Here is a 57671-nt window from a genome sequence, read left to right as displayed (position 1 = left end):
TGCATAGTCAGAAGGCACATCCCAAGGAATATGTAAAGAAACAGCTCCTGCAGTTTGTGTTAAGCTATGTAAAACCCCTACATCATCTATTTTTTGTTCTAATGTAGATGGTTCTCCAAAATGAGAAAACCTACCAAAACGTGTTCCTCCAGCACCTAATGCCCAACTAGGAATTGCTACTTGAAATTCTGATAATTTAGAAACGATGCTTGCTACATCATGTCCTTTTTTTGTTAACTGTCCTGCAAGAAAATCTAATTTTTCTGTATGATTTTCTAACCCTTTTTTGTTGTACTCAAAGATTTGCTCTTTACTTACTTTCATGTTTTAATTCTTACAAAAAAAACTTTTATAAACATTGAATTTATAAAAGCTTTTTTTTATTTATAAATTACTTTTTTTTTACTATCTAACAAAGGCATTTGCCATACCACCATCAACATTTATAATGTTTCCTGTAGATTTATCTAGAATTCCTACTAAAGAAAATACTCCGTTTGCAATATCATCTGGGGTAATAATTTCATTTAATAGATTTCTTTTTGCATAAAATGCTGGCAATTCTTCTACGGTAATTCCATTTGCTTTTGCTCTACCTTCTGCCCAAGCACCTTCCCAAATTTTACTACCTACAATAACTCCATCAGGATTTACTGTGTTTACTCTAATTTTATCTTTTCCTAACTCTGCAGCTAATAAACGTACCATGTGCTGTTGTGCTGCTTTTGCTGTTCCGTAAGCTACATTATTTGGTCCTGCTACCAAACCATTTTTACTTGCTATGGCAATATAATCTCCTCCAAGACCTTGTTTTCGCATAATTGCAGTAGCTTGTTTTGCTAAATCAAACTGACCTTTTACTAAAATACTTTGTAAAATATTCCAATCTTTATCAGTAGTATCTTCTAATGCTTTAGAAATTGCTAAACCAGCACTGTGTACAATTATATCTACTCCACCAAATTCTATACATGCTTTTTTGTAAGCAGATGCAATAGAGTCTGTATTTGTTACATCACAAATAGCATATGTAGAAACATCTCTTTTATAAGTTGCGTTTGCTTTAACTAAACTTTCTTCATTAATATCCGTTAAAACAACATTTGCTCCTTCGGCTGCTAATTTATCTGCAATTGCTTTACCAATTCCTCCACCGGCTCCTGTAACTAATGCTACTTTACGTGATAAAGGTTGTTCTTTTGGCATACGTTGTAATTTTGCCTCTTCTAATAACCAATATTCAATATCAAAAGCTTCTTGTCTTGGTAATGACGTGTAAGAAGTAATTGCTTCTGCACCACGCATTACATTAATTGCATTGATATAAAATTCGTTTGCTACACGAGTTGTTTGCTTATTTTTTGCAAAACTAAACATCCCTACTCCTGGGTAAATAATAATTACTGGGTTTGCATCTCTTACTGCAGGGCTATTTTCTTTTTTACATGTATTGTAATAGTCTAAATATTCTTGTCTGTAAGCTGCAAATGCAGGTTCTAACTTTTTAAGAATTGCATCTGCATCAGATAAATCTTCGTTTTTATCTAACGTTAAAACTAAAGGTTGAATTTTTGTACGCAAGAAGTGATCTGGACAAGATGTTCCCATAGGAGCTAATCTTTCTAAATCATTACTATTAATGTATTCCATTACAACATCTGTATCAGAAAAATGACCAATCATTCTGTTCTCTGAAGAACATAAACCTCTTAATAAAGGCATTATTTGAGCCGCTTTTTCTAAACGTTCTTCTTTTGGTAAGCTTTCTATTTTCTGACCACCAAAAACGCTTCCTTTTTCTTTTATTTTTTTCTCTATAAATTCAGAAGCCATTTCAATAACTTCTAAACTATTTATATAACATTCGTAAGAAGTATCTCCCCAAGTAAATAAACCATGAGATCCTAAAACAATTCCTCTAATACCAGGATTATCTTCTAAACACTTTTCTATTTGAAGACCTAAATCAAACCCAGGACGTTGCCAAGGCACCCATCCCATAGTGTCTCCCCAAATTTCTTTGGTAACTTTTTCACTATCTTTTGCTGCAGCAACTGCTATTAAAGCATCTGGATGCAAGTGATCTATATGTGCAAATGGTAATAAACCATGTAAAGGTGTATCTATAGAAGGTGCTTTACTATCTAAATCGAAAATACAGTGATTAAATAACCCCACCATTCTATCTTCATCTTCTAAACCGCCGTAAACATTTTTTAAATCACGTAATCGATTTGTATAAATCCCAGCAATACCACTTCTGTTTAAAGTTCCTATATCTCCACCAGAACCTTTTATCCACATTACCTCTACCTCTTCATTGGTTAGTGGGTCTTTTTCTATCGTTCTACAGCTAGTGTTACCACCTCCGTAATTTGTAATTCTTAAATCGGCTCCTAATATATTTGATCTATATAAAAACAAATCAACTTGGTTATCACCAAATGATAATGCCTTTTCTTCGTCCCATAAATAATCTACGTAATTAAAAGTTTTTGTTTTATTTTCCATATTGGTTTCTTGGTTATAAAAATATTACATCAAAAATATATCTCATAACAAACTTTTGTATCCTGTACTGTACCGTGTCCGCATAGATTTGGCTTATAAATTTATATAATTTTAATTTTTTATATTAAATAAATATAAAACTCCCTAAATTTTCTACTTAATTAATTTATACTAATTATTTATTTAAGAGCATTACAAATAAAAAAAAGAGCTATACTTCTTGATATCATTGGATTGAGAAAATAAAACAGGATAGTACAGGATAGTGCAGGACTCTTTAAATGTACTTTAAAGTTAATTTTGGGTTAAATATTGAAATTTACAATAATTACTTAACCAAAATGTAATTTTTTACTTTCTATAGCACATAACAACAAGTTAAATATTTATAAATTAATACCCATGGAAATATATAAATATATTAAAATTGATGAAAACTCAAGAATACCAAAATATCAACAAATAGTTGACCAAATTATTGAAAACATCTCTAAAGGGAATTTAAAAATAGATCAAAAAATTACCTCAATTAATCGATTTAGCGAAGAATTTTATCTTTCTAGAGATACCGTAGAAAAAGCATATAGCATTCTAAAAGAAAGAAAGATTATTACTTCTATTAAAGGAAAGGGGTTTTATGTAACAAGAACTAAGTTAATATCTAAAGTTAATATTTTATTCCTCATTAATAAATTAAGCTGGTACAAGATGGAAACATATTATTCCTTCTTAAATAGTATGGGGCCAAACTCATTTGTAGATCTACATATTTATCATTGTGATGAATCTTTATTTTTAAATTTATTAAGTAAGCATAAAAAAGCATTTGATTATTATGTTATTATGCCACACTTTAAAACCAAAGACAACCAGCACGCAAGTACTACAGTAGCTGTTTCTGAAGCGATTAGTAAAATTCCTAAAAATAAACTTATTATAATGGATAATGGGAAAGTTCCTATGGATGATAATATTATAACGGTTTATGAAGATTATGAAAATGACATCTACAATGCTTTAAATGAAGGCCTCGAAAAAATTTCAAAATATAAAAAACTAATTCTTATTTACCCACAAAAAACTATATATCCTTATCCAAAAAGGATTAAACATGGTTTTAAAAAGTTTTGTATAGAACATAACTTTGAATTTGATGTACTCGACAAAGTTTATAATGATATGGTACTTATAAAAGGTGATTTATTTATTACCATAGAAGAAGATGACTTGGTTCATTTAATAGATCAAATAAGAGAAAAAGAATTTACATTAGGTAATGACATGGGCGTTATTTCTTATAATGACACTCCGCTAAAAGCTCTTTTGGGAATTACTGTTATTTCTACAAACTTTAAAAAAATGGGAGAAATAACCTCTCAAATGATTTTAAATAAAGAAAAAGGAAAAGTAAAAGTCCCTTTTAAATTTATAAATCGTAATTCTTTATAGAATACTTCATTTTTTTTGTTAAAAAAGATCTTTACTTATCTTTTCTTAAGAAAAAGTTATATTTTTAATTTATTAAATTTTCTTTAGTATGGATATGATTAAATATATAAAAATTGACAAAGATTCGAGGGTACCAAAATACCAACAAATCATTGATTCAATAATTCATAATATTTCTATTGGAAATTTAACTATGGATAAAAAAATTCCTTCCATAAATATGTTTAGTGAGGAATTTTACCTTTCTAGAGATACCGTAGAAAAAGCTTATAGCATATTAAAAGAAAGAAATATTATTACATCAATTAGAGGTAAAGGATATTATATTTCTAGAACAAAACTAATATCTAAAGTTAATATTTTATTTTTAGTGAATAAATTAAGTTCTTATAAAATGAGAACTTATAACCATTTTATAAACGCCATAGGTGCCAATTCTCATACAGATTTGCATATATATCATTGTGATGAAACTCTATTTTTAAATTTATTAGATAAAAATAAATCTGCATACGACTATTACGTTATTATGCCACATTTTAAAACAGATGATTCTACTCACATAAGCTTTACCGAAAATGTAGTTAAAGCAATAAATAAAATACCCAAAGAAAAATTAGTGCTTTTAGACAATATTAAAAAAAATCTTGACATTGAAAACTGTATAGAAGTTTTTCAAGATTTTGAAAATGATATCTATTCTGCACTCAATGAAGGTTTATCTAAAATAAAAAAGTATAAAAAAATTATGCTTATTTATCCTGATAAAGCAATTTACCCATATCCTCGCAGAATTTTACACGGATTTAGAAAATTCTGTGTAGAACATAAATTAGATTTTGAAGTTTTAAATGAAATTTATGATGATATGATCTTAAAAACAGGTGATTTATTTATTACTATTGAAGAATCTGATTTAGTAAATCTAGTAAAACAAGTAAGAGAAGATGAATACATACTAGGTCATGAAATAGGTATTATTTCTTATAATGACACTCCTTTAAAAGAATTACTAGGTATTACTGTAATGTCTACAGATTTTAAAATTATGGCAGAAACTGCAGCAGATATGATTTTACATAAAAAAAGAGGAAAAGTAAAAGTTCCTTTTAATTTTATTGAAAGAGAATCTCTTTAATTTTAAGCAAACATAAAATGTTTGCTTAAAATTAAACTTAGTATCTTGAAAATATAATTTAAAATTATTTACTTATTATTTCACTTTTTTAAAAAATCTTTACCCCATTTTTCTCGTAACTCCAAAGACAATAACTTAACTTGTTTTTCATATGCTGGTTTTTCTGCCAAATTATCCAGTTCTAATGGGTCTATTTTATGATCAAAAAGCATTCTAGCGTAAGCAACACCATCATCTTTTGTCCATTCTGTATAAAATAAATCGCCTTTAATTAAGGTTACGGCATCTTTAAATTTAGATACTGCCCAATCTTTCTCTGGAAATTCGCCGTTTAAAATGGGTACAAAACTTTTACCTTCAATTGTATTTGGGGTTTCAATAGCAACAAGTTCTGTTAAACTTGGATAAATATCTATATACTCGGTAATAGCATCTGTAGTTTCTCCTTTAGTTATTCCTGGTACTTTAATAATTAATGGAGTTCTTAAAGCTGTTTCAAACGTAACGTGTTTACACCATAATTTATGATCGCCTAAATTCCACCCATGATCTCCCCATAAAATTACAATAGTATCATCTTCTAACTCTAACCTTTTAAGTTCATCTAAAACTAAACCAATTTGAGCATCTACATAACTTACACAAGCATAATAACCGTGAATTAGTTCTTTAGCTAAATCATCAGGAATATCTCCTTTTAAGGGAATATTTCCATAATTACGTAGCTCTCCAAATTTATGAAACGCTTCTTTAGGTGTAGATTGTGGCTGTATATAACTTGCAGGTAATTCAATACTTGATCTATCATATAAATCCCAATATTTTTTTGGGGCATTAAAAGGTAAATGTGGTTTCATAAATCCTAAAGCTAAAAAAAAAGGTTTACTTCTATTTTTTAGCATTTTTAAATCTGCAATACCTTTTTGAGCAATTTTACCATCAAAATAAGCTGTATCGCTCACTTCTGCCATTTCAAAAGCTGCTGCTCCTGCTACTGCTAAATTAGCGTTTCCATTATTTTTAATATTATCTTCTAATTGATAATTACGAATATTACCTTCTGGAAACCAAATATTATTCCACGCTAAACTATCATCATTATTCTCATGATATATTTTACCATTAGAACGAGTTATGTATCCATTCTGCTTTAAAAGTTTAGGTAATGAAATTACGTTAGGTGCATCTTTATCTGCCGTTGTAGCATAATCTATAAAACGATATCTTGTTGGTCGCAGACCTGTTAACAAACTCGCTCTTGATGCTCCACAAACTGGAATATTACAATACGATCGATTAAACACCAAACTCTCGCTTGCTAATTTATCGAGGTTTGGAGATTTAATATGATTTGCGCCATAGAAATTAAGTTCTGGCCGTAAATCATCAACAGCTATAAAAAGAATGTTTTTTGGTTGATGGTTTTGTTTTACTATACTTTCTTTTTTTTCATTGCTCTTACACCCCGTTAAAAGAATGGATAAACAATATATATATGTAAAAAATTTATTCATTATAATATGTGTTTTTACCAATGTTTTATAACTGTATAATCTCCTTCTTTAAGAATATTTTTTATAGAATCTGGAATTTTTCGTATTGGTGTGTCTTGGTCTAATTTAAAGCCTTTATTTCCTTTTGGTGTTATTATAGGCATATTACCAATGGTTTCATCTAAAATATCTCCTTGCGATTTCATCCAACTAAACATATCTTTTTTTAACCTATCTTTTATAGTTTTTAATTCTGTATTTTGAGCTAAATTGTTTTGTTCAAATGAATCATTAAGCAAATCGTATAATTCTTCTAGAGGTTCATCTTTATGTGCATTTGCTCCTCTTTTTATAAAGTAATCTATATTGGGGTTTCCTGTTAAATTTTGTTTAACTACTTCTAACGAATTAAAGTTTCGAATATATTTATAACGCTTATTACGAATCATTCTTGATGGAAAAACCTCTGAATTTAAAATATTTTGGTTTGTTCTAACTCCATAAACGTATTTATTTACCTCAACATTTTTACCTTGTAATAGTGATAAAAAACTATTTCCGTCCATATCGTTAGGAGATTTTCCTCCCGCAATAGCCATAAAAGTTGGTAACACATCGGTATAATGAATAAGTTGATTTGAAGTTGTTCCTGGTTTAATTACTAAAGGCCAACGTACTACAAATGGCACTTTTAAACCAATATCTTTTACTGTAAATTTACCAGATGCACCATGATCTGCGCTGTACATAAATAGGGTATTATCACCTAAATACGTATCAACTAATTTTAAAACACTTTCTAGTTGTTTGTTATCTTCTTCGATACTTCTATAATAACCTGCCTTAGTTTTTACATATGCTTTATCCTTTTTTTTATGTTGATTAAAAGGGTAAAATTTAATATCCTCGGCATTTGGATTTTCAACATCAAAATACTTTCCATGCGGATATTTTGATGTAATAAACATACAAAATGGTTTTTTAGATGTTTTAAAATATGCCTCTATACTATCTAAAGGAATATAATCTCTAGGCACATCCTTTTTAGGAACAGGCTCCCATTCCTTATCCCATTGATAGACACTTTCGGGCTTCACATGGCTTTTTCCTGCCAAAACAACATCATATCCCAAATTTTTCATTTGTGTAGTCACACTTTTTATATTTGGTCTTGTAGCGGTATGGTTAGCAAAACAACCATTTTTAACAGGATACTTTCCTGTAAAAAGCTGCGACCTACTTGGGGCACAAATAGCTTGAGCAGTAAAAGCATTATTAAAAAGCATACCTTCTTTTGCAAGACGATCTACCGCTGCTGTATTTACTTTTTCGTTACCATAGCAACCATAATCATAAACATCTTGATCGTCTGCCAAATAAAAAATTAAATTAGGTTTTACATTAACCTGAGTTTCCTTTTCTGCTTGAATTAATTTCATTTTAATAGCGCCTTTATCCTTATTGCTAAAACAAGAAGTAAAAGCAAACATAAAACCTCCTAAAAGGATAAATATTAAATAGTTATTTTTCATCTTTTATAATTATTTTTTAACTCCATTTATAAAAGGGTAAGGTACCTTTTTTTTTATTTCTTACCCAAATTCCTGTTAGTGCATTATTTGTTTTTAACCATACCAACAGATCTGCATTCATTCTTAAAGCTATTTTCATAGCTTTATATTTATTATTTTTTTTAAAAAAGACACTACAGTTTGATTATAAATTATTTAAAACTCAGATTCAAAAGTTACATCAACTACTTTTAAAGTGCTTTTTTTTCGTTTTCGCTTTGGTTGGTCTTGTACCATTATAGATAAAACACCTTCGTTTTTCCATCTATAAAAATCGCCTAACATATCATTAATAAAAGGACCTTTTACCACGTGTGTTATGCTCCAATCTTTCCATTTGTTTTTAGCAGTTGCCGTAGCTATAACCAAATTATTTTTATCATTACCAGCATAAATCATAATTAAATTATCTTGGGTATCGGCAAATATTTTTGGACGATTACCTACTTTTAAATTCATTTCAAAGTGATGCCATTTACCTGTTGTATCTCTCCAGTAATGATGATAACGTTTCGCCTCTTTTGGGCCCCAGCGTGTTTCGCCTAAAAAGCTACCTGCATCTTTTATAGTTTGTTCTGTAGAATGATACATAACAACGTGCACTTGGTTTTTAGAATCAATTGTTTGCCCTTGGTCATTCATTAACCCCAATACGCGCGGTATAGATTGCACAACAATACCTGGCGAATTAACTTGTGCTATATTTTCTAAAGGTTTTCCTGAATTATTTTTCCAAGAATTACCATTATCTTCACTATAAACATAAACTAAATCGTGGTTAGCACCTTGGCTATCTTCTCTCCAAGTCCAAGTTGTATGAAGAATGCCATTGTTATCATAATCATATCCGTTAGGATAAGAACATCTAGATTCACTAACTCCTAATTGATCTTTAAAAATGCCCTCTGCACTATCAATTTGGTGTGTGTTTCCCCAAGTTCCCGTTTCTGCATTATAGTCTACCAACATACGATCTCCGTTACCAGAACCACGAACACGATAGTTAAATTGAAGGTTTCCGTCTGGAGTTTGCCAAAATTTTGGATAGGTAATAACTATGGGTTTATCTTTTTCTAATTCGGATATAATAGGTCCAAAAGCAGCAACATTCCACGCCATCGTTTCTGGGTTGTTTGCCAATCCTTTTTTAGAAACTCGGTAATGTAAGTCATCAACATGATGATCGAAAGCTAAATGTATTGTGCCATCATTAGGACAAATACCCATAGAAATACAATTATGCGAATCGTTACTTTTAAAGTGATAATCTAAAAACTGAATGGTATTCCACGTTCCATTTGGCAACTTTCGTCTACTTATACAAACACGACGATCAGCATTATAATGTACCAAATACTGAAACCCTTTATGTGAAATTAATGCATCTTTTTGAAAAGTACGTCCGTTTATACCACTAGAAAACCTACCATTCACTATAAGTGCATTTTTGTCTACAACAGAAATATGTTCTTTAACAACCTTTACCTGCGAAAAAACAGGACATATTAAGACCAAACAAAATGTTGAGACTAATAATATTTTGTATGCTGATAAATTCATTTTGAATTATTTAAATATTTTGAATGCACTTTTTTCTTGATTACTTGTTACTTTGTAAGTTTTAAAACGCAACGTTTCTCCATCACCAATATACAAACTATAAGTGTTTTTATTTTTTTCTTCCTCTACTCTTACAATGCCAAAACGCCCTTTAAATGTTAAATTCAATTTAATATTATTGTAAGTAGCATTCTGGTTTTCTTGCGAAATTATATAATCTGTAATAACGCATTTTTTTACTTTTGATACCACCTTAGCGCCTACTATTTTAGCACCATCCATTAAAGGTTCTATACTTTGTACACTTGCTTTTTTAGTGGTTGATGGTTCTAAAACAGCAATAAAAGGTCTGTCCCAAGCTTCACCTTTTTGGCGTATGGCTAACACTTGTGTTTTTTTATTTATATAATCTCCTTCTGCTTCTCTGGTTGCCGGCGCTAGTGCTTTTGTATAAGTTCTATCTGTTCCTTTTGGCACAAACATATGCATATAACGCTTATCATCATTTATATTAAACCTAATATTAACAGCCTTGTTGGTAGACTTCGTAACTTTTGTGTTTTCAAAATAGCGCCACCCAGGAGATTGCACTGGGTCTCCAATATCATTTTTATATTGATTTGTTGGAGTTACCTTTAAAACATCATCTTTACGGTTTGTAATTATGGTTTCATCACCAATATTATGATAAATATAATCGTGAAATTTATTTTCATTTAAAGATTTAGATCTAAAAACATCTAAATAATAAGCGGTTTTGTCGCTGGTTCTAATTGTACTTAATGTACGTTGTTGTGTTGCTTTATTAACATCATCGTTTAAAAATTGGGTTGCAAAACTAAAGTTTTTACTAATTGGATTTTCTAAATGTTTGGGTTCCGAAGCTATATTAACCGTTTTATTTTGCCAAACATACGCCCCATCTTTCCAAGATCCGGGCTGTAAACCATGAGAAGTTCCATTTACAATTACGGTATTATTACCCGCATAGAGTCTAAAATAATTTTCGTGTAATGGTATTTTTCTTTCGGATACAGATTTTGGAAGTCCTGCATTAGGTGCCATAATATAACCTGCTCCATAAAGCTCCATAGAAATTCCTGTTAAATGAGAATGCACATAATGCGCTCCGCCAATAATACCCGATAAACCATATAATTCATTATTTTTTTCTACATAATTACGCTGCAAAGCAACACCTGCATGTTTTACTAAAACTGTTGGTTTGTTAAAATTAATATCACCTTGCGTATGTGCTGGAATAGGAAGTCCCCAAAACAATTTTAAAGGTTTAAAATTATTAAAAATATCGTTAGTAATACGTGGTTTATATCCGCCTTCGGCGGTGTATGCTTGCCTTAATGCTATTTGGGCTTGCTTTTTTAAATTAGAATATCCGCGCCTTTCTGCAATACTTAATGTGTATCTATAAAGGTCTTGTGTTCCATCATGGTTTCGTTTAGAATCTCCAAAACGAACAAATTTTCTGTTAGGATGTCTTAAATGATCAAAAAGGAAATTACCTTCAAAAATATTTTGATAATCTTGAGTTACATTCATTTCTGGATAAATTCTATCAACTATATTCAACACCATTGTTATAATAGGCATAAAACTATAACTTAATGATTCTGGCCAAATACCTTGCTCTCCAAACATAGGTAAAATGGTATTTTTAAATGAGTTTTGATGCGCTGTACCTTTTTGCCAAAAGACATTAAATAAACGATTACGTTCTGCATCATCATCAATACAAAATATACTAAATAATGCGCCAGGAGCCGTAAGTATAGGGTGATTAGAAACTATTTTACCATGTTCGTCTGGTTTGCCGTACTCTTGCATTACATTACCAACTATATTTGCAATGGCTTTTTGAGCTTTATTATTATTGAAAGCTACACGAGTATTTTTTGCTTTGTTGTATACCTTTATATTAGGCTTTTTTAAATAATTATATATAAAATCGTAAGCGATAGCAAAGGGAGCATAAGTGGTTCTTGGATCAAAAAACTCATTACCACAAATAGTGGTTGTTTCTGGGGTTAACGGTGCAATAACATCTATATAATACGCTAAAATATCGGCAGCAAATTGCGCATACTTTTCTTCTTTAGTCAAAAAATACAACATTCCTGCTTCTGATGCTAGTGTTAAAACTTTATTGTGTCCAGCGGCTATAGGACTTGCTTTTCGTTCTGTGTTTTCACGATCATGTTTAGCAAAATCTGGAATAGTACTTAAAATAATATTAGCATTACTTTGATGTATCTTTAATTTAGTATCAACACGTTTATGTAATTGGTTTACAACACTTTTTGCCCAATCATATTTGTCTATTTTCTCTAAAAGATCTGCTCTTTCTGCTTCGGTTACCCAAATAACAGGGTGTTTTAGAGATTGTGCTTGCACCCCCTTAAAAACAAAAAGATTTACCATAACCAAGGTTACTAATACTATTTTTTTTAATATCATATTTTTTAATTATAACTTCAATTTAAAAACACCTAACATACATTCTAATAGCTTTTTAAAACTAAAAAAAGGTATACTAAGTGTATTTATTTACAATGTATTACGTTTAATAAGGTTTACTTATTCTGCAGTTAATCTTGCCTTTTGTTCTTTAAAATAAGGCTGATAATTGTATGCAGAATTTTTATCCCATTTTCTATTTACTTTTGGCAAATATTTTTTAAGTTTTTCAATTTCATTTACATATTTAGGGTTTTCTGCTAGGTTTTTAAATTCGTTTGGATCATTACTATGGTCGTATAATTCTTGCGAACCATCTTCATATTGTATAAAACGAAATCCGTTAGCTTTTACAGCATGATTATTCATCCCATAAGTAGTAAGAGCATAAGCATTCTTTACTTCTTTTTCACTTGTCATGGTAGATACTAAACTAATACCTTCATTTCTATTGTAAGCAGGAAGATTACATAACTCTAAAAGTGTTGGGTAAATAGACAGCATTTCTACTGGCGTATTAACTACCTTGCCTTTAGGTAAGTTTGGCGCTGCAAACATTAATGGTGCTTTTGTTGCTGGCTCCCATAAAGCATGCTTAGCAAAAGTTCCTTTTTCGCCCATTCGGTATCCATGATCAGACCACAACACTATTACGGTATTGTTAGCGTATTCACTATTTTCTAACGCATCTAACACACGCCCCACCTCATAATCTACATAACTAATACATGCCAAATAAGCTTGTATAATTTTTTTCCACTCTCCACTTTCTTTTGCCCATTTTGTAGAAGGCATCATTGGTAAATCGTTAATAGCAAGACCTATTGGAGGTACATCATTTAAATCATCTTCTAAATACGGAGCAACGTCAATACCCTCTAATGGATGCATATCAAACCATTTTTGAGGCACATAAAAAGGCACATGAGGTCTTAAAAAACCTACTCCCATAAAAAATGGTTTGTCATAGTTTCTTTTTAAACGTTCTACCGCCCAATTTGCAGATTTATGATCTGGCATTAAAGAGTCTTGCTCAGGAAAAGCACCCCAATCTGTACTGGTACGTCCGTAGTTTTTATTTGCTGTTCCAACACCGTCCCAAACAAAACGTTTTTTTGGTAATGGACCAAAGCCATTAACACGCCCTCCTTCATCATCAAATAAACCTTTTGGTGCGTATTTATGAAACAACTTTCCTATTCCCATGGTATGGTAGCCGTTATTTTTAAAATACTCAGGTAAAAAGGTAATTTCTTTTGTTGATGGATTATCAGGACGACGAATTTTGTCATCGGAAATCATACCATAAATACCTGTTGTAGAAGGACGTAAACCCGTCATTAACGATGCTCTAGATGGGCCACATAATGGTGCCTGACAATGTGCATTTGAAAACAAAACTCCTTTTGCTGCCAACCTATCTATATTAGGCGTTTTGGTATTAGAATAGTTATTTAAACATCCCAACCAAGTATTTAAATCATCTACAGCAATAAATAAAACGTTGGGGTTTTTAGGCTGTAATTCTTCTGCTGTTTTTTTATCTTTAGTAGTACAAGTTAAAATTAACATTGATAAAAGTAGAAGATAACTTATTTTTTTCATAATTGATGTTCTTAATTATTTTATATTTTTTACTACTGATATATTAATTTTAACAGGTCCTAAAAGTCCTGATGTTAACAATGCATCATTTTTGTTATAATGCTTCCATGATGAAAACGTAGTTCTATTTGAAGGTCGTTGTGTATTATTTAGCAACCAATTTGGTAAGCTTTTTGTTTTTTCTCCTTTTCTTTCAAAATCTAACGATAAATTTTCGTCTCCAATTAAACGATTTGGCCACAGGTTGGTAACCCTAACTTCTAGCGTATTTTGTCCTGCTTTTACAAAATCATCAATATTAATTCTAAACGGTGCTTTCCACAATATACCTGCATTTTTACCATTTATAATTACTTCTGCTATTACACCAACACTTCCTAAATCTAACTCAAAAGAGATGTCTTTTTTAAATATCTTTTTAGAAATATTAAAGTTTTTTTGATACGTTGCTGTTCCTGAATAATATTTAATAGCATTATTATCTGAATTAGACCAAGACACCAAATTATTAAATACGGTTTTAATTGGTGTACTTAAATTTTCTTTAAATTCTACATTCCAGTCACCTACTAACTCTATTGGTTTTGAAACCGATTTTACTTTAATCGTTTTATTCTTACCCAAAGAAGTTTGGTATGTTATTTCTCCTGGATAAGGTGTTACCCAATTTACTTTTCCATTAGTATTAACCAGTTTTGTTTTAGAAATATCTTTAGACAGATTAAGCACTCTTCCTTCCGGAACAGAAACAACATGCTCTACCCCATCCGTAGAAAAAGTAACACGCAATACTTTGTTTTTACCTTCGGGAACATGACCATCTATTAAAGATTTTTCTATCGGAATTTCTAAAACTCCAGAGGATACCATGCCTTTAATTTTCTCTGTAATATCAAATGTTTTATAATATTTAGGTACCTCTTTTGTTTCTGGCTTAAACTTTCCAAAAACTGCTTTTAAAATGGTTAAAGATCCTTTATCAGTAGCATCTATATTCACAAACTCTCTTTCTTCTACGTATATTCGCTTGATTTCTTCACCTATTTTATATTCCATTCGGAATTCCTTTTTATACCCCATTGCAGGATCACAATCGCAAAAACCTCTTCCTGCCTGTAATTTTAATTTATTATCCTCTACAGCTGCCTTTACCTTATCGGTGATATCTACCAATCCGTCTTGTAAAAATGAACCATATTCTGCCTTAATAATTTTTAAATTAGATAAAGGTTCTAATTGAGGTTTTTTAAGTGTTTCCGAAATTTTTGTAATATGAGCAGATGCTGCAACTGGTTTTCTAAATATAACAAAAACAGATGCTTCCATACCTAATTGAATAGGCACGCTTGTTGTTCCGTCTTCATTATCTACCCAAACAGCAAGACTTTTAACCTCACCACTTTCTGAATTCCATAATTCTGGTTGCTTTCCTTTTACTCTAAATCGTCCTGTAATTTCTCTACTTTCTTTTTTAGCATTGGCAATAAAATAGATATCTGCATCTTCTGTTTTTCTGTGGATAAAACTGATGTCTGATGCGTCTCCTTCTTCAATTCTAAAATCAGAAGGTGTTTTACTTTTTGATAAAAATTCTTGAATTGTTATTTTTTTTACCATACCAGAATTCCATAAGTTTTCTGCAAGTTTATCAATCTTATCATCACATTTTGGATAATTCTCCAGACTTGGAGATTTATAAGGACGCTCACCAATTACCTTTGCACCTGCTTTTGTAAGTGCCGCTATTTTAGAAAGTGTTTCTGGTTTCATCCAACTAGAAGTTGGTAAAACTAAAACTTTGTATTTATTACCAACTGATGTATAAATATCTCCATTTTTAACCGTTAATCCTGCTAATTTATTGGCTCCAATTAAATCATAATCAAAACCCATCGCTTTAATTTCTGGCATTAAAAAAGCTGTGTTAGGAGATGATTCTCCTGTAAAAACCAAAACATCTGCTACATTTTGACCTTGTTGAAGTAAAAATTGAGACCTAGCAATATAATCCATAAAGCCTTTTCCTTGACTCCACCATGTATTTAATCGGTTAAAATCTGTACCATGATAACTTAACGCTAAACCAGGAGCTACGTCCCAAGGTTGGTGTACATACGTATGAAAAATAAAACGCGTAATACCTTGTGCCCAAGCTTGGTCTCCTATAGATTTTAAAACAGCAGGATGCTCGTCCCAACCACCAATTCCTGTAAAAGACTCGGCACCAACAATAGAACTTCCGTTTAAATGCGCTATCGAAGAAACAAATTTAGGCGAATCGAAAAACGGATAGCCACCACTCCAAAACTCACACATTACTATATCTCCAGTTGCACCAACTTGCATATTATCAAAAGGTCCCCAGTATGGTTCTACAGAAAATTTCATGCCGTTTTCATGACATAATTCTCCAAAATGAGCGTAATAATTTTTTGCCATTAAATCTCCTATCGTTCTTCTAAAATCCCATAAAAAACGTTCTGATACTTCACCACTTTCTACGTAATAACCTGCTAAGGTTGGTAAATAGCTTGTTAAACTATAACCTCTTAATTTTTTAAATTCAGTATCAAATCCGGCAGTCCAATTGGTAGTTCCTACTTCATAACTATCTATCAAACAGTTATTAACAGTTGTTCCTATTAAATCTCCCAATTTATTAATAATAGGTTGTATGCCGCCTTCCCAATAGACATCAACTGCTTTTTTACTCATTTTATCAACTTCTAAACCACGGCCTCCTTCTGGTGCAGGATGATTACTTTTACCTGTAGGCGTGTGTCCTAATCTTAAAATAATCCATTCTCCTTTTGGGACGTTCCATTCAATAAATCCGTCTTTAGTAATTTTTGAAGTTAAATCAATAATGTCATTTTTATTAATTACGGCAGAAGCAGTAATCGCTTTTGTATCTGGTAACAAATGATTTCGAATACGGTCTGTTAAATTTTTATAATCTAAACCATCTATTTTTATATCTGTTTGAGGTTTAGGAAATGCCAATACTGCAATATCTTTATAATATTTTAATTTGGTTTTAGGTTGTGGTAATTGATCTTTAAATAATTTTCCGCCTTGTACCGTAACTTCCGTAAATACGGTTGTTTGCATAGCATATTCTGGTGTAATCCATGGACCTCCAGAAGAGGACCAACCTGCACTGTTATGAAACGTAAGTTCTAACCCTAATCTTTTAGCTTCTTTTGCAGAAAAATGAAATAAATCTAACCACTCTTCACTTAAATATTTTACAGGTCCATCTGGAAATTCTAATTTAACATTAAACAATTGTGCTTCTTGAATACCAACTTCTTTCATCGCTTCTAAATCTTTTGTTATTCCAGATTTAGATACGTTTCCGCTAATCCAATGCCACCACGTTCTTGCTTTAGCTTCATTTGGTGGGGTTTTAAATCCTTCTTGAAGGAAATCTGTTTTAGTTGAAATATTATTTTGATGTCCTAAATTTTGTCCAGATATTGAACATGTAAATAAAATAATCGCAGATATTACTAATACAATTTGTTTCATATTTAACATTAAGGTTCTTTTATTTTTTAAGTTGCATATTAGTAAAACACTTAACATTTTACTTATTTTACATAAGCTGTATTTCTAATATATTTTACTACGGTAAACTTATTTATTTATAACATATAACGTGTCCTGTAATGTTAGGGTATTCAGAAAAAAAAAGCCCAAATAAATTAATATTTGGACTTTTAAAATTATTCTGATTAAAATTAATTAATAATTAATTTTTTAATGTATTCTTTCTTGTTATCATCTACAACCTTTATTAAATAAAGACCAGACTTAAATGCTTGTTCAATATTAACATTAGGTTCTATAGTTGATTTTTTATAAATAACTTTACCTAACATATCTGTAATTGTAATATCTGCTTTTTCCATACCAAATAAAGATATATTAAAATCTTTTGTAGTTGGGTTTGGAAACACATTTACTGATCTAAGTATATCTTCATCAACTCCCTCATTTTCAACAGACTGATCTGAATCTTTCAAAAATGCACTCTTAGCACTTGTTGAACTTAGCGTAATAACGTTTATTGAAAACTTAGGTAAAGATGTAACGTGCCCTCTACCATTTCTTACGTCTTTTAAAGCATTATCTCCAATATCATAAAGAGGTTTATCAGTCAATTCATTAAATTTAATTGCTTTATGATTAAAGTTTTTAGTATACTTAACACCATTAATTTTAATTACAAAAGCAGCTGGTTTACTTGTTAAATTTACAGCTATAATTTTAATTTTACCACCTTTTAATGTCGCTCTTGCGCTAACTCCCTTAACACCAGAAGTAATATTAGGAGACGTTAAAATAGAAGTTGTATAAACTTCACTATAAGCAAAAACACTTTTAACAGCTTCATACATAGCCGCATAAACCGTTTTTCTTGTAGGATCTGGAACAGGTCTACCTGCACTATTTGTTATTGTAGGGTAAAAAGAATTTAAGCTACCTGTTGGCGTAAACCATGTTGCTCTATGGTATGTATCCATATTTTCACTCATATAAAGGTAACAATCTGCTGCTCCTAAAGCAGAAACTGCATTTGAACCACCGGCAGATTTTACACCCCATTCTGTTAACCAAATTGGTTTGCTTGTTACTTTTCTTGCATAGTTGTCTATAGATTCTTTTAACGTTTTTCTAGCTATAAGTCCATATTCAATACCATCATTAGAAGCATTACCATCTGGATCTTCTCCTTGATATGAATGTACAGATACAGCATCAAAAAAAGAATCATCTCTTGCCAAAGCTGCATTCCAGTTAGGGTTAAATGCATTACCTCGTCTTAACATAGGTACAGAAACTTGTATGTTTCTATTTTTAGCTTTTAATGCTTTAGACATTGCTTTAGCGCGTGCAATATAATTCCAAGTATTTGGAATAATAGTACTTCTTTGACCTGGATAAAAATTCTCATTACCCATTTCAACAAAATCTACAGGTAATCCTCTCCTTCTTAAATCGTCATATCTTGCCTTTGTTTCATTGCTTTTATTAACATCCCTACCATCTGCACTCATATTAAAAGTCCATACAATATCAAATTTAGCAGTTCTTTCTTTATATAAAGACTCTAATACTCCTATACCAACTTTTGCATGATTTGTTTGAAATGTTTTAATACTAGATAATTTATCTACTTCTCTTTGTACTGTTTGATTTCTAGCATTTTTAAGCGTTATCATTTCACTTCCAAAAAGCTTTGTTTCATCAGTTCTCCAATCGTACCAGTTAGAAAATAATCCGTGTGGAAAACGAGCGCCTAAGGTTCCCCATTTTCTAAAAAGATCTTTACCATTACTATCTGATAAACGTGTAAGGTTTAACCCTAATTGAGCATTTTTGTATTTTACCTTTGTTCCTGTTTTGATATTTAGTGTTGCACTAACAGTAGCAGGAAGTGGGAAAGGATAACTCTGCGCAGTAATTGCGCTAGAATACGCTAAGAAAAGACCTACCGTAATTGCTGTTTTTTTAATATTGATTTTCATTTTTTAATTTAGTTTGGTTAAAATAATTTAATGTTTAATTAGTTGTAATTAAACGTTTAGTGTGTTTTTTAAATTTATTTATTACATATGTTTAGTTTTAGGGGTTATTATAAAGTTCATTAAAAAATAAGTTACGCAACTATTTTATATTTACTAAATTATTTACAATTAACAACTTAACTATCCTGCTGTAAACTGTTCTATTCTGTTCTGTCACACCTAAGGAAGAGGAATAATTATCCAAAAAAATAATGCATTTATACTATCATTTTTTGAAATAAGAAAAGACAATCTTACCCCAATAAAAAGAATTAAATAAGTGATAAAAAAATTAATTAATACTTTTTATTTTAACCTGTTTAATTTTAACTGGTCCTACCAAACCTGCAGGTAATAATTCGTCTCCTTTTTTATAAAATGGATAGGTGGTAAACGTAGATCGCTGCCCTAAAGGTGCTGGTTCATTATTTGTATACCAATCTACCATCTTATTTCTATTGATAAGCGATAACTGTGGATCTTTAATTAACAATGGTGTTTTAAGGTGTGGTTGTAAATTATAACCAGAAACATTAGGGAAGTTTTCGTCACCAATTAAACGGTTTGTCCATTGGTTTGTAACTTCTATCTTTAAGTTATTTTTACCTGCTTTTAAAACAGAAGTAATATCAATTGTGTGGGGTGCTTTCCAAAGAACACCTAAGTCTTTTCCATTTAAAATAACCCGTGCTATTTCGTAAACCTTCCCTAAATCAAGTATAAACTTGTTATTAGAAGTTAGTATTTTTTTATCAACCTTAAACGTTTTTTGATAAATAGCTGTTCCGGAGTAATACTTTATTCCTTCAAAATTATGAGAAGTCCAATCAATCAATTTTGGAAAAGTAAAACTTTGCTCCCCTGCTTTTAAATCTGGAAAAGCAACTTCCCAATCACCTTTTATTACAATTGGCTCTAGAAGATTTTTAACCTCTAATTTTTGTTGTTTACCATCTGCATAAGAAATAGCATACGCACCGTTTTTGCTGGCTTCAATTTCTGCTTTACCCACTGAATTTAACTTAAAAATAAGTTCTGGATTATCTATAACACTAGCCGTAGCAATTGAATTTATAGATGCAGATGATTCTCTAAAAACTACAAAACCAGAACCCTGAGAAGGAAGTGTAATAGCTACTTTGGTTTTACCATTGCTATGCTCAAACCCCACTAATTTTGTAATAGATCCATCCATTGGATTCCAAAACTCAGGAATTTTTCCTTCTACGTTAAAGGTACATTCGTAGGTACGTTTTTCTTTCTCTGGATTGAAGAAAAAATAAATATCTTCATTTGCAGATGTACGATGTGCATAATTAATTTGCTCGCCTCCTTTTATCTTTAAATCTACAGGAATATTATATTTTTTATAAATCTCATTCCAATTATAGTTTGTACTTGTGGTTGGTTTACTCCATACTTGTTCTAATAATTTAGAAAACTCAATTTCGTCTTTTTCTGATACTAAATAGCCTCCAATTTTACCGGGTTTATTTCCTATAATAATTACACCTTTATTCGCCAATTCTGCTATTCTTTTTAAGGTAGCAAGACGCATTTCTTTTTGGTTGCCTAAATAAAGTACACGATAACGTGTACCTTCTGGTAAAACAAGTTGTCCGTTTTCTACCGAAATACGGTTTAAAAGAACATCTGTATTTACACCATCATAATTGATATGGTTTGGCAAATCTCTTACTCCTTTGCGTGATGCAGTAGTATTAGGAGAACCATCACCTACAAAAGCTAGTACATCAGACACAGGCACTCCCTGACGTAAAAGATACTGCCCGCGAGTTAAATACTTAAACCAACTTTTACCTGCATTTTCCCACCAGGTTTGTGTACGATCTATGTGCGAACCAAAACCACTCATACCCATACCAGGTTTTACTTTTGTATTCGCTTGGTGTGCAAAACGGTGAAAGACTATTTCATTAATTCCAGCAGCCCAACCCTTATCTCCAAATTCTTTAAAGAAACCTGGATGTCCTTCAAAATTGACATTAGGTCCCGAAGTAAAAGCTTCTGCAGAAATAATATTACGACCATAAATATGACCAGCAGATACTGCTACACCCGTCATTGATTTTCCACTAGCATGAAATTCTCCCATTGGTATATCAAAACTACGGGCGGCATCTAAAGTATTAAAAGGACCATTCCCATAAGGTTCTACATAACTCTTTAACCCATCTGCATGAATAAGTTCTGTAGCATAATCAAAGTAATTTTCACACATTAGCTTACTATTAAAATTTCTAATATCCCAAAGTACACGTTCTGTAGTATCTGCATTATCTACATAACGACCTGCGTACAATGGCAAGAAATTTATAATATCGTAACCGTGTTCTGCTTGAAATTGTTTTTCATAATCTTTTGTCCAATTTTGTCCTCCTACTTCATAGCTATCAATTTCTACATACTGTAAGGCATTTGGTGCTATTTTACTAGAAGCATCAATCACCTTTCTTACATGGCCATCGTAAAAAATCTTAAAAGATTCACGGCTAAATTTATCTACTTCCCAACCTGTACCTGCGATAGAAGCAGGATCATTTAAAGCACCTGTGGTAGTATATCCAACACGCATAATTGTCCACTTTCCTTTAGGCAATGTTGTTGTTAAGACTCCTTTATCATCAACATATTTAGTTAAATTTAAAATTTCAGATTTCTTAATAACCTTACTAGCATCTACTGCCTCTAACTTTGGTAACCCTCCATTATTGGCTCTATGAATATTGGTACGAGAAATCATATTATCATAACGAGCTGTATTTGTTAGGCTAATTTCTGCAATATCTAAAGGCACATCTGTTACAAAACGAAAATATTGCGCAGTTATACCTTTAAAGGTCTTATCAATTGTATATTCATACTTACCATGTCTAGACATTTTAATAACAAATTCGTCTTTAAAATTGATGCCATCGTTAGAACTTTGTAAAAGTTGCGGTACTTTATAACGTTGTCTTTGTGTTTTAAGAAGAAACGATTGTACGGTTAATGGTTTTCCAAAATTCCATTGTATCCAAGCCTTACCATCTTTAGGAACTCTTAACTCTGTACGTTCATCAATTTTACCATTGGTAGCAATATTAATATCAAAATCTTTATTTGAACTCGTGATAATCGTTGGATTTTCTGAATCTATAATTTCTGACGCCAAAGCTGGATAAGCTAAAACGGCAATCTCTTTATAAAATCCTCCAATTTTACTAGGGCTAGGCAAAAACATTTTTACGTTGCCGCCATTTACAATAACCTCACGATGCACCACTTGTTTCATAGAATGCTCTACGGGTACCCAAGGTCCACCGCTAGAGGTCCATCCATCGCAATTATGAATCCCAAAACTCAACCCTAAACGTTCACATTCCGCAGCAGCGTGCGCAGTAATTTCAATATATTCTGGTGAATTAAAATCAACAGGTCCGTTTGGTATTCTATGAGTTACATTAAAAAGAATAATGCCGCCAATACCTGCATCGGCAATAGCTTCTAAATCTTTGGTCATTCCTACTTTACTCATATTTCCGCCCATAACATGCATCCACGTTAATGGTTTTGCAGAATGAGGTGGGTTTTTAAAACCGTTTTCTAAATTCGTTTTAGTTACTTCTTTTTTAATATTTTGACCTCTCACAGTAAAAACAAACGTAAAAAGAATAATAACGTAAAATACAACTGCTTTTTTCATACTTTTTAATTCTTTTTTAATTCTTTTTTAATTGTAATTGAACAGTTTTTCCTGCTTGTTCTCCTTCAGGTAAATGAATTACAAAATGAGTTTTACCTTTTTTATAATTACTATTTTCAATACTATATTTACCTTTAATGGATACATTAATTTTAGTGAGCTTTTGAGAAGGATCGCTAATTGCAAAGTCTAAATAATCAGATTTTTCTTCTAATAATATCACACAAGGTGCATCTACAGAAACCCCTCCTTTAATTGTTGATATTCCTTTTTTATAAAATATAATACCTGCATTTTTTTCATCAGCAGAAACAACACTCTGTTGCTCTTTATTATTAACAATTTTAAAAGGATTCCTTTTGTGTAAATTCATCATTTTTTCTTCTGATGCATTTGGAACTAAAATGTAACTATAGGATTCTTTTTTAGGCTGATTTCCGTGAGATAACCACAACTTAAAAATATGCTCTGTGAGGATAACTGGCCTGTAACGTTTTGCTACTTTGTTCCAACTGCCTTCTAAAATTTGAGTAGAAAGGTTTATTTTTCCTCCTTCAGGAAATAGGTAACCAATATTGTCATGTAATATCCAATCAGGTTCAATATCTTTTTGTTTCCCTTTATTAATTTCTATCTTATCATCTTTCCCTATTAAAACTTGTCCTTTTAAGAAAGCTTGATTTATTGAAGTGGTTACAACTTCTTTTTTTTCTGATGTAATTCCACTCCCCAAACAAACGATTGTATCATCAAACATAAACCAAGATTTTTTAGCCTTTAAATTATCTCGATCATAATCCATCGCAGCAATTCCATTTGTTCCATTACTAACCCCTCCAACAAAAACACTATTGGTTTTAAAACCGCTAAACTTTATAATTGGCAATGGTTTTTTATCTTGAATAATGGTAGTTCCTGGTAGTTTTTTCCAATCCCAAAAAGGAAAAATATTTTCATATTCTTTTCCTGTTGTAGATATTAACGAAACACCATCACCCATATAATATCCTTGAACATTTTCTTTATTAACAGACTCTGTTCCCACAACACGTTTTGAACTCATTTTAACTGAAAAATAGAACTCTTTTGTTCTGTGAACGTGAAAATCTGATTTCCAAAAATGTTTATTTCCTGATAATATTTTTGAATCTAAAGCCTGATCATAGGCTATTTCATAAGCTTTATCTAAAACTTTCATTTTTTGAATACATGTTTTTAAACGTGCCGCTTTTTTCAACTGTTCATTTTTAAAAAGCTGTCTTCCAGAAGCACTAACATCATACCTATCCTTCCAGATAATCCATTGTTGGCCATTCAAAATTAGATTCCTTAGAAATTTAATTTTATTCTCTTCAAACTTAAAAGGTGTATTACCAACAAACGTGTAACATTTAATCATATCTTCTAAATATGACAAGCCGTAATTACCAAATTGTAATTGTGCTCCATGCTCGTGATAAGACCAATCTGATTTTACTCCAACTCCTTTTGCTACTTGTAATTCGCCTTGAATAGCTCTACTTGCAATCGCTACAGAGTCTGGTTTTCTTAACAATAATGAGCGTAACATCACATTCGTAGATAACCATACTTTATTCTGCCCAGACATTTTTATTCTTGCACGATGTAATAAGACTTCTGCTTTGTTTAGTTGTTCTTTTGTTAATTCATTTTCCATTAAAAAAAGTATTGGCAATAACAACTCAGGAACTCCTATATGTTGATCGTGCCAATTGGTACTTAAAAAATCATTATCCAACCAAAAATTTAAACTTTTATGGATTTTTTTTGATAAACTCTCATCAAGATAATAGGTAGAAGTTTTATTTTTATAATTGATGGCTAAAGTTTGTACATATTGTAAATGATCTTTTACAGGCCAACCTCCTCTTATTCTATTAGTATAATCTATTGTAGACCAAGATCCATTTTCTTGTAAATTTGTCAATAAATCTTCTATTACTTTATCAGCTTCTTTAAGATTGATATAATAATCTAAAACATTTTTATGGAATTGTTTTAAATCCTTTGGATAAGATAATTCTAAGTGATTTTCTGTATTAGATTTTATACAGCCAGTAATTGTAATTAGAAAAAAAGTAATTATAAAATATACAAATGATTTCTTCATAATGGATTGCTTATTAAAGTATTTTTACTTTTAATAATTTAGTGTTTTGTATTTTTTCTTTGATGAATTACTTCCAATGCTTTATCAAAAGATGGGTCTTTAAACATTTTACCTATGTAGTTTAAATCTGATATCAATTTTTCTTCAGAATGTTTTTTATCTACAATTTGTTTACGTTCCCATTTTTTTTCTTTAGCTAGATAAGGCAACATATATTGATACCCTTTTTTAATACTTCTGCCATCTTTAGATTCTAAATCCCAAAGATTTACACCTACTTTTTGTCCTAATCTTACCAAATCTAAAAAACCGTTTAAATTCATAACAGAATAGGAAAAAGACTTTGTTCTAGCGAGTTCTCTTGGTTGACTTCCATCTGGTTCTATTTGATGAAATATTCTTGCTTTTGTAATCGTTGACAAATATTTTTTAACTTCTTCAATTCGATTTAAATACACTAAGATGTTAAGTAGTTGAATATCATAATGGGTCCCGTGATTATTTTCTCTATTTCGCTCCTCTTTCCCTAACTTGCTGTTTTGTAACCAATTTTCATATTCAGTTAACCAATTCAACATTCCTTCTTCTGTCTTTTTTTCCAATACATTTCTGTCTTTGGCCAACTCTAAAAATTTAAAAACTTCTACAAATCCTCGAATTTCAAGAATTCCAAAACATCTCCCTTCTGATTTTCCCGGTACATATTGTCCGAAATTAACATTAGGATTCATTCTAGTAGCTTCATCTAAAAACCAAGCATTAATTAGTTGAATTGCTTTATCAGCATATTTCTTTTCATTACTTTGATAATAAGTGCTGCTTAATATTTTTATGGCTGAAATAAAGTTGTTTTTCTCTACATAATCTGTAAAATTATTTCGAGTTTCTGGATTAATATCTCCATCTTTTCTAATGTATGGTAAACCATTAGACGTCTTAGGATTTGGCCACCAATAAGGACCAATACTCATATAATCGTGTTTGCTTTTACTTGGTGGAATGCCCGTTTTGTTTACAACTGAAAATGGGTTGGTTTTTAATAATTTATCTGCTTTGTTAATTAGTATTTTATAATTTTCAACGGCTATTTTATCACCTTTTTTAATCCTATTTTTTTGATTTTCTAATTCCTGATATTCTATAACTCTTATTTTTTCTGACATTTCTTGTGCAGAACTACAGCTATAAAAACTTATTAGAAATAAGAAAAATATTTTTTTAAAAAACACGAATTTATTTTTCATAAATAAAAATCAATCAACAAACAATTCATCAATATAAGGGCCACTTTTGCCAGCAGTTTCTAATCGTATACTATTTGCTCCTGCTTTTAATGTTATTATTGTGGGCACAAATTTCCACTCCTTTTCCCAACCTCCAGTTGATTTAAACTCTAGAGTTCTAATGTATTCATCATTTACAAACAATTTCATAGGATGCATTTTACCTATGTTATTGTGCATATATCTAAAACGAATGCTATAATCACCTCCTTCTCCATCGTTTTCTTGGTAAAACTCTACAGATCCTTCTTTATCATCAAAACGCACAAAACCTGTTCCTTTAAAACGTCTCGCTTTTGTACTTGCTTTTGCATTTCCTTTTAAAATTCCTTCTTCCGCAGAAATATTTACTCCTCTTCCTATCCACATATCTTTAGAGTGTTCGTTTCCCCAAAATAAGCCTTTGTTTTTACCAAAAGTTTCTTCCATATTTAAAACAACTTTGCCATTTTGTTTTACTACTGCTTTTACTATTGTAGCATCTGCAACTTTAAAAGCACCTTTATAAATAACACCTTTTGTTTCTGGATTTTCGCCATTTACAGTATAAAGAATTTCTAAATCATCTGTATTTGAAGTTCCAAAAATTTGAATTTGTTTAGCATCAATGGTGATTTTGTTTGAAGTATATAAAGCCTTATCTCCTAGAATTGAAGCGGTTATTATTGATGCTTTTTCTGCATTAGGTAGTGCTCTTAAAAACAATCGAGATTTCCCAAAAAACAGAGCTCTAAAATCTGATTTTGTTCTACTTGTAGGGTCAATAGGATTTCCATTTTCCATAGAAATTTTCTTTACATCACCTTGAATATTATAGTAGACTTTATTTTCTCCGTAGGGATATAAATTATCATTTTCGTCTAATCCCTCTGAAGTGATAATATAACTTGTGGTAAAAGAATCTTCCGCAGCTAACTTTTGAATACTTGTCTTTAATTTTGATGGTTGCTTGCTGGTTGAAAAAGACGTGCGTTTTACCTCTATACCATCAATGTATGCCACGGCTTCTAGTTTTCCGTCTTGATAAGGTACCATCCATTCGCATTGCATTTCGTTCCAAACAGTTCCTGGTTTGTCTTTTCCAAGTGATTTTCCATTTAAAAATAATTCAACTTCATCTGCATTAGAATATACCCAAACCGGAATAACCGTTCCTTTTTCCATTCTGGGATGCGTCCAATGAGGAAGCATATGAATCATAGTTTCTTTGGTCCATTGACTTTGATAGAAATAAAACAAATCTTTTTTAAATCCTGCTACATCTAAAGCACCTCCCATAAATAAATTGAATGGTAAACCTCCATGTACTAAACCTGCTTCACCATAATAATCGAAACCTGTCCAACGGAAATGACCACTATGCCAAGGATTATCTCGCATTACTTCCCAGTATTTTCTAGCTGATACTCTTACCGTAGCATTATCGTAAGACGAATTGAAACTTTGTTTTCTGTTTCGCCAATTTTTAGGGTTGATTCCTTCGTAAAAAAAGATTTCTTTTTCGGTTAAATTTGGCAATTCGTAAGTTCCTGGTAATTCGTTATCTCGCCACCAAGTTTGTGTTCTGTAATAACCTCTAGTTTGCCAAGTATGTGGCGCTTCGGTAGAAATAAATGGTTTATCAAAGGTTTTACTTTCTATAAATGATTTGGTTTCTGATCCTCCATTAACACCTGTAATATCCATATCTTCTGGATTTCCTGCGCCTGATGTAAATAATCGTGTTGGGTCTAAACTTTTTCCGAATTTCACCAATTCTGGTGCAACATCACTATGGGTTTCGTTACCTAAACTCCACACAAAAATACTTGGATGATTTCTGTCTCTGGTAATCCATTCTTTTACATCGCGTTGCCACCATTCATCAAAGGCTTGTTTGCCATAATCTTGAGGTGCTTTTTTGTGCCATCCATCAAAAATTTCATCCATCACCAACAGACCAATTTCATCACATAAATCATAAAACATTGGCGGAGTTGGGTTATGAGAAGGACGAATAGCATTAATACCCATATCTTTTAAAGATTGTAATTTCCAGCGTAACATTGGCTTTGTCCAAGCGCCTCCAACAGGTCCGCCTTCCCAATGCTCACAAACACCTTTTAATTTTACGTTTTCGCCATTTAACCAAAAACCTGTTTTAGTTTCCCATTTTACCGTTTTAAAGCCAAATGTTGTTTCTACCTCGTCAATTACTTTTTTACCCTCTAAAATTTTGGTAATAGCTCTATATAAGGTTGGCGTTTCTGGACTCCATAATTGTGGGTTTTCTATTTCAAATTGATAAGTTGGATTTGATCCTTTTAAGCTTTCAATTTTTTTAGTCAATTCTTTTCCCTCAGGAGAAAACAATTTTACTTCATATTTTAGCTTGTTTACATCGCCATTAATTTCTGCATCAATAGAAACAGTTGCTTTATCTTCTTTAATAGAAGGCGTTTTTATAAAAATACTATTAGGTTTAAAATGCGTTGGATTTACGACTATTAATTTTACAGGAGCATAAATTCCACAAGGATGATACCAACGTGCCGATGGCTCTAAACTATTATCAACTCTTACAGCAATATTATTTTCACCTTCTTTTAAATACTTTGAAATATCGTATCTAAAACTAATGTAGCCATAAGGTCGTTTCCCTAAATGGTTGCCATTTATCCAAACTTCGCTATTCATGTAAACCCCATCAAAATTGATGCAGGTTATCTTTGATAGGCTTTGCTTTTTTACCTCAAAAGTTTTTCTATACCAACCAATACCTCCATCATGATAACCACCACCTTGACCTTGATCTCCTCCTTTACGAACACCTTTTTCAAAAGACCAATCGTGAGGAACATTTAGCGTTTTCCAACTAGAATCATCAAAATTTTCTTTAGAAAAGGAGGCGTTATCCTCTAAAATAAAGTGCCAATTGTTGTTAAAATTTACTTCTGTACGTTGAGAAAAACTAACTAGTGCTATTAAAAATAATAGTAAAAATAAAAAGTGTTTTTTATTAAGATTTACTTCTAAAACTTGTTTTTTCATTTTAATATTTCTTCTATTATTTGTTAATATCAATAAATGCTATTTATCGTTCTGTAAAAACGGTCCTTTATCTGTTGGAAATTTAATATCTAAAAGCTTTTTCATTTTCTTTTCTACTTTTTTATATTTTTTATTTCCTGATAAATTTTTAAAAGCAAGTAAACTTTTTTTATGATGATATAACTCTGCGTCTAATACTTGTTGTGTAACTGCATTACGCCATTCTGTATATCTCCACTCACCATCTGTTGCTGTAACTCCCATTATTTTTTTACCTCTGGCATACATACTATATGCTGCTTCGTCCCATTTTTTATTAGGATTATCTATTACAGATAAAATACTTTTTCCGTCTGATACAGGAGCAAATTTTAAGTTACATAAATCAACTAAAGTTGAAAAAATATCTACATTTTCTACCAAAGCATCAGAAGTTTTGTTTATAACCCTGTTTTTATAACCTGTTTCTCGGCTAATAATTAAAGGTACTCTAACATCTATTTCTACATTAGATTGTTTACACCAAGATCCATATTCGCCTATTTTATAACCATGATCACTCATAAAAATTACAAATGTTTTTTTTCTTAAATCTAAGTCTTCTAACGTTTGCATTACTTTACCCACTTGGGCATCTATATAACTAATAGATGCATGATAACCATGAATTAAATCTCTTGTTAAATCATCGTTTAAGTCTCCTTTTTTAGGAATATTAGAATATCCTTTTAGCTCTCCCCAATTACTTAAAGCTAATTTATACATGCCTTGAGGCTTTTCTCTAGACGGAATTTTAAAGTCGTTTTTATTGTATAAATCCCAATATTTTTTTGGAGAATTATATGGTAAATGTGGCTTACTTAACCCCACAAACATTAAAAAATTATCCTCTTTTAATTGTTTAAGTGTTTCTATAGCATGTTGTGCTGCACGCCCATCTTTATAACCTTCATCTGGTACATCTGCATCTTCAAAAGCAGGTCCTTTAATTCTTTTACTTCCTGCTTTTATCTGTGCCTCTATAAGTGCTTTATTTTCTGGTTTTAAGTAAGCATTTGGTTCTTTTTCAAAATAAGTAGACCATACATTTTTATCATCTACACCATGATGATACACTTTACCTATACTTATTGTTTTGTATCCATTTTTATTAAAAAGTTGTGGCAAAGAAACCACCTCTTTATTTACTTTACGAAGTGGCGTAAAAATACTGTAAATACCTATAGTTTCTGGTCTTAACCCAGTTAATGTACTCATTCTAGAAGGGGCACATATAGCTTGTTGTACATACGCTTTATTAAACCGTACTCCATCTTTTGCTAATTTATCTATATTAGGTGTTATTGCTGTTTCGCTTCCATAACAACCTAATTCTGCTCTTAAATCATCTACGTAAAAAACCAATACATTTGGTTTTTCATTTTGAGCTTGAAAGTTTGCAAAACTAAAAGCTATAAAAAATGCAATTATAATTTTTTTCATTTTATTTACGTTTAACATATTCTAATAAGATATTTTTAACATCCGTTACGGTTCCCATTTTTAATCCATTATTTTGGTTTGCTCCTGTTACCCAATACAACACCATTCCTGCATCAGAACAATCCCAACTTCCTTTTTGAAACTTAACTACATCATCATTTTCTGCAATTTTACCTTGAATCCATACTTGTTGTAAGCGTTCATCTTTATGATTTTTTGCCCAATCCCAATCAGCTAATTTTGCTTTTAAATTTATATTTTGATCTGGAATTCTAACTTCTTCTACACCAAAATCTAATATCTGTTGCCATTTATAAAAATCTCCTGCATTATCATTAGCAGGATGATGAGTAAGCACTTTTACATATTTGTGTTTATTTTTTTTAGATGCTTCTAAAGCAAAACCAATAATATCTGGTTCTCCTGCTTCAATAATCCAAAGTGGATCTTTCTCTGTAGATAAATTTATTGCCTTTGCTAAATCTTTTATTGTTTCATCTAATTGCCACTTTGCATCTAAAAACGTAATTTCATCAAAACCTCCCCATCTTCTTGCGGTAACATCACAAGCACTTTGCATTAATGCATGTCGTTCTTTTTCTGCTTTTTCTGATATTCTATTTACACGAACCAAATCGCAACTATGAGAATAATGCACCAACCTACTTTCTAAACCTGTTGCCCTTAATAAAGCTAAAGAAATGGCGGTACCTCCTAAATCATCTGGATCTGGAGAGTTACCATCTGCTACAATAGCAATTCTACCCGCAGGAGCATTTACAGTTTGCGATGTTACTGCACAACTAGTCAATAACAAACCAATTAACACTAATTTTAATTCTCTCATAATGAGTTTATTTTTCTTCTAAATTATTTAACTGTCGATTGAAACTTATAAGTACCTGGTTGTGCTAACAATTCAAACGAATCTGCATTTGTTTTTACTAACGTTACCCCTTTTACATCTTCTACATTTTTACCATTTACTAACAATGGTTCGTTTGTATTTCCTTGAACACTTACTTTTGCTGTTGTGTTAGGAGGAATTGTAGCTTCTAAAGAAAAAGTACCCGCTTTAATTTCCCAAGATGAAGCAATTTCACCATAGGTTGTATTTAAAGAAGCAGAAGCCGAAGTTAATTTTTTATTTGTTTTTGGTGCTATTCTAATAGTTTTATACCCTGCTTCTAAAGGTGCAATACCAGCAATACGCTCGTACATCCATTCTCCTATTGCTCCGTATGCGTAATGGTTTAAACTATTCATATTTTGAGGATTAAATCCTTCTTCTTTACTATAGCTATTCCAACGTTCCCAAATAGTTGTTGCTCCTTGATTAATAGAGTAAAACCAAGACGGATAAGTTTCGTTAAATAACAACTTATAAACTAAGTCTGTTTCTCCCATATTATCTAAAACTTGAGATAAAAGTGGGGTTCCTAAAAAACCTGTTTTTAAGTGATCGTCTGCTTCACTGATTTTTACTAATAAATTTTGCTGCGCTTGTTTTTGCTTTCCTTCAGGTAATAAATCGAATGCTAATGCTAATAAATATGATGTTTGTGTAGCTCTAATTCCTTTAATGTTTCCTTGATCATCAAAATACTCATTATCGAAAGCTTTTGCTATTCTTTCATATAATTTCTGATACATTTTAGCCTCTTCTGTTTTACCTAAAACTTCTGCTGTTTGCGCTGTTAATTTAGCTGAATGTGCAAAAAAAGCAGTCCCAATTAAATTATGAGATGTATCTCCTTTTGTTTTTCCGTTTTCTGCATTTGGTTGTAACCAATCTGCAAACCCACCCATAGAAGAAATTAAATCTTTAGAACTAGTTTGATGATACGCTACCCACCTTTTCATTGTTTCAAAATTTTCTTCAAGAATTTTTTTATCTCCAGTTCTAAAGTAAATTTTCCAAGGAATTATAGTACATACATCTCCCCAACCAGCACTAACTTTATTATTATTTAAAACATCTGGCACTACCCAAGGAATACCACCATTATCGTATTGAGATTCTCTAACACTTTGTAACCAGCTAGCCCAAAATTTATATACATCTGCATTAAAAATAGACGTTGGTCCAAAAACCTGAGCATCACCCGTCCACCCCATTCGTTCGTCTCGTTGTGGGCAATCTGTTGGTATATCAAAGAAATTACCACGAAGTCCCCAAACAATATTACTTTGTAGTTGGTTTAACTTTTTATGAGAAGTTGTAAATGTTCCGTTTTCATCAAAATCAGAATATTGAACGATTCCTGTTACCCAATCTTTTGATGGTTCTATTGCTGTATCAAATCCGCTTAACTCTACATATCTAAATCCGTGAAACGTAAATTTTGGCATCCACTCTACCACACCATCTTTTGATGCTGTATAATAATTTGTTGACAGAGCACTTCTATAATTTTCTGTGTAAAATGTACCGTCTGGCGATAACATTTCTGCAAATCTAATTTTAAGTATTTGCCCTTTTTTCATAGGTACTTTTACTAGAGGTACACCCACCATATTTTGCTGTAAATCAAAAATAACAGCACCCTCTTTTTTTATAATTTCTTTTGTTTCTAATTCAATTTTAGACTTTACTGTTGAGTGTCTTTTTGGCTCTAATTTTATAGCATTAGTAACCTTAGTTGCGTTAACAGTTAGCCAATCTTTATCATCAAAATTATTTGTTGTCCAATCTGCCATTTCTAGATTGGCATCATAAGTTTCTCCATCATAAATTTCAGACAATCTTATTGGGCCATTTGTAGTTCCTCTCCAAGAATCATCAGAAATAATAACTTCTTTAGAACCGTCTTTCATTGTTAATTCTAACTGAGATAAAACTTTAGGCGATTCTGTATCACTCCAATACGATTTCATCCAACCTAATCTACCAGAATGCCATCCTGCAGCCAATTCTATTCCTATAGTATTTTTACCAGGTTTTATTAAATCTGTAACATCATAAGTAATGGTTTCAATACGTTTTTTATACGGGGTATATCCCGGAGGCATTACATCATCACTAACGTCTTCGCCATTTATTGCCACATCAAAAACACCTTTTGCGGTAATATATAATCTTGCCGAAGCAACATCGTTAGATAACTCAAAACCTTTTCTTAAATATTGTGGTCTGTGAATAATGTTATCTTGACTTCCAATAACTCCTTCTTCTTTGGTTGGTAAACCTATCCATTGGGCTTTCCAATCTGTATTGTTTAACAAACCTAATTCAAAATTATTGGTATCACTCCAATCTGAAGCATCATCATCTTGGTTCCAATACTTAACTTGCCAATAAACTTTTTGACGAGATTTTAAAGCATCTCCACCATACTTAATCCATGCAGATTGAGCTGTTTTCTGTTTTTTAGAATCCCAAACATCAGCATTATCAGGCAATAAATCTGGACTACTAGCTACAACTATTTGATAAGCAGATTGACTTTTTACCTCATCTAAAATAGGTAATTGCCAAGAAAATGTAGGGCTTGCTTCATAAAAACCAATAGGGTTTTCAAATCCTTCTGAAACGGTTAAATTTTTAGGACTCTGTAGAATTTCTGCTTCCTTACATGATACCAAAGTAAATAAGGTAAAACAACAAATTGTGGAAAAAAGATATTTAAACATGTTTATATAAAGTATTAATTAAAATTTATTTTGAAATTTATAAGTTCCTGAATTCACTAAAATTACTAAAGATTCTTTATCTGTATTTAATAATTTTATATTAATATTTTCTTTTATAGCGCTTCCGTTTACAAGTAATTCTTCTAGATTTCCTAAAGGAATATGAACTTCTGCCGTTGTATTTGGTGGAATAACAACATCTAATTGAAACGTTTTATTTTCAATTTTCCATGCAGAAGAAACTTCTCCGTAAGAGGTGTTTAAAGATGCTGATGCAGAAGATAATCTTTTATTAGGTATTGGAGCAATTCTAATTTTTTTATAGCCTGGTGCTAGTGATGCAATACCTGCAATACGCTCGTACATCCATTGTCCTACTGCTCCGTACGCATAATGGTTAAGACTATTCATGCTTTGTGGGTTAAAACCATCAGCTTTACTAAAGCTATTCCAACGTTCCCACATAGTGGTTGCTCCTTGATTTATAGAATAAAACCAAGATGGATAGGTTTCTTTAAATAAAATTTTATACATTAAATCTATCTCGCCCATATCATCTAAAACCTTAGGTAATATTGGTGTACCTAAAAAACCTGTTCCTAAATGGTAATCTGCTTTTTTAAGTACTTCTAGCAAATGCTTTTGTGCTTTTACTTTGGTTTCTGGTTTTAATAAATTAAAATGTATCGCTAATAAATAACTGGTTTGCGTTTGTTTTGTGTTTATAAACATTCCGTTTTCATCAAAAAACTTGTTTTCAAAAGCATTGGCTATTTCTTTGTATAAATTTTTGTATTTTTTTTCGTCTTCTGTTTTACCTAAAACACTTGCAATTTTAGATAGTAAATGAGCAGAGTGTGCAAAATAAGCTGTGTTTATAAACTCTTTTGGTGTATCGCCTCTATTCCCTATTTTACCTGTTTTTTCTGGATAAGGTTGTAACCAATCTGCAAAAGAATGCACATAAGAAATATAATTTTTAGCCTTAGATTGGTAATAACCAACCCACTTTTTAGACATTTCGTAATTTTCTTGAAGCACACTTATATCTCCTGTAATATTATAAATATCCCAAGGGATAATTACACCTGCGTCTCCCCAACCAGAACTTGCATTGTTATTTTGTAGTACGTCTGGTATGATAAAAGGGATTAAACCGTCTTTATGCTCAGACTGAGTTTCTCGCATACTTTGTAACCAAGCTGTCCAAAAAGCATGTGTCTTAAAATTAAACATGGCTGTTGGAGAGATTACTTGTGCATCGCCTGTCCACCCTAAACGTTCGTCTCGTTGCGGACAATCTGTAGGAACATCGAAAAAATTATCGCGTAAGCCCCAAGTAATGTTACTTTGTAATTGATTTAATTTTTCGTGTGATGATGTAAACGTTCCATTTACTTCAAAATCTGAATGCTGCACCAATCCTTGTACCCAAGTTGAATCTGGTTTTGCTTGTTTATCAAATCCACTTAATTCTACAAACTGAAATCCGTGAAACGTAAATTTTGGTGTATAGTTTATAATTCCATCCGCCGCAGCGATATAATAATCGGTAGATTGAGCCGAACGGTAATTGGTGGTATAAAACGAGCCATCACTTAACAACATTTCTGAAAAACGAATTTTTAAGGTATCTCCTTTTTTCATAGGCACTTTTACCTTTGGTACGCCTACCATATTTTGCTTTAAGTTAAATATTGCTATGTTCTCTTTTACAGAAACAACCTCTACATTACTAATTAATAATTTTTGTTTTACTGTTGTATGGCGTTTAGGAGCTAGTTTAACAGAATCTACAACCGCATCTATTTCTGTATTTTGCCAAGTAGCATCGTTAAAATTTGCAGCGGACCAATTCGGTATTTCAAGATTAGCGTCATAAGTTTCTCCATCATAGATACCTGCTAATCGAATAGGACCATTTGTGGTTCCTTTCCAACTTTCATCAGATATAATAATTTGTTTAGATCCGTCTTTTAAGGTTATTTCTAACTGACATAATATTTTAGGTGATGCAAAGTTTTCGTAAAGTGCTTTACCTCTACTAATTCTTCCGGAATGCCACCCCGAAGCCAACGCTACCGCTATGGCATTTTTACCTGTTTCTAATAACGTTGTAACATCGTAAGTAAGTGTTTCTATACGGTGGTTATAAGGTGTCCAACCCGGAGGCATTACATCATCACTTACATTTTTTCCGTTTAAATGCACATCAAAAATTCCTTTTGCGGTAATATATAACCTTGCAGATTCTACCTCCTTAGATACTTCAAAACCTTTTCTTAAATATTGAGGTCTATGCATTAAAAATTTTCTAACGCCTTTAATACTATCTTTTGCAGTATCTAAACCTGCCCATTTTGCTTTCCAATCTTTATTGTTTAGTAAACCTAATTCAAATGTATTTATAGCACTCCATGCAGATGCGGTTTTGTCTTGATTCCAATAACGCACTTGCCAGTATACTTTTTGTCTAGATTGCAAAGGTTTTCCTTTATAATTAATCCATGTAGATTGGTTTTTTACTTGTTTTTTTGAATCCCAAATATCTGGGTTATCTGGCAATAAACTAGGTGTACTAGCTGCAACAATTTGATATGCAGATTGACTTTTTACATTTTCTGAAACAGGTAATACCCATGAAAAAGTAGGCTTGTTATTATAAAACCCAATTGGATTTTTAAAACCTTCGGAAACGGTAAGTTCTATAGGTTTTGAAATTTCAGGTTTGTCACATGAAATAAAAATTGATAGGGTTAGAAAACTAACTATGTAATAAAAATATTGCTGCTTCATTTTTAATTGAATTCTTTAAATTTTAGTTTTTTTTTTAGATTAAAACGGATATGCTTTAAACTGTATTAAACAATTATTCGATTTATTTTTTATTATTTGACACATAGATTTTGTATGCTTTTTTCACAAAGAAATCATCAAAAAAAAATTAAAACTCAATAGAGCAAGATTGTTTTTTTTTCTTTTAAAACCATCCTGCTCTGTCTCGTAAAATCGATAATTAATTTATATTATTTTGATTGTACAAATAACCTCTTTAACTCCTTCTGGAAACATTGCCAAAATGGGCACTACCTCCATACCCGGAACTTGATTAAATATACGTTCTTTATTATGTTTTTTAATGATTAAAGGCACATTTGCATTAATAACAACCACACCTTCTTTTTTATGAATTGCTATTTTATACTCGGTTAATTGAGCCACTTTTTCGCCACTTGCAGAAACTAGAGGTAACACTAAGGTATCTTTATTAAAATTAGACGCTGTTCTTACTGCTTTAATGGTTGTTTTTTCTTTATCAAAAAGGTAATTCAATTTAATATTACCTGCTGTTTTTAAAGTTTCTTTTTCTCGATTGGTTAACACCGCATCTATAGTAAAATCTATAGTTTCTTTAGTATCAATTACTGATACTTTTGCTTTTAAATCATGAATATTTGTATACCAAACCTCATCAACAAAACGCTCTACTCTTGGTGTTAAACAAAAATCTTCTTCTGGTTGTGGTTGCTGGTTATAATCTTCTACTAAGAGATATTCTGCCATACTTGCTGTAAATAACGGACCAACTTTTTCGTGCCATAAAACAGCTAAAGATCCGCCTGTGGCTGCAACAGAATATTTCTTTTTCCAGATTTGATCGTAAGAAGAAACTGTACTTCTCCAAGGGCCTCTTGAAGCTAGCCACACATCGAGTTCTGCAAAGTGTTTTACACCGTCTTTACTACTTCTAGGAATTGGAGTAGCTTTATTTACATTTTTTATATGCGTTGTATTATCTAAAACAAATGCTAAGTTTTTTGCATGAGAAAAAGTATGATGTATGCATGGTTTTACACCATGAGACTCAAAGTGCAAACCACCAGCTAAAAGGCCATTAACAGTACAACGTTCTAATAACTCTGTGTTTAAAACAGCTGCCGTACCAAATGCAGCATTTCTATTTGCCATTAACGAAAATGCGGGTTGGCAACCATCTGTAGTTCTACTACCCCAATAACTCCATTTATTTTGACGAGTACCCCAACTATTATCCCAAGCACCATCTGGCAACATAAATTCTAGATGCCCATTCATAGATTCTGTAAGTAACACTAGTAATTCTTCATCTTTTTCCAGAACAGCATATTGTACTAAAGCATTTAAAGTTTCTTCTACATTATACCCCAAATCTACAGGATAAAAGCCTTTAGCACTTTTATTGTTATCTGGTTTATCTTCTCCAAATATCAATTTATTGGGAGTTGTTAAATACTCGGGAATTAATGCTACAAATTCTTTACTGCGGAGAATATATTTTTCTTCTTTAAAATATTTTCCTAAAAAATACAGGGCATAAATAGCTGTAAAACGATAGTTGATGTGACTAAAATGCATGTCGAACTTTTTATAAACAAATTCTATTGCAGCTTTTAATCGTGTATCCCATTTTTCTTTTAATTCTTTAGATAGCAAATGCCCATGATGATGTAAAGCTTCGCCTAAAGCTATGGCTCCAAAAACAGTAATACCATTCCAAGATTTTGGATCTATCATATTGGTCCAACTTCCATCTGGGTTATCTACATTTACAGACCAATCCATTAGTTTTAAGGCCGCATCTAAATATTTTTGCTCACCTGTAACATCTGCCATATACATAAACGGGTAAACAGCATCGTTGCACCTACCATGCACAACATTACAGGCATAACAGTACAATGCCCCATCTGTAACGGAATCGTTTGGGTTATTTACTTGATCTCTAATCATAGCATCACACCATGTTTTTAGCAAATTAAAAGATTGCTTTTCAAACTCGGTCATGCTTTTTAAATCTAGCTTTTTAAAACCATTTTTGTTGCACGAATATATTGGTAACATTAATCCTAAACTTCCCCATGTAGATAGCTGAATAAATGAGCGTCTTTTCATGTTTAAAACTTATTTAACAATTAAGCTTTAAAATTAATTTATTTTATAAAAAACATTGTCCTGTATTATCGTTATTGGTTAAATGCTTTTTAAAATTTGATAAAATACACTCCTCTAAAAAAACTTTGCTGTATAAAAAAAGCTAGCATTTTTTACAATGCTAGCTTCATCAATTTTATAATCTATTTAAAAATTATTTTACAATAATTTTATGGTTATACACTTTATTATGATCACTAATTACTCTTATAATATAAATACCAGAATTCAGTTTTTCTGTAACCAATACATTCTCTTTATTTGTAACTGTTTTGTAAACAATTTTACCTAACATATCACTAATAAATATTTTTGCATTTGTAATTCCTTTTAAAGAAATTGTAAATTGATCTTTTACAGGGTTTGGATATACTTGTATAGATTGTAAATTAAGTTGATTATCATTTACACTAAGTATAGCTGTTGTTGATTCTACAATCCATTTGCTTCTATCATCTTTATTTAATGAATGACTAACGGTATTGTCTTCTTCATTATATAAATATCTTCCAGAATTTTTGGTTTCAAAAGTATAAACTCCATTTCCTTCATAAATTACCGTCCATATTTTATCTACATCTACTCTTGGTGGTGCAAAACCAGTATTTATAATTGTTCCTGCAGATCCTCCTGCAAACCTTAAAATTCCTTTAACGCTACTATCAATATTATAAAAATCTCCAGATTTTACAAATTCCCATTCTTTATCCTCACCTGTAGCTACTTCACTTGTAATTACTGCTGATTCTTCAGAATCTAAATACCTACCTGTTGCCACATTTTTAATTCTATAAATATCTCCTGATAAATCACTAAAATCTTTATTATTAACTGTTATAGTAACTTCTGTAGAAGACAAACTTTCATTTTTATCATTATAAGCTATTGCTTTTACAGTGTGCGTACCTGGTGCTTGAGTACTCCATTCTCCTGTATAAGGAGAAGTTGTATCTTCACTATACAATTGCCCATCAACCCAAAATTCAACTTTAGAAATTGTACCAGAATTTGTAGATGAATTAGCACGTAACTGAATAGTTTCTGTGGTATTAAAAACTTGATTATCATAAGGGGCTGCTAAAGAAACATTAAAAGGTTTAGGCAAAATTCCTAAATCTATTATTTGTAAATAAATAGGTTGTGCATTCCCTGTTTTTTTCTCCATTAAATAATAATAAAGTTTACCATCTGCAATATGTACTCTACCGTGATTAAATATTCTACCATTAGTAGCCTGATATATTCTTGTAAAATTATTGGTTCCTCCTTCTGCTTTTTCTACAAAAACGCGTCCGTTATTTAATCCAATAATATAAATATCATTACCAAAAGTGTAAATTGATTCTGCACCAGCAAAATCTGTTGTGGTTGTAAAGTCTGCGTCACCTGCTTTTTTATAGGTATGTACATTTTTAGTAACATTATTTTCGTTGTCTTTAACTTTACTAATTATATGTACATTTCCTTGATCTGTTACCGTCCAATCAAACCCACCAACAATATATACTTTATTTGCTGCGGTAGTTGAAACCAAATCACCCGGCTCTGTTACTTTAGCTTTATCTGCATCAATTAAAGGCAATGAGAATGATTCTCCTTTATAATTTTTCCAACTATCTGCACCACTTTGGTTGTCTGAATACGCATAATAAACACCATTTTGATACTGATATTTATCGTTATTATTAGAAGATCTTCGTTGAAAACCAACTCTAATTTTTCCGTTTACATACTTCATATTTCCATATAAACCCCAATTATAAGCTTCTCCTTTAGATTTTGCATTTAATACGTTAAAATGCGTAAAACTTGACCAAGAAGAAGAATTAGCGGTGTATTTAGAAAACTTATAGGCTCCATTATTATTACCACCTTCTCTCATATACATAAAAAGGTCTCCAGAATCGTTTAAGAAAAACTGAGGATAAGTTAAGGCAGAAAATGAACTATAATCTTCTTGTCCGTTTAAACTAATGTGTTTATAATCACCCTCATTATCTTTTACAAACTGATCAAGTGTAAAATCTTCATCAGCCACAGAAGCTGCATTTTTTTGAGAATAAGAATATCTAAAATAATCATTACTTAAACTACCATCAGAAGGTCTTGTTCTACTGTAAGAATGCATGTCGTATAATAAATGAATCGTTCCGTCTATAGGGCTAATGGCAACAGCAATTGTATTATGAGATTCTCCAATCCACCATTTATTTTGGTAACCACTATGTCGGTGAGGAAATTCTATTGTTTTTTGAGTTCCTGTTTTTGTATTATAACGAGTTAACATTACATGACGATCTTCTTTACCACCTCTGTACCAAGTCATAAATACAAACTCTTTATAAGTTTTTAAACAATCTCCATGAGGTGTAATAATTTTTCCGAAAAAATAATCATAAGGAGCATTTTCTCCAGTATTTGTTGCGGATCCATTTACTTTACTTCCATCAAAAAACAAAGCTGTATCAGAAATTTTAACTTCTTTTTCTAAAATTACCTGTGCATTTATAGAGCTATTAAATCCTAAAAAAAGAAATAAAGTCAATATTAGTTTTTCGTTACAAAACTTAAAATATTTTTTAATTGTAGTTTTTATCATTTTATTTTAATTAGTAAAAATTTTATTTACAACAAATTTCATTAAAATACCCCAACAAACTGTTATACACTGTCCTGTATTACTTAATAAAGTTTGCAGTTCTTAAAAGAGGGCATAGATTAAAAACGATATAACCTTTTTTTAACTTACTTTTAAAATAAAAAAAAGGCCAAAGAAATTAATTTCTCTGGCCTTTATAAAAAACTATTTTTTATCAAAAAAAATTATTCAATTACTAATTTTCTTTGATAAGATTTTCCATCTCCTACAACATTTATTAGATAAATGCCTGGAGCAAATTTTTCTTCATTTATTATTTCTAGAGTACCACTAGTAGTTGTGTTTTTATAAATTAATTTACCTAGCATGTTACTAATTGAAATATCTGCTTTTGTAATACCTTTTAAAGAAATATTAAAACTACTTCTTGCAGGGTTTGGGTAAACTGCTACCGTAGTAATATCATCAGTTTGTAAAATATTTTCTTTTTCTGATGTTTTACTTAAAGCTGTACTTGTTGCTATTAGCTGCCATTTAGTAGTATTAGCACTACCAGATGTTACCAACACACCTTTATTACTGCTATTTTGAGATAAGAATCTATTATTCTTTTTTAATTTAAATTGATAAATATTATTACCTAAACTAATTACAGACCATTGCTTATCACTTTGAAATTTTACAGGTTCTGTTTGGGTTCCTACTATAGTGTTATTAGCACCTTCTGCTAGCATACCAGAACTATTACTGTTACTTGCTTTTCTGTTATCTATATTAAAATAACTACCCGTACCTGTTCTTACAAGTCTCCATTGTTTATCGTAACCACTTTGCCCTGTATTAGTCTGAATAACAGTACTACTAGGCACACCTTGTAAAAACCTACCTGTTGATACATTTTTTACTTTATACCAAGATGCTGTTATATCTCCACTAGTTGGCGGTGGTGTAGACACATTATCATCACTTATTTTAAAAACATAAGAAAATATACCTTGGCTATCTGTTTTGGTATCACCTCTGTCTTCTGCTATAACAACAAGATTACCATCAACTAAACGTACACCAGAGCTTCCTAAAGTATCTTTTGTTTGATAAACAAGATCATTTCTGTATTTAAATTCTCCTGCTGCTGTACTCTGTATTGTTATAATTCCTTTAGATTTATTAATAGAAGTGTTGTAAATACGGTCTCCATAAGCAATACCTGTTTTACCTACTCCTGAGTGTTTTGTAAATTCAGTTTGTCCGGCTTTACGCACATAGGTATAATGATATTTAGTATCGTTACCTCTACCTCTATAACTAATATGAATATCTCCTTTATCACTTACTGCCATTGAAGGTCCTCCGCTAGATCCTTTACCATCTTTAGTTGCTGGTAAATCTATTAAAAGTGGAGAATAATCTTGAATTGGCATAGGTTGTGTTTTTCCGTCTACGTCTTTCCAAGCACCGGTCATTGTAGATCCAGCGTTTGCCACATACACCCCTTCATTAAGTACACCATCTGCTTTTTTTCTTGCCCATCTTACAGAAAAACCATAATATAAATCACCTCCTGCCAAAACAGGTGCTGGTGCATAGGCATAATTTCTATCTTTTGTTTCTACAAATCCTTTACCAGAACCTCTAATTACCATTTTAGCTTTAGACCAAGTACTTGTAGATCCATTATATACATGAACCATTTCATTACCACCAACTGCAGATCCTTTTCTGTAATTAACAATTAAATTACCTTTATCATTTTCGGTAACCGCTGGATATGTAATTGTAACATTTTGTCCTGCAGCCAAATACCCTCTCGTTTTATTAAACATACCTATTTTAAAGTCACTATCTTTTGCAAAAGCAGTATTCTTTTTAGATACAATATACTTAAGTGGATCATTATGATGATCGTAAAAAACATGAACTGTACCGTCTGTTTTACTAACACCAATACTTATAGTTTTATGAGAATCTCCCCAGCTATTTACCTTAGGGCCAATTAATGTATTTTTATGAGGTAATTGAACTGTAACCCATTTACCTGATCCTATTTTTTTACGAGAAATCATTAAATCTCTACCGTTTTTCATACCGCCTTTGTACCAGCCAAAGAAAATATATCCATTAACAACTGTTAAACAATCTCCTCTCGGACTTATGCTTGGTGCATAATGAAATGCTTTTACTTTTTCTCCGTTTTTATCTGGATACCAAAAATATAACCCTTCATTTGTTACTTCACTTCTTTCTAAAAATTCTACTTTTTGAGCAAAAGTATTTTTAAAGGATAATAAAAATAGTACTATCGCAAATAGTTTGATTGTGTAGGTAATCCTAATTTTTGCATTAGTTAATGTTTGTTCTTTTAAATCATTCATAAGTTTAGTTATTTAATTAGTTAATTGTTTGTGCTTTATTCATTTTAACACAAAAAGCACAATATCTATACTCATATATTATTGTTATAGGTTGTAACAATAATATATGAAGCTCATAATTTTGAATTTTAAAATTCAAAACTATTTTATTTGTTGATCTTATTAATAAAAAATCAACATGCTTAGATACTAGCTTTAAATTTATATTTACCCGATTCTACTCTATATACAGCATTTCCGTTTTCAAAACGAAGGAAGGTTACTACTTCACTTTTTTTCATTGGTTTTCCGTTTTCGGTAATACTTTTTAAATTATTTGTTGGTATATAAACTGTAGCCTGAGAATTAGGAGGAATACTTACATTTAATGTTAATTGTTTATCATTACGCTCCCAACGGCTACTTATTTTCCCATAAAGGGATGTCGTACTTCCTTCTACAAAACTCAAATCGCCTGCTAGTATTGGTTGAATAATGAAAGATTGAAAACCAGGAGACAAAGGATCTGGACGAATACCTGCAAGACTTTTTGTCATCCAAGACGCTACACCAGTGTAACAGGTATGAATACGACTAGGTACATCTACATTCCAATACTCTGGCCAAGTGTTTTCTCCGCGCTCAATAAAGTACCCGTAACTCGGTTGTACCTTACTAGAAAGTGCTTTAAAAAACAAATCACTTCGTCCAGATTCTTCAATTATATACTTAAATAAAACGGGTAAGCCAGAACTTCCCATATCTAAATAAGCCTGATTATCTGTAAGTTCTTTTTCTATGTTAGCAAATACTTTATCACGAAGGTTTTTAGGTGCAACGCCTGTCATTAAAGCAAAAGCTTGTTGTACCTGAGTTCCGTTTGAATAGGTATTTGTTTCAGAATTAAAAAAGTGCTGATGTATGGCCTTTCTCAATACATCTAAGCGTTTTTGATAAAACTCAGCGTCTTTTTCTTTACCTTGTATTTTAGCCATACGAACCACATCTGCCAAGTTCATGGCATACACACAGTTATTAAAATATTGTGCTTCTGGTGTATCTCCCCATTCTTTACGTTTTTTGGGTGCAGCCCAATCGCCAAGAAATTTCCCTCTGTTTTCTGAATAATTAACAAGAACGCCATTTTTTACATGCTCATTTAAATACGCTAACCACTTAATTGCTGATGGATAAATGCGTTCAAATATTTGCTGATCACCATAAACCTGATAATATGCCGAAGCAATATTAAGCCCTGCACTACTCCACATTGGCCCTCCAAAATGATGGTTAATTTGTGGTGCAGTATGATAAAACCATCCATTTTCTGTTTGTACATCTGCCCAATCTCTCACATGTTTCATGTACAATGCACCACTTTGGTAATTTGGCAACGCTATACCCCAAGAGGTTGCGAAGGCCACTTCTCCATACCCTAATCGTTCTCTATGTGGGCAATCCATGGTAAAACCTTCTACTGTGTTTGCACGATAGGTCCATAAATCTGCCTCGTAAATTTTATTAAATAATTCTTTTGATGACGTAAAATGCCCAACCTGTTTAATATCGGTTGCAAGCACCAAACCTTTTACATCACTAAGTTCTGGTTTTTTCCTTAAACCTTCAATAGTTACATATCGTCCTGCTATATAATTAAATCGATTTCTAAAGACCTCTTCCCCTATTCCTGTACAAATATATTCATTGAGTTGTCCAAAATCTTGCCCAGTTTTATCATCATCGGCCACTTTAATTTTTATGACATCACCTGCTTGCTGTCCTCTTATTTTTAGTTCTACCCAACCTGTAAAATTCTTACCTAAATCTACAAAGTAAGTCTCTTCACCAGAAATATTTTTAGCAGAAATTGTTTCAATAATACGTGTTGGCTCCATCATTTGAGAAGAAAGCTTTGCTTTAATGGTTGTTTCTTCTGCTAAATCCCAATTTGTATCATCAAACTCAGCTAAATTCCACCCTTGTATATATTGTTTGGCATCCACAATTTCACCACCGTGATCTCTATATTTTATTTCCCCTCGGTTTTTACTGTTAGCCGCATGGCATCTCCAATCTTTTCCTGTTTCTAAAGAAAACGACTTTCCTTTTTCATCTTCGCCATTAAGTTGAACACGTAGCGCTTGAAATGTATTGAAGGTTGTGTAACGAGACCATCCTGGGCCTGTCCAAAATGCTATAACATTATCGCCTTTCACCAATAAATCACTAATATCGTAAGTAACATACAAAATACGTTTGTCTAAACGCGTTTGAGCAGGTGCCAAAAACCGATTATCTGCTTTTTTACCATTTACATACAACTCGTGATAACCACATGAAGCCACATGAAGAAATGCTTTTTTAGCCGGAGCAGATAATTTTAGCTTTTTTCGAAACCATAAATGTTGTTCTACTGGAAGATTTGTTTTGTGATCTGTTGCTAATTCAGTTGTTTTTTCTTTATCAGCAGTCTTAGCAACTTTATCCATATTGGGATGTCTAATCCAAGAAGCTGTCCAATCTTTATCAGCAAGTAATCCTATAGAAAAACGAGCAAATTTACTCCAATTACTAGCTTTACCATCTTTATCAAAAACACGAACTTTCCAATAACAATCTTGATTTGAAACTAATGTTTTACCTGCATAAGAGACCAAAGCAGATTGCGATGATTTAATTTTACCACTATCCCATAAATCGCCTTTGTTTTTAGTTAAAAGTTCTGGGTTACTAGCTACAAGTATATGATACCCCGTTTGCTTTTGACCTCTAACATACGCTTCGTCAATTATTTGCCAACTTAAACGTGGTTTATTAGTGTCTATCCCTAAAGGATTTACCAAATATTCACATCTTAATTCTTTTACGTCTATATGTTTAACCTTTTGAGCACAACATACATTCAAAAAAGCTAAACAAAGTATTATTAGAAAATTTCGAATTTTATAATCCATCTTTTTTAATTAATTAGAAACCGCTTTTGGTGATTGTACAACTCCGTTTCCTTTTTCCCAACTCCAATAATCTATAGACTTTCTGTTTTTATCCAATACATAATTCCATTTTTTTAGATAAAATTCTTTGGGTTTAAAATCATCACCCACAGCTTTTAATGCTTTTTTAAGTTTAGCGTCTAAGTCTTTTTGTAGTGTTTCAAACTCTGGTTTATCCAATAAATTATTCATTTGATACGGATCTTTAACGTTGTCAAAAAGTTGAGTTGCACCTTGCGGACTACGTGTATAACTATATTGCTTGGTTCTAATAGCTCTGTAAGAAGGATTTTTATAACTGCTAGAAAAAGGACTCACTCCCATTATCAAAGCAACACGGTCTGCATTAGGATCTGGATTTTTTATTAACTGAGAGATGTCTTCGCCCTCTATACTATTTGGTACTTTACTATTTGTTAAACCCAACAAAGAAGGTAAAATATCTGGTGTATTTATGGGAGCATTTACTACAGCTCCTTTATTTTGATGAATACCTGGGTAGCTTATTAAAAACGGAACTCTAGTAGATTCATCCCAAGCTAATTGTTTTGTAAAAGGCACTTCTCCGTGACCACCCATCATTTCTCCGTGATCTGCAGAAAACACTATAATAGTATTCTCTGATAAATTTAATGCTTTAATTTTTGCTAAAACACTACCAATAGCTTCATCTGTTGCTGTGCAATGTGCATAGTAGCCTTGTAATTCTTTACGTGTTTTTTCTTCTAAATTTTTAGGTACATTTGGGTTGATTTTTAACGCTTCCGTTGGGTACATGTCTTTATACTTCTGAGGAGCGCTATAATGCGGAAAATGAGGTGTAGAAATAGAAATAAACATTAAAAATGGATTTTCATCATTTGCGTGTTCACTCAAATATTTATTAGCATCTTTGGTAATAGCAAAAGGCGAATATTCGTCCCAATATTTAATGTTTGTATCTTCATTATCATAATAAGGCATTTTATTATAATCGTGAGAACATTCTAAGGCTTTCCAATAGTCAAAACCCTGACGTCTTTCTTTTGGGATGTAATTAGATCGTCCATGACCATCTAAATGCCATTTACCCCAATAAGCAGTAGAATAGCCTTCTGTTTTAAAAATTTCGGCCATACATAATTCCTCTTCTGGCAAATACAAATCGTTTATAAACATACCTGTAGAAGTTGGGTATTTACCTGTAAGTAATGCGGCTCTATGCGGTGTACAAACCGGTGTTACCGAAACTGCGTTTGTAAAATTAACTGCTTCTTTAGAAAAACTATCTAAATTTGGTGTTTTAACATTAGCGTCTCCAGCATACCCTAAAGCCGAACCTCTCCATTGATCGGTTAAAATATAAACGATATTAGGCTTCTTCTTAGATTCTATTACAGTTTTTGTATTTTTATTTTTCTTGATATTAGCACAACTTGATAACGCTATGGCTACTATAAAAAAAACACCTAGTACCTTATTTGTATTCATTTTTATCAACTTTAATTTTTGTTACTATAAATTTTATAAGATGTTTTTAACAATTTATTTGTTAACTTTTTAATTCTGAAAGTTTTAGAAAAAGAGATATTGACTTCTAAAATGTGTAACACCCAAAATTAAAGAATAGTATTTCGTTTTACTATATACATTCTGATATGTTTATTATACAAAATGATATTTTTAAGAACTTCTGATAAAACTACTTACTTTTTTCTGCCTCTATATTTTGCATTCTCATAAAAACATAACAAGCTGCTCTTACTTTATAATCACGTCCATCCATATCGAAAACCTTTAAAAAGGTTTACAAAACCTTACCCCTTCATTTACTTGTTTGTCAATTGCTCATGCTAGGCTTGTTAATTTCCATAACAACCAATAAACTGATGTGGAGTGTCTTCTATAATAGAAAAAAATATTCAATTTTCCCTGTGCTACCAAATTTGTATCGTAAAAAATTGATGATGCATTAAGAGTTATAAAAAAAGGTTAAACGTATCGGTACTTATGATTTTGCATTTTTTAAAGTTTGTTTTTTTAATCATTCATAAGTTTATGTCTTTTTTTATATCGTATAAATACAAAAACAGAGATAAATTCAATACCATATTTGATTGAACCTATCTCTGTTTTCTTATAAAGACTAAATAAACCCTATTGTTTAGAATCTATTAAGATTATCTAATTTATAATTACCATCCAGCATTTTGTACAAGATTTCCATTACCTTGTAGGGCATCAGACGGCAATGGCATGGTTTCATACCTTTCTGCATAATCTGCAACAACATCTGGTCCTTCTTGCATAGCCTTTTCAACATCACCCCAGCGCTGTAAATCAAAATATTCTTGATATTCTCCTGCTAGTTCCCATGCTCGTTCTTGCTTAATGTTTTCTAAGGTTACACTGCCCAATGAGGCTAGACCAACTCTGTTTCTAACTTTATTAATATGTGGCAAAGCTTGAGTAGAGTTCCCTGCCCCCACGTAAGCCTCTGCTAGCATAAGCAACACATCTGCATAACGAATAAAAACTTCATCATTTTCATTTGAATTTGTTCCGTTACCGCCACCTTCAAACCACTTATTAAAACCTAATCCTGTAGTTTCATCATAAGTAGTAATTCCGTTTTCAAAAACAGGAAATGGAGGTTGATTAAATGTAATCGTTTCTCCATTAAATGCTTCATAACTATAAGCCATGGTAACATCTCTCCTTGGGTCAGTAGGTTCAAATGATTCGTAAAACTCTAATGAAAGTGCCCATTCATTAAAAGCACCTACCCCAGCAGAACCAGCACCTGGTGTATTAGGTGGTCGTAGAGCCCATGGTATTAGATTTCCTGCAAATGTATTACCAATTATATTTGGTTGAGCCCATATAATTTCATTATTAAATTCATTATTAGTATCAAATACATCTTTGTAAGTTGGTTGTAAATCATAAACATTAGAGTTTACCACTTCTAATAATTTATCTATAGCCATTTGGTAGCTACCTCCAGTTATTCCTAAACTAGGATTAGACTGTTTTAAACCTGCCATTTGAAGATATACCTCACCTAATAAACTTTTTACGGCTCCAGAGGTTGGACGTCCATTTTCATTTGTTGGTCTTGTAGCTGGTAACTTATCTTGCGCATATTCTAAATCGGCAATAATAGCATCATATACTTCTTGTGCACTATTTCTAGGCAATGAATTACCATTAAGTAAATCGCTATTTACTTCACTAGTAGGTACTAAATGTAAAGGCACCCCACCAAACAACCTAACCATAAAAAAATACTCGTTTGCTCTTAAAAATCTAGCTTCTGCTAGTCTGTTTTCGGCCTGTGCTTCAGATATATCTGCATTTGGAATTGCATCAATAACAATATTTGCTCGTTGTATGGTTTGATAAGCTAATGTCCAAATTCGGGTTGTAAAAAATCGATCTGAAGGATCCCAAAGGTAGGATACATAACGTGCATCTCTATTAGTAGGATCAAATCTACAAACCGTATACTGGCTTGGTCCAGAGCAAATAGACCATCTAAATAATCTGTTACCTAATGCAGAAATCCAAGCATCGTAAACACCATTCATTGCCAGATCAACACCTTTTATATCTACAATTGCATTAGATTGGGTATTAAATGAGAACACTTCTTCTTTCAAGTCGTTACATGAATATAGGAAAATAGAAAGTACAATTAGTACTGAAAAAAATTTAGTTTTATTTAAGTATAACATTTTCTTTTTTTTAAATTAAAATTGTGCATTTATTCCAAAACTTATCAAACGAGTAGTTGGATAGGTACCAAAATCAAGACCAAATAAACCACCTTGACCTCTAAACGAATCAAAAGAATCCACTTCTGGATCTAAACCAGAATAATTAGTTATTGTTAATAAATTAGTACCAGTAAGAGATACTTCTAGAGCAGAAAGAGTTTTCCATCTTTCTGGCAGAGATATATTATATTTCAGGGTTACATTCTTTAATCTTAAGTAACTACCATCTTCTATAATAGAACTATTAAAAGTATCTGGGTTGTTAATACCAGGTCTAGGATAACGAGGATTGTTTGTTGGGTTAGAAGGCGTCCAACGGTTATCATAGTATTCTTGTAAAGTGTTTGCAGAGTTGGTAGATAATATATACCTCGACGCATTTGCTATATCATTACCAATAGAAGCTTGAAAAAATAGATTTAGTGAAAAATCTTTATACGATAAATCATTATTCCATCCAATAATAGCATCAGGATTTGGATCACCAATAACCACTCTATCATCAATATTAAGAACACCATCTTTAGTAACGTCAACATATTTATTTCCTCCTAGAGTTTCTCCTCCATTAAATGGAGAAAATGTTGGGTTTCCACTGGTATCAAAATCTGATTCTTGAATTAAACCATCGGCTTTCCAACCATAAAAAGCACCTATTGGCTGCCCCACCTCGTATACATTAGTATTTACAAACACATTTGTAAATGCTTGCCCATCTGCTGGGAATAATCTAGGTGCTGTACCAATATCCAAAACTTTTGATCTATTCATACTTAAATTAAGACTACTAGACCAATTAAATTCTTTATTTCTAAGAATATCAGCAAAAATACCAATTTCCAATCCTTTGTTTTCAACCTCACCAAGGTTTACTAAAATATTTCTAAACCCATCTTGAGCAGGCAGGCCTACAAGTTGTAATAAATCTTGAGTTTTCTTATTATAGTAGGATACATTAAATTCTAAAGCATTATTAAACAAACCAAGATCAAAACCAATATCAAAAGTGGTAGTGGTTTCCCATTTCAATTCTGAATTACCAGCTGTGTTGGCAGGCTGAATACCAATGCTAGAAGTATTACCTATTGTAGAGAAAACATTGTTTGATTGAAACTGGTTTAAGGATTGGTATGGCTCAATAGCTTGACTACCTACCTGCCCCCAAGAGACACGAAATTTAAGATTAGATATCTTAGAATCATCTAAAAACTCTTCGTTAGACACCAACCATGCTCCTCCAAAAGAAGGGAAAAATCCCCATTTATTATTCTCAGAAAAACGAGAAGACCCATCTGCTCTATAAGTTGCGTTTAATAAATATCGGTCACTAAAACTATAGTCTAACCTTCCAAAAAAGGATTGTAAATTAGCCTCAACTCTGTTACTACTTGCAAGTTGACTTCCGGCAACGCCAACATTATCTAAACCAAAAAGATTGGTAGATAAATTTTCTGAGATAGTACTTACACTTCTAGTATTAAACCCATTATACTCCTGCCCTACAAGAATATTAAAATCATGTTTCTCAGAAAATATCTTGCTATATTTTAAATAGTTACTAATAACAAAATTAAATTGCTCTGCACTAGAAGTTCTAATTCTACCATTAACCAAAAATGCTTCTCCACCCAGTTGTGCAGGTGTAAATAATCCATTACTTGAATTAAAAAAATCTACACTACTATTATTTGTAAAGGTTAATCCTTCTGCTATATCTATAGTTGATTGAATACTAGATAAAATTCTAGTTTCGGCTCTTCTTCTTTGACTTTCTGTAAAATAAAGATAAGGGTTTTGAAATAAGAGACCATTTGATGCATTTCCTGTAAAATCGATAGGTACCAATGGCTCTGAAGCAGCTGCACTAAAAATACCTCCTTGATTTTTACTTAGTTCACCACCTTCAGAAAAGCTACCCCCTTTTCTTACCGTATGCGTTAAGGCATTACTTAATTTAACATCTAAAAGACCATTTAAGGCTTTAAAATCTATATTTGCACGAAGATTAGCTCTTTCATAATCATTGTTTTTGAAAATACCCTTTTCATTTATATAGTTTACCGCAGTAAAGAAATTCATTTTTTCTGCACCACCACTCATAGATACATCAAATTCTTTTCTTATTCCGGTTTGTGATACAAGGTCTTGCCAATCTACCCCTTGTCCAGCAAAATCAGATGGATTTGCAAAAGGGATAGCACCACCTCCATTTGCTGCAGCCTCATTTCTATACGCTGCATAAGTTTGCCCATTTAATACATTAAACCTTGCTAATGGTTCTGAGAAACCTATGGTAGAAGATGCATTAATTTGAGTTTCACCTTTCTTACCTCTTTTTGTATTTACGATAACAACACCGTTAGCCCCTCTTGCTCCATAAATAGATGTTGCAGCTGCATCTTTTAACACTTCAAAAGAAGCAATGTCTCGAGGGCTAAAACTAGGAATGCCACTAACAGGCACACCATCTACCACCCAAAGTGGATTATTATCACCATTAATAGAATTATTACCCCTAATACGAATACGTGCAGGAGAACCTGGCTCTCCTGTACCGTTAATAATGTTTACTCCTGATGTTCTTCCTTGAAGAACTTGACTGACATCTGTAAATATGGCATCATCTAATTCTGCACTATCCACAAAGCCAACAGACCCTGTTATTTTTGATTTGTTTTGTGATCCATAGCCAATAATAACAACTTCGTCTAATTCAGAAGCATCTTCCTCTAATACAATTGTAATATTTGTTTGGTTATTAACAGCTAATTCTTTAGATAAATAACCTAGATAGGATATTACTAATGTGGCATTACCATTAGCTATATCTAAAGAAAATTTTCCCTCTATATCAGATTGTACTCCATTAGTTGTTCCTTTTTCTAGAACTGTAGCATCTGGTAACGGAGAGCCATCTACCCCCGTTATAGTACCCCTTATTGATTTTTGTCCAAAGCTGAGTAAGCTTGCAAAAAAACAGAAGAGAAACAAAAATTTTAAATTCGGCTTTTTAGTTAATTGTTGGTCATTCATTTTCTTTTTAGTTTAATTTGTTTATTATTTTTTTAAAATTTTAGGTTAATAATTTCTTAAAAATATTGTTTATCAAATTAAATCTTGTCTTGGTTTGACCTGTGTATATTATTTTGTTTAATGTTAATAGTTAAAATGATTCGTTGTATGATTTTTTTATATACCGATATAAATAAATACGTAAATTTTTAAAAAAAATAAATCTATACTTAGGTCTTGCAAAGCACATAGACTAACAAGTATTTATCCTTTTTTACATGATAGTTTTCCAAAAACATATTAAAATTAACAAGGAAGAGTCACCAGATAATTATAATGTATAAATCTTATATTTAGAACACAAAGTCCCCTATTTGATAAGTAATATTAAAATTTTGTGCCCCTGAAGTCTTCTTTTAGGAATATAATTAGATCGTCCATAACCTTCTAAATGCTATTTTACCCAATATACTGTAACTTAGCCTTCTGTTTTTTAAAATTTAGGCCATACATAATTCTTCTTCTGGCAAATACAAATCGTTTATAAACATTCCTGTAAATATTGGCTACTTTCCATTAAGTAATGCGGCTCTATAAGGTGTACAAACAGGTGTTACTAAAACTGCGTTTGTAAACATTTACAGACTCTTTAGCAAACTTATCTAAAAGCAATAACTACTATAAAAAAACACCTAGTACCTTTATCAACTTTAATTCTTGTTACTAAATATGTTATAGGCGGTTCTTAATATTTTATTTATTAACTCTTTTATTATAAGTCTTTTAGAGAAATTGATATTGATTTCTAAATATGTAACACCAAAAAATTAAAGAATAGTATTTCGTTTTACTATAGACATTCTGATATGCTTACCATATAAAATGATATTTTAAAAGTTTCTAATAAGTCTATTTTTTTTACCTTTTGTAACTAAAGTTTTTAGCTCCGATATTTTGCATTCTCATAAAAACATGACAAGCTGCTCTTACTTTATAATCACGCCCATCCATATCGTAAACACCTAAAACAGTATCATTAAAGGGGTGTTTGTTATTAAAATATAATAATTGATTGATAGCCATTAAGGCAATTTCCATATTTTTACTACTACAAAATACTTTTAATTTTTCTTGAGCTTCATAATCTCCAAACTCTCGATATGCTATAGCACTTGCCATAACAGCAACAGGAAGATATGTATCTTTCATTGCTAAAATAATATCTTTTTTATAAGGCTTTATTAATTCTGAACTTTGAGAACGTAATCCTAAAATAGCCCAATACCTCACAAACTTATTTGAATCTTCTAATAAACAAATTTGTTTTTTTGTTACTTTCTCAGTCCGTTTACCAGAAAGAGATGCAGCTCTATAAATCTGCTTTATCGGATATTTATTGTTGTCTAGTCTAAACTCATAAGCTGTACTAGTTTGTGAAATTAACCCAATTTCATATTCAGGTAAAAAGAGTACATCTCTCGTTTCTATTATTTGCTTGTCTAAGAGTTTTCGCATCTTTTTTAGAATATCTTTGTATTCCAAATTACTTGCAAGATTATTGGTTTCCCATATATCATTTTTAATATCGTAAAGATATTCAATAGGACGTTCTTCAAAAAGACTCTTCTGTAATTTATTAAGGTTCCCTTTTTCTAAATCACTTCTCATCTCCTTAGTAATATCGCCAACTTCAACATATCGAATAGAACGCATTTGCGGAATATACGGCATAAAATTTCTTGAATACATAAATCTACCATCCGTAATACTACGAACCAAATCTGGACCATTATCTGCACGATCTGCAGATAACTCCAAATAATCTACTGGTTTAGATCTATTTTTGCCCAATAACTTTCTTCCTACCATGTACTCTGGTATTTTAGCTCCTACCAATTCTAAGATAGTAGGTGCTAAATCTTTAAAATCTATAAGTTCGCTACTTACAGCACCTGCAGTTCCCCATGGAGAAAGATGCTTATACTTTTCAGGAAACCAAATTACAAAAGGGGCACGGTAACCCAAATTTATTCCATTGGTTTTTCCTCTAGGAATGCCCTCTCCATGATCGGCATAAAAGAAAATAATAGTATTCTCTTTTAAATTGTCTTTTTCTAATCTATCTAATAATTCCCCTATTCTAATATCAGCAAGTTTTATCGAATTATAAACACGCGCAAAATGTTTACGCATTTCTGGGGTGTCTTTATAAAAAGGAGGCATTTTAAATGCATCTTCGGCAATTCTTTCCTTTTCTGGAATTTGCTCTAATACATTTTCTAGATACCAATTATAAGGCTGGCTCATTGTACGTGATTGATGGGATTCCGTAAAATTAAAAACAGAAAAAAATGGTTGCCCTGGCTTTCTATTCCACCATCCTGCGGTATTAGAACTTTCATTCCAAGCCTCTTTTGTAAAAGCTCTCATATTGGCCACATTGTAATCGGTTTTTACATTATTACTTACATAATAACCTTGCTGTTGTAAATAATATGGAAATCCTTTAATGTAATTTGGTATGGTATAATTACTACGATGGTTACCAGTACCCATTTTAAATGTATGCACGCCTGTTATTATTGCACTTCTACTTGCAGAACACACACTACCTGTAGAAAAAGCATTTGTAAACCTTACCCCTTCCTTAGCTAGTTTGTCTATTACAGGTGTTCTAGCTTCTTGATTGCCATAACAACCAATAAACTGTGGTGATGTATCCTCTATAGTTACCCAAAGAATATTCGGTTTTTCTTGCGCTACCAAATTTGTTATGCTAAATATCGAGAATACTAATAATAGTTTTTTAATTATCATTATTTAAATTTTTAATAAGATTAATCTGCTTTAGTTATTCTATTTCTAATTTAGTACGTTCTGCTTTTAAAGAGGGTTTATTCCAATTAATAAACATTGATACAGCACCTTTTATTTGTTTTTCTATTAGAATTGGCTGTGCGTCTGGACCAAATACCTTAGCTGGTTTCCATTTAGAACCTACTGCTGAAATTTCATCAAAAAAGAAAAACCCTTCTTGTTTTGGATAATGCCAAGTTGCTTTTTTAGGATCATTACCATTTACAGGGTTTAATACACCTAAAGTTACATCTGTTTTGTTTTTAAAACCAACATTTAGATTGTTAGTTAAATAGAATACAGCCCAATGCCAAGGTGCAAAATAACCTTCAAATTCGGGACCATTATAAACTTGTCCCGGAATATTTATTTTTTTATCAATAGCATAAACATCTAAAATACCGCCTTGTGTGCGATTGTTATAAATTCTCCAAGGCCCTTCGCCTAACCAACGTTTTCTATTAACATCTTTTGCTGCAACTTCAATTCCT

General features: G+C 31.6%; 29 protein-coding genes (2 of these 29 only partly in view). 2 read left to right on the top strand and 27 right to left on the bottom strand.

Annotated elements, in window-relative coordinates; genetic code table 11:
- A protein-coding gene (locus tag WG951_RS01080) for a sugar isomerase (protein ID WP_105048368.1) crosses the window boundary here: on the bottom strand, positions 1-324 show its start. It extends 957 nt beyond the left edge of the window; only the first 324 of its 1281 coding nucleotides appear in the window; its start codon is at positions 322-324; its stop codon lies beyond the left edge, outside the window.
- Between the two features lie 81 nt (positions 325-405).
- Complete coding sequence (locus WG951_RS01075; RefSeq protein WP_105048367.1) at positions 406-2511, bottom strand: bifunctional aldolase/short-chain dehydrogenase; 2106 nt, start codon at positions 2509-2511, stop codon at positions 406-408.
- A gap of 402 nt (positions 2512-2913) precedes the next feature.
- Here WG951_RS01075 and WG951_RS01070 point away from each other — a divergent pair, with 402 nt between their 5' ends.
- Positions 2914-3960 carry a GntR family transcriptional regulator gene (locus WG951_RS01070; RefSeq protein WP_170062880.1) on the top strand — a complete coding sequence of 349 codons (1047 nt, stop codon included), beginning with the start codon at positions 2914-2916 and terminating at the stop codon, positions 3958-3960.
- 94 nt (positions 3961-4054) lie between these two features.
- The gene (locus WG951_RS01065) at positions 4055-5098 is read left to right on the top strand and encodes a GntR family transcriptional regulator (RefSeq protein WP_105049356.1); all 1044 of its coding nucleotides are present in this window, start codon (positions 4055-4057) and stop codon (positions 5096-5098) included.
- Between the two features lie 80 nt (positions 5099-5178).
- Here WG951_RS01065 and WG951_RS01060 read toward each other — a convergent pair whose 3' ends face one another.
- The 25 genes from WG951_RS01060 to WG951_RS00940 all read right to left on the bottom strand — a co-directional run.
- Positions 5179-6612, bottom strand: a complete 1434-nt coding sequence (locus tag WG951_RS01060) for a sulfatase (protein ID WP_105048366.1) — start codon at positions 6610-6612, stop codon at positions 5179-5181.
- A gap of 14 nt (positions 6613-6626) precedes the next feature.
- Positions 6627-8123 (bottom strand): sulfatase family protein, encoded by a 1497-nt coding sequence (locus WG951_RS01055; RefSeq protein WP_105048365.1) that lies wholly within the window; start codon positions 8121-8123, stop codon positions 6627-6629.
- A 16-nt stretch (positions 8124-8139) separates the two neighbouring features.
- The gene (locus tag WG951_RS01050) at positions 8140-8262 is read right to left on the bottom strand and encodes a hypothetical protein (protein ID WP_262510170.1); all 123 of its coding nucleotides are present in this window, start codon (positions 8260-8262) and stop codon (positions 8140-8142) included.
- Between the two features lie 56 nt (positions 8263-8318).
- Positions 8319-9722: a BNR repeat-containing protein gene (locus WG951_RS01045; RefSeq protein ID WP_105048364.1), complete on the bottom strand. Its 1404-nt coding sequence runs from the start codon at positions 9720-9722 to the stop codon at positions 8319-8321.
- 6 nt (positions 9723-9728) lie between these two features.
- Positions 9729-12197 (bottom strand): hypothetical protein, encoded by a 2469-nt coding sequence (locus tag WG951_RS01040; protein WP_105048363.1) that lies wholly within the window; start codon positions 12195-12197, stop codon positions 9729-9731.
- A gap of 120 nt (positions 12198-12317) precedes the next feature.
- Positions 12318-13802, bottom strand: coding sequence for a sulfatase (locus WG951_RS01035; protein ID WP_105048362.1), 1485 nt, complete (start codon positions 13800-13802; stop codon positions 12318-12320).
- Positions 13803-13817: 15 nt separating this feature from the next.
- Positions 13818-17333 (bottom strand): glycosyl hydrolase, encoded by a 3516-nt coding sequence (locus WG951_RS01030; RefSeq protein WP_105049355.1) that lies wholly within the window; start codon positions 17331-17333, stop codon positions 13818-13820.
- Positions 17334-17545: 212 nt separating this feature from the next.
- Positions 17546-19336: a T9SS type A sorting domain-containing protein gene (locus tag WG951_RS01025; protein ID WP_105048361.1), complete on the bottom strand. Its 1791-nt coding sequence runs from the start codon at positions 19334-19336 to the stop codon at positions 17546-17548.
- Positions 19337-19667: 331 nt separating this feature from the next.
- On the bottom strand, positions 19668-23081 hold the full coding sequence (locus tag WG951_RS01020; RefSeq protein ID WP_105048360.1) for a glycosyl hydrolase: 3414 nt from the start codon (positions 23079-23081) through the stop codon (positions 19668-19670).
- 16 nt (positions 23082-23097) lie between these two features.
- Positions 23098-25212, bottom strand: coding sequence for a polysaccharide lyase 8 family protein (locus WG951_RS01015; protein ID WP_105048359.1), 2115 nt, complete (start codon positions 25210-25212; stop codon positions 23098-23100).
- Positions 25213-25250: 38 nt separating this feature from the next.
- A complete protein-coding gene (locus WG951_RS01010) occupies positions 25251-26375 on the bottom strand; it encodes an alginate lyase family protein (RefSeq protein ID WP_170062879.1) in 1125 nt (374 codons plus the stop codon).
- A gap of 90 nt (positions 26376-26465) precedes the next feature.
- Positions 26466-29525 (bottom strand): sugar-binding domain-containing protein, encoded by a 3060-nt coding sequence (locus tag WG951_RS01005; protein ID WP_105048357.1) that lies wholly within the window; start codon positions 29523-29525, stop codon positions 26466-26468.
- A 39-nt stretch (positions 29526-29564) separates the two neighbouring features.
- Positions 29565-31007 carry a sulfatase gene (locus WG951_RS01000; protein WP_105049354.1) on the bottom strand — a complete coding sequence of 481 codons (1443 nt, stop codon included), beginning with the start codon at positions 31005-31007 and terminating at the stop codon, positions 29565-29567.
- A 1-nt stretch (position 31008) separates the two neighbouring features.
- Positions 31009-31854 (bottom strand): hypothetical protein, encoded by an 846-nt coding sequence (locus WG951_RS00995; protein ID WP_105048356.1) that lies wholly within the window; start codon positions 31852-31854, stop codon positions 31009-31011.
- A gap of 23 nt (positions 31855-31877) precedes the next feature.
- On the bottom strand, positions 31878-34592 hold the full coding sequence (locus tag WG951_RS00990; protein ID WP_245893478.1) for an alpha-L-rhamnosidase: 2715 nt from the start codon (positions 34590-34592) through the stop codon (positions 31878-31880).
- 66 nt (positions 34593-34658) lie between these two features.
- On the bottom strand, positions 34659-37436 hold the full coding sequence (locus WG951_RS00985; protein WP_105048354.1) for a family 78 glycoside hydrolase catalytic domain: 2778 nt from the start codon (positions 37434-37436) through the stop codon (positions 34659-34661).
- Positions 37437-37661: 225 nt separating this feature from the next.
- Positions 37662-39572, bottom strand: coding sequence for a hypothetical protein (locus WG951_RS00980; RefSeq protein WP_105048353.1), 1911 nt, complete (start codon positions 39570-39572; stop codon positions 37662-37664).
- A gap of 193 nt (positions 39573-39765) precedes the next feature.
- The gene (locus WG951_RS00975) at positions 39766-42210 is read right to left on the bottom strand and encodes a BNR-4 repeat-containing protein (protein WP_170062878.1); all 2445 of its coding nucleotides are present in this window, start codon (positions 42208-42210) and stop codon (positions 39766-39768) included.
- A gap of 224 nt (positions 42211-42434) precedes the next feature.
- Complete coding sequence (locus WG951_RS00970; RefSeq protein ID WP_105048352.1) at positions 42435-44582, bottom strand: BNR-4 repeat-containing protein; 2148 nt, start codon at positions 44580-44582, stop codon at positions 42435-42437.
- Between the two features lie 182 nt (positions 44583-44764).
- Positions 44765-47515: a family 78 glycoside hydrolase catalytic domain gene (locus tag WG951_RS00965; RefSeq protein ID WP_105048351.1), complete on the bottom strand. Its 2751-nt coding sequence runs from the start codon at positions 47513-47515 to the stop codon at positions 44765-44767.
- A 9-nt stretch (positions 47516-47524) separates the two neighbouring features.
- Positions 47525-49024, bottom strand: a complete 1500-nt coding sequence (locus WG951_RS00960) for a sulfatase family protein (RefSeq protein ID WP_105048350.1) — start codon at positions 49022-49024, stop codon at positions 47525-47527.
- A gap of 704 nt (positions 49025-49728) precedes the next feature.
- Positions 49729-51195 carry a RagB/SusD family nutrient uptake outer membrane protein gene (locus WG951_RS00955; protein ID WP_170062877.1) on the bottom strand — a complete coding sequence of 489 codons (1467 nt, stop codon included), beginning with the start codon at positions 51193-51195 and terminating at the stop codon, positions 49729-49731.
- Between the two features lie 90 nt (positions 51196-51285).
- Positions 51286-54345: a SusC/RagA family TonB-linked outer membrane protein gene (locus WG951_RS00950; RefSeq protein WP_105048348.1), complete on the bottom strand. Its 3060-nt coding sequence runs from the start codon at positions 54343-54345 to the stop codon at positions 51286-51288.
- 897 nt (positions 54346-55242) lie between these two features.
- On the bottom strand, positions 55243-57141 hold the full coding sequence (locus tag WG951_RS00945; protein ID WP_105048347.1) for a sulfatase family protein: 1899 nt from the start codon (positions 57139-57141) through the stop codon (positions 55243-55245).
- A 34-nt stretch (positions 57142-57175) separates the two neighbouring features.
- Positions 57176-57671, bottom strand: partial view of a glycoside hydrolase family 2 TIM barrel-domain containing protein gene (locus WG951_RS00940; RefSeq protein WP_105048346.1) — the end only. 2345 nt of this gene lie beyond the right edge of the window; only the last 496 of its 2841 coding nucleotides appear in the window; its start codon lies off the right edge, out of view; the stop codon is at positions 57176-57178.

This window comes from Polaribacter butkevichii (assembly GCF_038024105.1).
GTDB classification, from domain to species: domain Bacteria; phylum Bacteroidota; class Bacteroidia; order Flavobacteriales; family Flavobacteriaceae; genus Polaribacter; species Polaribacter butkevichii.
The sequence above is the reverse complement of the archived record's forward strand: the minus strand, read 5'-3'. Positions and strand labels throughout refer to the sequence as shown.

What these genes read in the sequence shown, in the direction of transcription:
- WG951_RS01075 (WP_105048367.1), bottom strand. Translation starts at nt 2,511, where the DNA reads ATGGAAAATAAAACAAAAACTTTTAATTACGTAGATTATTTATGGGAC.
- WG951_RS01070 (WP_170062880.1), top strand. Translation starts at nt 2,914, where the DNA reads ATGGAAATATATAAATATATTAAAATTGATGAAAACTCAAGAATACCA.
- WG951_RS01065 (WP_105049356.1), top strand. Translation starts at nt 4,055, where the DNA reads ATGATTAAATATATAAAAATTGACAAAGATTCGAGGGTACCAAAATAC.
- WG951_RS01060 (WP_105048366.1), bottom strand. Translation starts at nt 6,612, where the DNA reads ATGAATAAATTTTTTACATATATATATTGTTTATCCATTCTTTTAACG.
- WG951_RS01055 (WP_105048365.1), bottom strand. Translation starts at nt 8,123, where the DNA reads ATGAAAAATAACTATTTAATATTTATCCTTTTAGGAGGTTTTATGTTT.
- WG951_RS01050 (WP_262510170.1), bottom strand. Translation starts at nt 8,262, where the DNA reads ATGAAAATAGCTTTAAGAATGAATGCAGATCTGTTGGTATGGTTAAAA.
- WG951_RS01045 (WP_105048364.1), bottom strand. Translation starts at nt 9,722, where the DNA reads ATGAATTTATCAGCATACAAAATATTATTAGTCTCAACATTTTGTTTG.
- WG951_RS01040 (WP_105048363.1), bottom strand. Translation starts at nt 12,197, where the DNA reads ATGATATTAAAAAAAATAGTATTAGTAACCTTGGTTATGGTAAATCTT.
- WG951_RS01035 (WP_105048362.1), bottom strand. Translation starts at nt 13,802, where the DNA reads ATGAAAAAAATAAGTTATCTTCTACTTTTATCAATGTTAATTTTAACT.
- WG951_RS01030 (WP_105049355.1), bottom strand. Translation starts at nt 17,333, where the DNA reads ATGAAACAAATTGTATTAGTAATATCTGCGATTATTTTATTTACATGT.
- WG951_RS01025 (WP_105048361.1), bottom strand. Translation starts at nt 19,336, where the DNA reads ATGAAAATCAATATTAAAAAAACAGCAATTACGGTAGGTCTTTTCTTA.
- WG951_RS01020 (WP_105048360.1), bottom strand. Translation starts at nt 23,081, where the DNA reads ATGAAAAAAGCAGTTGTATTTTACGTTATTATTCTTTTTACGTTTGTT.
- WG951_RS01015 (WP_105048359.1), bottom strand. Translation starts at nt 25,212, where the DNA reads ATGAAGAAATCATTTGTATATTTTATAATTACTTTTTTTCTAATTACA.
- WG951_RS01010 (WP_170062879.1), bottom strand. Translation starts at nt 26,375, where the DNA reads ATGTCAGAAAAAATAAGAGTTATAGAATATCAGGAATTAGAAAATCAA.
- WG951_RS01005 (WP_105048357.1), bottom strand. Translation starts at nt 29,525, where the DNA reads ATGAAAAAACAAGTTTTAGAAGTAAATCTTAATAAAAAACACTTTTTA.
- WG951_RS01000 (WP_105049354.1), bottom strand. Translation starts at nt 31,007, where the DNA reads ATGAAAAAAATTATAATTGCATTTTTTATAGCTTTTAGTTTTGCAAAC.
- WG951_RS00995 (WP_105048356.1), bottom strand. Translation starts at nt 31,854, where the DNA reads ATGAGAGAATTAAAATTAGTGTTAATTGGTTTGTTATTGACTAGTTGT.
- WG951_RS00985 (WP_105048354.1), bottom strand. Translation starts at nt 37,436, where the DNA reads ATGAAGCAGCAATATTTTTATTACATAGTTAGTTTTCTAACCCTATCA.
- WG951_RS00980 (WP_105048353.1), bottom strand. Translation starts at nt 39,572, where the DNA reads ATGAAAAGACGCTCATTTATTCAGCTATCTACATGGGGAAGTTTAGGA.
- WG951_RS00975 (WP_170062878.1), bottom strand. Translation starts at nt 42,210, where the DNA reads ATGATAAAAACTACAATTAAAAAATATTTTAAGTTTTGTAACGAAAAA.
- WG951_RS00970 (WP_105048352.1), bottom strand. Translation starts at nt 44,582, where the DNA reads ATGAATGATTTAAAAGAACAAACATTAACTAATGCAAAAATTAGGATT.
- WG951_RS00965 (WP_105048351.1), bottom strand. Translation starts at nt 47,515, where the DNA reads ATGGATTATAAAATTCGAAATTTTCTAATAATACTTTGTTTAGCTTTT.
- WG951_RS00960 (WP_105048350.1), bottom strand. Translation starts at nt 49,024, where the DNA reads ATGAATACAAATAAGGTACTAGGTGTTTTTTTTATAGTAGCCATAGCG.
- WG951_RS00950 (WP_105048348.1), bottom strand. Translation starts at nt 54,345, where the DNA reads ATGAATGACCAACAATTAACTAAAAAGCCGAATTTAAAATTTTTGTTT.
- WG951_RS00945 (WP_105048347.1), bottom strand. Translation starts at nt 57,141, where the DNA reads ATGATAATTAAAAAACTATTATTAGTATTCTCGATATTTAGCATAACA.